At 71.5% G+C, this 57,671-nt stretch carries 51 protein-coding genes and 2 pseudogenes (1 of these 53 only partly in view); 22 read left to right on the top strand and 31 right to left on the bottom strand.

Going from position 1 to position 57,671, the window contains the following annotated elements:
• The 5 genes from V1633_RS08245 to dnaA all read right to left on the bottom strand — a co-directional run.
• Positions 1-139 carry the 5' end (the start) of a DUF721 domain-containing protein gene (locus tag V1633_RS08245; protein ID WP_407951981.1) on the bottom strand. It extends 509 nt beyond the left edge of the window, so the window shows 139 of its 648 coding nt (coding positions 1-139); it begins with the start codon at positions 137-139; its stop codon lies beyond the left edge, outside the window.
• A gap of 139 nt (positions 140-278) precedes the next feature.
• Positions 279-1,448 (bottom strand): DNA replication/repair protein RecF, encoded by a 1,170-nt coding sequence (recF, locus tag V1633_RS08240; protein ID WP_331213588.1) that lies wholly within the window; start codon positions 1,446-1,448, stop codon positions 279-281.
• A 2-nt stretch (positions 1,449-1,450) separates the two neighbouring features.
• Positions 1,451-2,323 (bottom strand): phosphogluconate dehydrogenase (NAD(+)-dependent, decarboxylating), encoded by an 873-nt coding sequence (gnd, locus tag V1633_RS08235; RefSeq protein ID WP_331213587.1) that lies wholly within the window; start codon positions 2,321-2,323, stop codon positions 1,451-1,453.
• A 29-nt stretch (positions 2,324-2,352) separates the two neighbouring features.
• Positions 2,353-3,486, bottom strand: a complete 1,134-nt coding sequence (dnaN, locus tag V1633_RS08230) for a DNA polymerase III subunit beta (protein ID WP_331213586.1) — start codon at positions 3,484-3,486, stop codon at positions 2,353-2,355.
• A gap of 726 nt (positions 3,487-4,212) precedes the next feature.
• Entirely contained in the window at positions 4,213-6,324 is a 2,112-nt protein-coding gene (gene dnaA, locus V1633_RS08225; protein ID WP_331213585.1) for a chromosomal replication initiator protein DnaA, read from the bottom strand.
• A gap of 709 nt (positions 6,325-7,033) precedes the next feature.
• On the opposite strand from dnaA, the gene rpmH reads away from it, so the two are divergent.
• The 9 genes from rpmH (at position 7,034) to V1633_RS08180 (ending at position 16,066) form a co-directional block, all read left to right on the top strand.
• Positions 7,034-7,171: a 50S ribosomal protein L34 gene (rpmH, locus tag V1633_RS08220; protein ID WP_331213584.1), complete on the top strand. Its 138-nt coding sequence runs from the start codon at positions 7,034-7,036 to the stop codon at positions 7,169-7,171.
• Positions 7,172-7,206: 35 nt separating this feature from the next.
• Positions 7,207-7,647 (top strand): ribonuclease P protein component, encoded by a 441-nt coding sequence (locus tag V1633_RS08215; protein ID WP_331213583.1) that lies wholly within the window; start codon positions 7,207-7,209, stop codon positions 7,645-7,647.
• 26 nt (positions 7,648-7,673) lie between these two features.
• Positions 7,674-7,937 (top strand): membrane protein insertion efficiency factor YidD, encoded by a 264-nt coding sequence (yidD, locus tag V1633_RS08210; RefSeq protein WP_331213814.1) that lies wholly within the window; start codon positions 7,674-7,676, stop codon positions 7,935-7,937.
• Positions 7,934-8,977 (top strand): membrane protein insertase YidC, encoded by a 1,044-nt coding sequence (gene yidC / locus V1633_RS08205; RefSeq protein ID WP_331213582.1) that lies wholly within the window; start codon positions 7,934-7,936, stop codon positions 8,975-8,977. Before yidD ends, yidC begins: the two co-directional genes overlap by 4 nt.
• A gap of 232 nt (positions 8,978-9,209) precedes the next feature.
• Positions 9,210-9,902, top strand: coding sequence for a Jag family protein (locus V1633_RS08200; protein WP_407951991.1), 693 nt, complete (start codon positions 9,210-9,212; stop codon positions 9,900-9,902).
• A gap of 8 nt (positions 9,903-9,910) precedes the next feature.
• Entirely contained in the window at positions 9,911-10,876 is a 966-nt protein-coding gene (locus V1633_RS08195) for a 16S rRNA (guanine(527)-N(7))-methyltransferase RsmG (protein WP_331213580.1), read from the top strand.
• Between the two features lie 837 nt (positions 10,877-11,713).
• Positions 11,714-12,973 carry a ParA family protein gene (locus tag V1633_RS08190; RefSeq protein WP_407951980.1) on the top strand — a complete coding sequence of 420 codons (1,260 nt, stop codon included), beginning with the start codon at positions 11,714-11,716 and terminating at the stop codon, positions 12,971-12,973.
• Positions 12,974-13,003: 30 nt separating this feature from the next.
• Complete coding sequence (locus V1633_RS08185; RefSeq protein WP_331213579.1) at positions 13,004-14,074, top strand: ParB/RepB/Spo0J family partition protein; 1,071 nt, start codon at positions 13,004-13,006, stop codon at positions 14,072-14,074.
• Positions 14,075-15,289: 1,215 nt separating this feature from the next.
• Entirely contained in the window at positions 15,290-16,066 is a 777-nt protein-coding gene (locus V1633_RS08180; protein WP_331213578.1) for a hypothetical protein, read from the top strand.
• A 184-nt stretch (positions 16,067-16,250) separates the two neighbouring features.
• On the opposite strand, the gene V1633_RS08175 is transcribed toward V1633_RS08180, so the two are convergent.
• The 3 genes from V1633_RS08175 to V1633_RS08165 are packed head-to-tail and all read right to left on the bottom strand — an operon-like array spanning position 16,251 to position 18,756.
• Complete coding sequence (locus V1633_RS08175; protein ID WP_331213577.1) at positions 16,251-17,312, bottom strand: D-alanine--D-alanine ligase family protein; 1,062 nt, start codon at positions 17,310-17,312, stop codon at positions 16,251-16,253.
• An 8-nt stretch (positions 17,313-17,320) separates the two neighbouring features.
• Positions 17,321-18,634, bottom strand: a complete 1,314-nt coding sequence (locus V1633_RS08170) for an aminotransferase-like domain-containing protein (protein ID WP_331213576.1) — start codon at positions 18,632-18,634, stop codon at positions 17,321-17,323.
• Positions 18,631-18,756 (bottom strand): hypothetical protein, encoded by a 126-nt coding sequence (locus V1633_RS08165; RefSeq protein ID WP_331213575.1) that lies wholly within the window; start codon positions 18,754-18,756, stop codon positions 18,631-18,633. The genes V1633_RS08170 and V1633_RS08165 overlap by 4 nt, the downstream gene beginning before the upstream one ends.
• 390 nt (positions 18,757-19,146) lie before the next feature.
• Between V1633_RS08165 and V1633_RS08160 the strand changes: the two genes are divergently transcribed.
• Positions 19,147-19,806, top strand: a complete 660-nt coding sequence (locus V1633_RS08160) for a GNAT family N-acetyltransferase (protein WP_331213574.1) — start codon at positions 19,147-19,149, stop codon at positions 19,804-19,806.
• A gap of 196 nt (positions 19,807-20,002) precedes the next feature.
• Here V1633_RS08160 and V1633_RS08155 read toward each other — a convergent pair whose 3' ends face one another.
• The 7 genes from V1633_RS08155 to murJ form a co-directional block, all read right to left on the bottom strand.
• Positions 20,003-21,172, bottom strand: a complete 1,170-nt coding sequence (locus V1633_RS08155; RefSeq protein ID WP_331213573.1) for an N-acetylmuramoyl-L-alanine amidase — start codon at positions 21,170-21,172, stop codon at positions 20,003-20,005.
• Positions 21,173-21,565: 393 nt separating this feature from the next.
• Entirely contained in the window at positions 21,566-21,889 is a 324-nt protein-coding gene (gene trxA / locus V1633_RS08150; RefSeq protein ID WP_331213572.1) for a thioredoxin, read from the bottom strand.
• Positions 21,890-21,912: 23 nt separating this feature from the next.
• Positions 21,913-22,869: a thioredoxin-disulfide reductase gene (gene trxB, locus V1633_RS08145; protein ID WP_331213571.1), complete on the bottom strand. Its 957-nt coding sequence runs from the start codon at positions 22,867-22,869 to the stop codon at positions 21,913-21,915.
• Positions 22,870-23,051: 182 nt separating this feature from the next.
• Positions 23,052-24,206: a hypothetical protein gene (locus tag V1633_RS08140; RefSeq protein ID WP_331213570.1), complete on the bottom strand. Its 1,155-nt coding sequence runs from the start codon at positions 24,204-24,206 to the stop codon at positions 23,052-23,054.
• On the bottom strand, positions 24,203-24,997 hold the full coding sequence (gene sigM / locus V1633_RS08135; RefSeq protein WP_331213812.1) for an RNA polymerase sigma factor SigM: 795 nt from the start codon (positions 24,995-24,997) through the stop codon (positions 24,203-24,205). Before sigM ends, V1633_RS08140 begins: the two co-directional genes overlap by 4 nt.
• 298 nt (positions 24,998-25,295) lie before the next feature.
• The gene (locus tag V1633_RS08130; RefSeq protein WP_331213569.1) at positions 25,296-26,909 is read right to left on the bottom strand and encodes a protein kinase family protein; all 1,614 of its coding nucleotides are present in this window, start codon (positions 26,907-26,909) and stop codon (positions 25,296-25,298) included.
• Positions 26,910-27,586: 677 nt separating this feature from the next.
• Positions 27,587-29,308 carry a murein biosynthesis integral membrane protein MurJ gene (gene murJ / locus V1633_RS08125; RefSeq protein ID WP_331213568.1) on the bottom strand — a complete coding sequence of 574 codons (1,722 nt, stop codon included), beginning with the start codon at positions 29,306-29,308 and terminating at the stop codon, positions 27,587-27,589.
• A 153-nt stretch (positions 29,309-29,461) separates the two neighbouring features.
• On the opposite strand from murJ, the gene V1633_RS08120 reads away from it, so the two are divergent.
• The 3 genes from V1633_RS08120 to V1633_RS08110 all read left to right on the top strand — a co-directional run bounded on the left by V1633_RS08120 (position 29,462) and on the right by V1633_RS08110 (position 32,815).
• A complete protein-coding gene (locus V1633_RS08120) occupies positions 29,462-31,024 on the top strand; it encodes a CCA tRNA nucleotidyltransferase (protein WP_331213567.1) in 1,563 nt (520 codons plus the stop codon).
• 108 nt (positions 31,025-31,132) lie between these two features.
• Positions 31,133-31,777 (top strand): hypothetical protein, encoded by a 645-nt coding sequence (locus V1633_RS08115; RefSeq protein ID WP_331213566.1) that lies wholly within the window; start codon positions 31,133-31,135, stop codon positions 31,775-31,777.
• 9 nt (positions 31,778-31,786) lie between these two features.
• Positions 31,787-32,815, top strand: coding sequence for a hypothetical protein (locus V1633_RS08110; RefSeq protein WP_331213565.1), 1,029 nt, complete (start codon positions 31,787-31,789; stop codon positions 32,813-32,815).
• Positions 32,816-33,006: 191 nt separating this feature from the next.
• Here V1633_RS08110 and V1633_RS08105 read toward each other — a convergent pair whose 3' ends face one another.
• Both V1633_RS08105 and V1633_RS08100 read right to left on the bottom strand, forming a co-directional pair.
• On the bottom strand, positions 33,007-34,542 hold the full coding sequence (locus V1633_RS08105; RefSeq protein ID WP_331213564.1) for a flotillin family protein: 1,536 nt from the start codon (positions 34,540-34,542) through the stop codon (positions 33,007-33,009).
• 100 nt (positions 34,543-34,642) lie between these two features.
• Complete coding sequence (locus tag V1633_RS08100) at positions 34,643-35,155, bottom strand: hypothetical protein (protein WP_331213563.1); 513 nt, start codon at positions 35,153-35,155, stop codon at positions 34,643-34,645.
• Positions 35,156-35,278: 123 nt separating this feature from the next.
• Here V1633_RS08100 and V1633_RS08095 point away from each other — a divergent pair, with 123 nt between their 5' ends.
• On the top strand, positions 35,279-35,602 hold the full coding sequence (locus tag V1633_RS08095; RefSeq protein WP_331213562.1) for a nuclear transport factor 2 family protein: 324 nt from the start codon (positions 35,279-35,281) through the stop codon (positions 35,600-35,602).
• Here the strand turns inward: V1633_RS08095 and V1633_RS08090 are convergent.
• Complete coding sequence (locus V1633_RS08090; RefSeq protein WP_331213561.1) at positions 35,586-36,896, bottom strand: MFS transporter; 1,311 nt, start codon at positions 36,894-36,896, stop codon at positions 35,586-35,588. The two genes, V1633_RS08095 and V1633_RS08090, sit on opposite strands and share 17 nt — an antisense overlap.
• Before the next feature lie 128 nt (positions 36,897-37,024).
• On the opposite strand from V1633_RS08090, the gene V1633_RS08085 reads away from it, so the two are divergent.
• Positions 37,025-37,972: a LysR family transcriptional regulator gene (locus V1633_RS08085; protein WP_331213560.1), complete on the top strand. Its 948-nt coding sequence runs from the start codon at positions 37,025-37,027 to the stop codon at positions 37,970-37,972.
• A 28-nt stretch (positions 37,973-38,000) separates the two neighbouring features.
• Here the strand turns inward: V1633_RS08085 and V1633_RS08080 are convergent, their stop codons facing one another.
• Positions 38,001-38,510: a winged helix-turn-helix transcriptional regulator gene (locus tag V1633_RS08080; RefSeq protein WP_331213559.1), complete on the bottom strand. Its 510-nt coding sequence runs from the start codon at positions 38,508-38,510 to the stop codon at positions 38,001-38,003.
• Positions 38,511-38,590: 80 nt separating this feature from the next.
• Between V1633_RS08080 and V1633_RS08075 the strand changes: the two genes are divergently transcribed.
• The 3 genes from V1633_RS08075 (at position 38,591) to V1633_RS08065 (ending at position 41,148) form a co-directional block, all read left to right on the top strand.
• Entirely contained in the window at positions 38,591-39,100 is a 510-nt protein-coding gene (locus V1633_RS08075; protein ID WP_331213811.1) for a pyridoxamine 5'-phosphate oxidase family protein, read from the top strand.
• A gap of 60 nt (positions 39,101-39,160) precedes the next feature.
• Positions 39,161-40,351, top strand: a complete 1,191-nt coding sequence (locus tag V1633_RS08070; protein WP_331213558.1) for a serine hydrolase domain-containing protein — start codon at positions 39,161-39,163, stop codon at positions 40,349-40,351.
• Between the two features lie 89 nt (positions 40,352-40,440).
• Entirely contained in the window at positions 40,441-41,148 is a 708-nt protein-coding gene (locus tag V1633_RS08065) for a class I SAM-dependent methyltransferase (RefSeq protein WP_331213557.1), read from the top strand.
• 154 nt (positions 41,149-41,302) lie between these two features.
• Here V1633_RS08065 and V1633_RS08060 read toward each other — a convergent pair whose 3' ends face one another.
• The 3 genes and pseudogenes from V1633_RS08060 to V1633_RS08050 all read right to left on the bottom strand — a co-directional run.
• Positions 41,303-42,295, bottom strand: a complete 993-nt coding sequence (locus V1633_RS08060) for a DUF6528 family protein (RefSeq protein ID WP_331213556.1) — start codon at positions 42,293-42,295, stop codon at positions 41,303-41,305.
• Positions 42,296-42,371: 76 nt separating this feature from the next.
• Entirely contained in the window at positions 42,372-43,532 is a 1,161-nt protein-coding gene (locus tag V1633_RS08055; protein ID WP_331213555.1) for a TolB family protein, read from the bottom strand.
• Positions 43,533-43,726: 194 nt separating this feature from the next.
• Positions 43,727-44,212 (bottom strand): annotated as a pseudogene (locus V1633_RS08050) (SigE family RNA polymerase sigma factor); the annotation flags it as partial.
• Positions 44,213-44,350: 138 nt separating this feature from the next.
• Between V1633_RS08050 and V1633_RS08045 the strand changes: the two are divergent.
• Positions 44,351-44,518 carry a hypothetical protein gene (locus V1633_RS08045; RefSeq protein ID WP_331213554.1) on the top strand — a complete coding sequence of 56 codons (168 nt, stop codon included), beginning with the start codon at positions 44,351-44,353 and terminating at the stop codon, positions 44,516-44,518.
• 70 nt (positions 44,519-44,588) lie between these two features.
• Here V1633_RS08045 and V1633_RS08040 read toward each other — a convergent pair whose 3' ends face one another.
• Together V1633_RS08040 and V1633_RS08035 are read right to left on the bottom strand one after the other, a co-directional pair.
• Positions 44,589-46,784 carry an MMPL family transporter gene (locus V1633_RS08040; RefSeq protein WP_331213553.1) on the bottom strand — a complete coding sequence of 732 codons (2,196 nt, stop codon included), beginning with the start codon at positions 46,782-46,784 and terminating at the stop codon, positions 44,589-44,591.
• Positions 46,785-46,885: 101 nt separating this feature from the next.
• Entirely contained in the window at positions 46,886-47,425 is a 540-nt protein-coding gene (locus V1633_RS08035) for a TetR/AcrR family transcriptional regulator (protein ID WP_331213552.1), read from the bottom strand.
• 158 nt (positions 47,426-47,583) lie between these two features.
• Here V1633_RS08035 and V1633_RS08030 point away from each other — a divergent pair, with 158 nt between their 5' ends.
• Positions 47,584-48,588, top strand: a complete 1,005-nt coding sequence (locus V1633_RS08030) for a phosphotransferase (protein WP_331213551.1) — start codon at positions 47,584-47,586, stop codon at positions 48,586-48,588.
• Positions 48,589-48,682: 94 nt separating this feature from the next.
• Here V1633_RS08030 and V1633_RS08025 read toward each other — a convergent pair whose 3' ends face one another.
• The 3 genes from V1633_RS08025 to V1633_RS08015 form a co-directional block, all read right to left on the bottom strand.
• Positions 48,683-50,221 (bottom strand): alpha/beta hydrolase, encoded by a 1,539-nt coding sequence (locus V1633_RS08025; RefSeq protein ID WP_331213550.1) that lies wholly within the window; start codon positions 50,219-50,221, stop codon positions 48,683-48,685.
• A gap of 141 nt (positions 50,222-50,362) precedes the next feature.
• Positions 50,363-50,656, bottom strand: a complete 294-nt coding sequence (locus V1633_RS08020) for a hypothetical protein (protein ID WP_331213549.1) — start codon at positions 50,654-50,656, stop codon at positions 50,363-50,365.
• Positions 50,653-51,006: an ArsR/SmtB family transcription factor gene (locus V1633_RS08015; RefSeq protein WP_331213548.1), complete on the bottom strand. Its 354-nt coding sequence runs from the start codon at positions 51,004-51,006 to the stop codon at positions 50,653-50,655. The genes V1633_RS08020 and V1633_RS08015 overlap by 4 nt, the downstream gene beginning before the upstream one ends.
• Positions 51,007-51,105: 99 nt before the next feature.
• Between V1633_RS08015 and V1633_RS08010 the strand changes: the two genes are divergently transcribed.
• Positions 51,106-51,582 (top strand): methylated-DNA--[protein]-cysteine S-methyltransferase, encoded by a 477-nt coding sequence (locus tag V1633_RS08010; RefSeq protein WP_331213547.1) that lies wholly within the window; start codon positions 51,106-51,108, stop codon positions 51,580-51,582.
• Positions 51,583-51,666: 84 nt separating this feature from the next.
• On the opposite strand, the gene V1633_RS08005 is transcribed toward V1633_RS08010, so the two are convergent.
• From V1633_RS08005 to V1633_RS07985, 4 genes and pseudogenes are all read right to left on the bottom strand, one after another.
• Positions 51,667-53,778, bottom strand: a complete 2,112-nt coding sequence (locus V1633_RS08005) for a heavy metal translocating P-type ATPase (RefSeq protein WP_331213546.1) — start codon at positions 53,776-53,778, stop codon at positions 51,667-51,669.
• Between the two features lie 73 nt (positions 53,779-53,851).
• Entirely contained in the window at positions 53,852-54,559 is a 708-nt protein-coding gene (locus tag V1633_RS08000; RefSeq protein WP_331213545.1) for a hypothetical protein, read from the bottom strand.
• Between the two features lie 9 nt (positions 54,560-54,568).
• Positions 54,569-55,757, bottom strand: a pseudogene (locus tag V1633_RS36925) (inositol-3-phosphate synthase).
• Positions 55,758-55,780: 23 nt separating this feature from the next.
• Positions 55,781-56,446: a PadR family transcriptional regulator gene (locus V1633_RS07985; protein WP_331213544.1), complete on the bottom strand. Its 666-nt coding sequence runs from the start codon at positions 56,444-56,446 to the stop codon at positions 55,781-55,783.
• 193 nt (positions 56,447-56,639) lie between these two features.
• Here V1633_RS07985 and V1633_RS07980 point away from each other — a divergent pair, with 193 nt between their 5' ends.
• A complete protein-coding gene (locus tag V1633_RS07980; protein ID WP_331213543.1) occupies positions 56,640-57,119 on the top strand; it encodes a DUF5318 domain-containing protein in 480 nt (159 codons plus the stop codon).
• The last annotated feature ends 552 nt before the right edge of the window (positions 57,120-57,671 follow it).

Raw genomic sequence — 57,671 nt, 5'->3', positions numbered from 1 at the left:
TCGCCCGCCGGCGTGCCAGGGCGGCATCCAGTACGGCCCGGGCCAGCGCCGGACCGGTCAGGTCCCCGTCAGCCGAGCCGGCAACCGTCTCCGGTGAGACCGGCCCCTCCCCGGCGGCGGTCGTCTCGGGCGTCGACACGGGCTCGGGGCGGGTCTTCCGCGACGACGCCGACCCGGCGCGGGGCCGCTTCGCCCGCGAGGTGTCGTCGGCCGCAGCGGAGCCGTTCCCGGCCGCAGCGGAGCCGCGACGGGACCGCCCCGCCGCCGAGGACTCGGGGTCACTCGCCGGCACGGTCCACCGCCCCGTCGCTCACCAGGTAACGCGCACCTCGCAGGGCCGGCGGCACGTCCTCGGCGACCGCGCAGGTGACCAGCACCTGGCTCGCCGTACCGACCAACTCGGCCAACCGGCTCCGGCGTCCGCTGTCCAGCTCGGCGAAGACGTCGTCGAGTACGAGTACCGGTTCCACACCGTCCGCGCGGAGCAGGTCGTACGCGGCGAGCCGGAGGGCCAGCGCGTACGACCAGGATTCGCCGTGACTGGCGTAGCCACGGGCCGGCAGTGGGCCGAGGCTCAACGCCAACTCGTCACGGTGTGGACCTACGAGGGTCATGCCGCGCTCGATCTCCGCCGACCGGGATTCGGCGAGCGCGGCGGTCAGCGCCGCCTCCAGCGTCGAACGGTCCGGCACCGGGTCGACCAGGTTCAACGACGACCGGTAGGCGATCGAGGCGGCCCCGCGCCCCGCCGCCACCGCGTCGTACGCCTTGGCCACGTGCGGGCCGAGCGCCGCGACCAGCTCCAGCCGTCCGGCGAGCAGTTCGGCACCGTGCCGGGCCAGATGGGTGTCCCAGACCGCCAGGGTGTGCAGATCCGACCCGGCCTCGGCCGACTCGCCCGCGGCTGGACGGGTCCGCCCCCGCCCGCTCTTCCGGGCCAGGTACGCGGTCCGCAGCAGTGCGTTGCGCTGCTTCACCACCCGCTCGTAGTCCGCCCGGACCGCCGCGTACCGGGGCATCCGGGTGACCAGCAGGTCGTCCAGGTAGCGACGGCGTTCGGCCGGGTCGCCCCGGACCAGCTCCAGGTCCTCCGGGGCGAAGAGCACCAGGCGCAGGGCGCCGAGCACGTCCCGGGCCCGGCGGGCCGGCGACCGGTTCAACCGGGCCCGGTTGGCCCGCCCCGGCGCGATCTCCAGCTCGACCAGCAGCTCCCGGCCGTCGTGCACGATCGCGCACCGGATCACGGCGGTCGCCGCCCCGGCCCGGACCAGCGGGGCGTCGGTGGCGACCCGGTGACTGGCCAGGGTGGCGACGTAACCGATCGCCTCGACCAGATTGGTCTTGCCGACCCCGTTCGGGCCGACGAGCACGTTCCCGCCCGGCTCCAGGTCGACCCCCACCCGCTCGTACGAACGGAAGTCGACCAGTTCCAGCCGGCGGACGTACACGGCTAGTTCTTGCGGACGGCGTGCCCACCGAACTGCTGGCGCAGCGCGGAGACGGCCTTCATCGCCGGCGAGTCGTCCTGCCGCGAGGCGAACCGGGCGAACAGCGAGGCGGTGATGACGTTCAGCGGTACGGCGAGCCGAACCGCCTCGTCGACCGTCCACCGGCCCTCACCGGTGTCCTCGGTGTACCCGCTGAGCTGGGTCAGCTCCGGATCCTCGTCGAGCGCCCGGTCGAGCAGGTCGAGCAGCCAGGACCGGACGACGGTGCCCTCGCGCCAGGACTTGAACACGCCGGGCACGTTGGTCACCAGCTCGGAGGCGCTGAGCAGCTCGAAGCCCTCGGCGTAGGCGTGCATCAGGCCGTACTCGATGCCGTTGTGCACCATCTTGGCGTAGTGGCCGGCACCGACCGGGCCGGCGTGCACGAAGCCGAATTCACCGGCCGGCTTGAGCGCGTCGAAGATCGGCATGAGACGCCCGACGTGCGCCTCGTCGCCGCCGACCATCAGGCCGTAGCCGTTCTCCCGGCCCCAGACGCCGCCGGAGACGCCGACGTCGATGTAGCCGATGCCGTGCCGGTCGAGCTTCTCGGCCCGGGGCAGGTCGTCGCTGAAGCGCGAGTTGCCGCCGTCGATGACGATGTCGCCGGCGGAGAGCACCTCGATCAGGCCGTCGACGGTGGGCTCGGTGAACTGCACCGGCACCATCACCCAGACGGCCCGGGGGGCGGCCAGTTTCTCCGCCAGCTCGGCGAGACTGGCCACGTCACTGATCTGCGGGTTCTGGTCGTAGCCGATCACCTCATGCCCGGCGGCACGGAGCCGCTCGCGCATGTTGCCGCCCATCCGGCCGAGGCCTACCAGGCCGATCTGCATTGACTTTCCCTTCGGTGGAACCGGTGCGATCAGCGGGTGACCCGGATCGGCATGATCAGGTAGCGGTAGCCGGGGATGATCTCGCCGTCCTCGGCGGAGGGCGCGATCACCGCAGGCTTGAACGCGTCGACGAAGGAGAAGACCGCCAGCGCCGACCCGATGTTCTGCAACCCGTCGACAAGGTACTGCGGGTTGAAACCGATGGTCAGGGGTTCACCCGTGAAAGTGGCGTCCATCGCCTCGCTGGCCCGCGCCTCCTCGGTACTGCCGGCCTCGACGACCAGCCCGTCGGCGCTGAAGTTGAGCAGCACCGGCGTCGTCCGTCCGCCGACCAGCGAGACCCGCTTGACCACCTCGGTGAGGGCGGCGACCGAGACCCGGGCCTCGGCGTTGTGGCTGGCCGGGAAGAGCGACCGCACCGGCGGGTAGTTGGCGCCGTCCAGCAGCCGGCTGGTGGTCCGCCGGGTGCCCCCGGCGAAGCCGATCAGGCCCTCCCCGGCGGCGCCCTGGGACAGGGCCAGCGTGACGTCGCCGCCGATCGGCCCGAGCGCCTTGGCGGTGTCGTGCAGAGTGCGGGCCGGGACCAGCGCGTTGACGCTGACCTCCGGGTCGTCCGGACGCCAGTCGATCTCCCGCAGCGCCAGCCGGTAGCGGTCGGTGGCGAGCATCGACAGCGTGCTGCCGTTCAGTTCGAGCCGTACGCCGGTCATCATCGGCAGGGTCTCGTCCCGGCCGGCGGCGATCGCGACCTGGCCGACCGCGGCGGCGAAGGTGGCCGCGTCGATCGTCCCGGCACTGCCCGGCATCTCCGGCAGGGTCGGATAGTCCTCGACCGGCATCGTCGGCAGGGTGAACCGGGCGCTGCCGCAGACCAGCTCCAGGTGTGCGCCGGCGGCGGCGATCTCGACCGGCTTCGCCGGCAGCGCCTTGGTGATCTCGGCCAGCAGCCGGCCGGAGACCAGCGCGGCACCGTCGGCCTCGCTCTGCAGGTCCACGGTCACCTGGCTGGAGACCTCGTAGTCAAAGCCCGACACCTGCAGGCCACCGTCCCCGGCCCGGAGCAGTACTCCGGCGAGGACCGGTACGGACGGGCGGTTGGGCAGGCTCTTCGCCGTCCATGCCACGGCGTCGGCGAGTGCGTCGCGCTCCACGCGGAACTTCATGCATGCCTCCGGGTCGACATCAGCGACAACTGTCTCATGCCGGCGGCCGCCTTCCGGCCCCGCCAACCGTGGGGTCTCCATCGCACCTTAGGGCCCGACCGCATCGGCTGTGCGTCCGGCCCCGGTGCTTCGGCAGATCGGTGGCCGCCGGTACGGCGGATCAAAAGGATCCACAACATGCCCAACGCTGGTGATTGGTTTTTGTTCTTTAGTAGAGATAACCCAATCGTCTTCATCGGTGCTGTGCAAACTGTGGAGATCCAAGGTTTGCGCAGGTCAGCGACTTATCCACCGGTGTGGTGGCTGTGTACAACCGCCGGCTAACCGGGGTTGGCGGTCCACAGCCCGTCCGGCGGTCGAGGTTTTCCACGCTTGTCCACCGGTTGTCCACCGGGTTACCCACCGGCTTTTCCCCACTTGTGGGGACAGCCGAGGGAAGATCGACGACCGCTGTCCCCAGAACCTTCAACACGTCGTACACAGGCGGCTGGAATCGGTGGAGAACGTTGTCACGGTGGGTAACTGTCCACACACGTTTCCCCAGGAGTTGTCCACAGCTTGTGGGTTGCGCACCGACGCCGGACGGCGTTGTCCACCGCAGTGGACAACCGGCTGTGGACAGCCTGGGGACGGAACCCGACAGGACGGCGCAGGAGAAGACGGAAAAGGCCGGGTCCGTGGCCGAGGTGGCCCGGGCCCGGCCTCGCGACCGGCGGTACGGGTGGCTCAGGTGTTCTGTTTGATCCGGTTCGTCAGCTCGGCGATCTGGTTGTAGAGCGAGCGCCGTTCCGCCATCTGCTGCCGGATCTTGCGGTCGGCGTGCATCACGGTGGTGTGGTCACGGCCACCGAACGCCTGCCCGATCCGGGGCAGGGACAGGTCGGTCAGCTCGCGGCACAGGTACATCGCCACCTGCCGGGCGTTCACCAGCACCCGGGACCTCGACTGTCCCCGCAGGTCCTCCAGGCTGACCCCGAAGTAGTCCGCCGTCGAGATCATGATCTGGTCCGCGGTGATCTCCGGTCCCGCGCCGTCCGGGATGAAGTCGCGCAGCACCTCCTCGGCCAGCGACAGCTCGACCGGCGAACGGGTCAACGACGCGAACGCGGTGACCCGGATCAGCGCCCCCTCCAGTTCCCGGATCGAGTTGGCGATCCGGGAGGCGATGAACTCCAGCACGTCCGGCGGGGCGAAGAGCCGCTCCTGGGCCGCCTTCTTCTGCAGGATCGCGATCCGGGTCTCCAGGTCCGGTGGCTGGATGTCGGCCAGCAGCCCCCACTCGAAGCGGGTCCGCAACCGGTCCTCCAGCGTCTCCAGGTCCTTCGGCCGCCGGTCCGACGTGATCACGATCTGCTTGTTCGCGTTGTGCAGGGTGTTGAAGGTGTGGAAGAACTCCTCCTGGGTCCGCTCCCGGTTCTGCAGGAACTGGATGTCGTCGATCAGCAGGATGTCCACGTCGCGGTACCGACGCTGGAAGGCGCTCGTCTTGTCGTCCCGCAGCGAGTTGATGAAGTCGTTGGTGAACTCCTCGGTCGAGACGTACCGCACCGACCGGGCGTTGCCCAGCGTCGTGGCGTAGTGGCCGATCGCGTGCAGCAGGTGCGTCTTGCCCAGCCCCGAGCTGCCGTAGATGAACAGCGGGTTGTACGCCTTCGCGGGTGACTCGGCGACCGCCACCGAGGCGGCGTGCGCGAACCGGTTGGACGAGCCGATGACAAACGTCTCGAACATGTACTTCGGGTTGAGCCGGTTGCCGCCGACGTCCCCGGCACCGCCGACCCCGCCGGGCCGGCGGTCGTCCCGGCCGCCCGTCCGGTGGTCGATCGGCCCGTGGCCGCGACCGGGGCCGCTGTCGGTGCCGCCGTCCCGACCCAGCCCCGGGCGTCCGGCACCCTCCCGGCCGTCGTGGTGGTGCCGGTCCGGCGTCCGCTGGTCGGTGCCGAACCCGCCGGCCGCGCCGCTCTCCCGGTGGTCGACACCCCGCTCGTCGACACCGCCCCGACGGTCCTGGTGCGGAGCGGTCGGCCGGTACGGCTCGGGGTAGGGCGCGGAGAAGAGCGTCTCCTGGCCGCCGTCCCGGCTGGCCGGGATCAGCTTGTTCCGGGGCGGCTCGGCGGCCCGGCCGGGTTGCTGTGGAAAACCCGTGAACGGCTGCTGGGCCGAACCGCCACCGAACGGCTGCTGCCCGGATCCGGCACCGAACGGCTGCTGCGCCGAACCGGCGGGCCGGTCGGGCGGTCCCCCCGGACCGGGGCCGCCGGGCCGGGCCTCCGGCGCCTCGGATTCGGGCCGCCCGGGGTAGTGACGCGGGTCGGGGCCGTAGCTTCCGTCCGGACCGCCGGCCGGGGCGGCGGGGTAGCCGTCGTTCGGGTCGGGGTAGCCGCCCTGGTCGGGCTCGGGGTAACGGCCGCCGCCGGGGTAGTTGCCCGGACCGGGGTATCCCCCACCCGGCTCCGGGTCGCCGGGATAACCGGCACCGGGCGCGCCGGGATAACCCGGCGGGGCCTGCGGGCCGGCGGGTTCGGGGCCGCCCGGCGGGGGGTAGCCGCCGGGGACCGACGCCCGCCCGGTCGCCTCGTCCGGCGGACGTACCGTGACCGCCACCTGGATCGCCCGGCCCAACCGGCGGGAGAGCGCGTCGGTGATCGCCGGCCGCAACCGCGACTCGATCACGTCCCGGGTGAAGGCGTCCGGAACCGCCAGCAGCGCGGTGTCCTCCAGGATCGCGCGCAGTCGGGTCAACCGGAGGTAGGCACGCTGCTGTGCTGAGATGATCTCGTCAGCCAGTTCCTCGGTCGTCGCCATCCACACTGCGGCAAGGTCGATCGTGTCGGCCACCGTCGCGCCACCCCCATCGCCTCTGCGTTTCCGGTCGCCTTGCCGTCCCGGCCGACCGTTCCGGGCCTGCTACCGTGCGCGAACAGGCACGACGGCGCCGGCAGTCGCCGCCGCCATCCACAAGTTATCCACAACCTGTGTACCGACTGATTGTGTCGCCCGACCGGGCGTCCGTGCCGTCGCCCCCCGGCCTGATACGGCGTTGACGCGGGTTCACCTGTCGAACGATCGACGAGCTTGTCCGGTTTTGCCCGACAGCGACACCGCCACCCCCTGACGCTGACGTGCAATCGGGCACGCTAACAGCGTTGTCCACAACCCTTCAACCGGCGGCGAGGTCGGCGCCTTCTCAACATCAGCGAAAACCCCCGCCCGACCGGCCACGACGAGGCACCGACGAGCCGAGCCCCGTCGGCCCCGGACGGCAGCTCTGACCAGCGGGACCGTCCTCCGGGCGGCGAGCCGGCCGGTCCGGCTCCCGGACCCGGTCCGGTCGGGTACTGTTTGACGCCGGATGCCCGCCTGCGTAGGCTCCGACGGTTGCTCTGTCACCCTCTGCTAGGGTGATGAGTGATCGCTGGCCGTACCCGTGTCGGGCGGTGCCGGATGCCGTGAGGCGTCGACGCCCGGCCGTTCGAGCGGCCGACGCCAGACCACCAGATGACCCCGATGTCGCACGACCGGGGCGTACGACGACGGAGAGCCTGACGTGAGCAAGCGCACCTACCAGCCGAACACCCGCCGGCGCGCGAAGACCCACGGCTTCCGGCTGCGCATGCGCACCCGGGCTGGCCGCGGCATCATCTCGGCCCGCCGTGGCAAGGGTCGTACCCGCCTGTCGGCCTGACGGCTGGCAAGGCCGGTCCGGGGATGTAGGCAGTCGTGCTGGCAGCCGCACAGCGACTGCGGCGCAGCACCGACTTCGCCGTGGCGATCCGGGGTGGGCGACGCGCCAGTCGTGGCGTACTCGTCGTCCATCTCGATCCGACCGGCCCGTCCGCCCCGGACCTGTCCGCAGAAACCACGACGACACCAGAGCCGGCGTCGGGTGCCGGTGCGGGGCATGAGCCCCCACCGGTCCGCGCCGGCTTTGTCGTGTCCAAGGCGGTGGGCGGCGCGGTGATCAGGAACAAGGTCCGGCGCCGACTCCGCCACCTCGTCCGGGAACGGCTGGACGGGTGGGGACTGCCGCCCGGTACCACCCTCGTGGTACGGGCCCTGCCCGGTGCCGCCGACGCCCCGTACGCCCGGCTCGGTGTTGACCTCGACGCCGCGGTCGCGGCCGCCCGAAGCCCCCGTAAGCCGTCGCGGCGGTCCCGATGAGCGACGAAGCCCACGGTTCGCCCGGGATGACACTCGGTGCCCGAGTGCTGGCCGGACCCATCGTCGCGTACCGTCGTTGGATAAGCCCGGCACTGCCGGCCCGCTGTCGGTTCCACCCGTCGTGCAGTGCGTACGCCCTGGAGGCGGTCACCCGGCACGGCGCGGCCCGGGGGATCGGCCTGGCGGTCCGGCGGTTGCTGCGCTGCCACCCCTTCCACCCCGGTGGATATGACCCGGTACCGGAGCCGGGTGCACGCCGCCATGCCGATGTGACTGGAGCCCCGAATTGAGTCTCGACTGGATCTACTGGGCGATCTCGTGGATCCTGCTGCTGTGGCACTCCGCCTGGGACGCCATAGGGGTCTCGGCGGGGACCGTCCTGGGCACGAACTGGTCCTGGATTCTGGCGATCATCTTCCTGGTGGTCACGCTCCGGGTGATCCTGTTCCCGATCTTCGTCAAGCAGATCAAGTCGCAGCGGGCCATGCAGGCGCTCCAGCCGCAGCTGCGGGCCCTGCAGGAGAAGCACAAGGGTGACCGGGAGACGCTCCAGAAGGAGATGATGGAGCTCTACCGGAAGGAGAAGGCCAACCCGCTGATGGGCTGCCTTCCGATCTTCCTGCAGGCTCCGGTCTTCATCGGCCTCTTCCACGTGCTGCGCCGGCTCGACCCGATCAACGAGGGCAAGACCCGGTACGGCTGGACGGTCGACCAGTTCGAGAGCGCCACCCACGCCCGGCTCTTCGACGTACCGATCGCCGGCAAGTTCGGTTCGAGCGCGGCGGAGCTCGCCCGGTTGAACGCCAGCGGCGCCTCGGTCAAGATCCTCGCCGGCGTCCTGGTCGCCATCATGATCGCCACGACCTACCTGACCAGCCGGCAGATGATCCTCAAGACCGGTTGGGCCGAGGACCCGCAGCAGCGGATGATCCAGCGACTGATGCTCTACGGCATCCCGGCCTCGCTGCTGGTCTCCGGCGCGATCTTCCCGATCGGTGTGGTCATCTACTGGGTCACCAACAACCTCTTCACCCTCGGCCAGCAGCAGTGGGTGCTGCGCAAGTATCCGCCGCCGCCCACCCCCAGCCGGCTGCCCCGCCCGGGTGAGAGCAGCTCGCGCCGTACCACCGACTCCCGCAACGCGGCCCAGCCGGGCCGCCCGGGACGGCAGCCGAAGCAGGAGGCCAAGCCGGCCGGCCGGTTCGGTCGGGCCAAGACCACGGCCGCCCAGCCGCAGAAGCCGGCGGTCGACTCCAGGGCGCTCGCCCCGAAGCCGGGCGCCAAGCCGGTCAAGCCCAAGAAGGGGCGACCGGCGAAGCGTCAGGGTTGACGCGGCGACGACCGGCCGCGCCCACCAGCGCGGCCGGTCGCTCGCAGGACTCCGGCCGTGCCGCCGCCGTGCGCTGGCGCCGGCCGGATTCCGCCGCGCCCCGCGCTGGGCAGTGCCGCCCGACAGACGTGCCTGTGGCACTCGGCGATCTCCCGCCGACCACGGGAAACCAGCGGGACCGTCTACGGTCCGGCCGAGAGAGTACGGAGATGAGACCGTGACCGACACCAGTATTCCCCGGGCCGAGCAGCCTCTCGAGGACACCGACCCGGTCGTGGCGGCGGGATCGACCGAGGATGCCGAGACCAGCGAGGCCGTAGCGGTAGCCGGGGACAGCGCCGACGCCGACGCGGCGATCGACGACCGGAACGGTCCGGACGACGAGGACACCGAGGACGACGAAGCCGAGGAGGGCAAGCCCGTCGCGGGCGCCAACGGCGGCAAGCCGGCCGCGGCGACGAGTGACGCCGACCTGTTCCGGCAGAGCGAGATCGCCGCGGACTACGTCGAAGGGCTGCTCGACATCCTCGACTACGACGGCGACATCGACGAGCTGGTCTCCGGAGGCCGGCCGGTGGTCGAGGTGGTCGGCGGCCGGCTGCAGGCACTGGTCGGCCAGCGCGGCGCCACCCTGGAGGCGCTCCAGGAGCTGACCCGGCTCGCCGTGTTCCGGCAGACCGGCTCCCCCAGCCGACTCCTGCTCGACGTCGGCGGCTACCGGGCGACCCGCCGCAAGGAACTCTCCGCGGTGGCGAAGAACGCGGTGGAGAAGGTGAAGCAGCACGGCGAGGCGGTACGGCTGGAGCCGATGTCCGCCTTCGAGCGCAAGTGCGTGCACGACGTGGTCAACGCCATCGCCGGGGTGGAGAGCGAGTCCGAGGGCGTCGAGCCGAACCGGCGGATTGTCGTACGCCCGGCAGACTGAGTACCGCGATGACCTACCGTACGTCCGGCCCGGGTGGCGAGCAGCCGCCCGGGCCGTCTTCTGTTCCACCGTCCTCGTCCGAGGGAGCCAACGTGTCGCCGTTCTCGCCCGTGCCGCAGGACCCGCCCGCGGTTCCGCTCCCGGCGGAGCTGGCCGACCCGGCCCGTACGCTCTTCGGCGACCGGCTGCCGCTCGCCGAGGCGTACGCGGAGTTGCTGGCCGGGCCCGGTGTGGTGCGGGGCCTGATCGGCCCCCGGGAGACACCCCGAATCTGGGACCGTCACCTGCTCAACTGTGCCGCCGTGGCGGAACTGATCCCGGCCGAGCGGTCCGTGGTGGACGTCGGCTCCGGCGCCGGACTGCCCGGCATCGTACTGGCGATCGCCCGACCCGACCTGACCATCACCCTGGTCGAGCCGCTGGCCCGTCGTGCCGTGTTCCTGGCCGAGGTGGTGGGTCTGCTCGACCTCGGCGGCTCGGTGACGGTGCTGCGGGCGCGGGCCGAGGAGGTCGGGGCGTACCGGCGCCGGGGTGGCCGTGCCGCTGGACGGCGGACCAGGGGCGGCCGACCGACCGGACCGGTCGGCCGGCCGGGCCCGGAGCCGGAGACCGCCGAGCAGGACGTGTACGAGTTGGCCGACGTGGCGGATCTGGCGGAACTTCCCGTCCCGGCGGAGATCGTGACGGCTCGGGCGGTGGCGCCGCTCGACCGCCTTGCCGCCTGGTGCCTGCCGCTCACCGTGCCGGGTGGTCGTCTGCTGGCCCTGAAGGGTGCCACCGCGTCGGACGAGGCGGCCGAGCACGCGGCGGCGGTGCGGCGACTCGGCGGCGGGGCACCCGAGGTACGACGCTGCGGGGTTGGTGTGGTCGACCCGCCGACCACGGTTGTCGAGGTGGTCCGGGAGCGTCTGGTCGGTCCGGCGTCGAAGGGTACGGCGAAGGCGGCCGGACGTCGGCGTGGGTCGGTGGACTGAGCTTTCCGGGGTTTGCGCGTGCGGGGCCGCTGTTTGTTGGGGTCGCCGGGGTTGGGCGGCGGCGTGTGCCGTTTGTTCAGCTGATGGGTCGTGTGGGCTGCGGGGGTTGGGCCGGATGGTGGGGCTGTCGGGGTTGGGGCTGGGGCTGCCGGGTGGTGGGGTGGGGGGGGGGGGGGCCCCCCCCGCGCCCCGGGGGGGGGGGGGGGCCCCCCCCGGCGGGGGGGGTGGTGGGTGGCCCCGGGGGGGGGGGGGCCCCCCCCGACCCGTGGGCGACCCGGTCCGCCGGTTGGCGGAGCGCCGATCGGGGCGGTCCTCGGCGGGAAACGTGTCAGCGTGAGGTTTCCAACCCCCGAACAGCCGTGGCTTCGGTTGCCCAGCGGCCGTAGGCTGACCGCGCGTCGATAGTGTGTAAGACCGGGCAGCGGGCCGCGCCCGGGCCTTCGCTGCTTCTTGCCGGGTCACGCTGGTCCAGGGCCCGGCGCCGAAGGCACGGGCACGAGCACTGGCGGGGCCGACACCATCCGAGTTGGCAGGGATGACACGGTGCATGACAACGGTAGGTATGACGATCCAGAGATGACGGACTCCGGGGACTACTACTCCGGCGGCGCCGATGTTTCACGTGAAACCGACTACGAGGGTTGGTCCGCCGGTGGCCGAGCCAGGCCGCAGGCTCGGCCCGGCCAGGCCGGGCAGTCAGCCGAGTACGACTTCCCGCCACCCACCCGAGGTACGGCTCGTGTCGCCTCCGGCGGTCCGGATCCGGCCGTACCGACTCATCCGGGATACCCGGAGAGCCGAACAGGGCAACCGTACCCGTCGACGGCGTCCGCTCCGGTGGGCGTGCCCGAACCGGGACGCCGTCGACGGGCCGGCGATGCGGAGCCGGTGCCCCGAGTCGACCCCTCGGTGCCGGGTCAACCGGGTCCCGTCGCCCAGTTCGGCACCGGACAACCCCAGGCTGGCGGGGAGCACGGTCGTGCTCCGGTGACCCCGGGGCCGGCGCGGACGAGACCGCCGGCACAGCCGGAGCCGAGGACTGAGCACGGGCAGCCGGCGGTGTTGTCGGCGAGTCCGTCGCTGCCGGCCGACGGTCTCGACGGCCATGGTGTGTCCGGCTACGCCCCGGTGGCCGACACGCCCGTTGCTCCACCCCCGACCCTCACCGAGGAGCCGGCGTCTGACGCGTACGTTTCACGTGAAACGTCGTCGCGCGAACAGGACGATCCCCCGTTGGCAATGGAGGCAATGCGCGCTGTGCACATCCTTAACCCGAGCGGCGAGGTCACCATGCCACGTCCGGACCGGCCCCGGATCATGTGTGTCGCGAACCAGAAGGGCGGGGTCGGCAAGACCACCACCACCGTCAACCTGGCGGTCGCCCTGGCCCTGCACGGCAACCGTGTTCTCGTGGTGGACCTTGACCCCCAGGGCAACGCCTCGACCGGTCTCAACGTGCCGCACCATGCCGGCGTACCCGACGTCTACGACTGCCTGATCGACAACGTCCCGCTCGCCGAGGTGGCTCAGGGGGTGGAGGGGATCCCCGACCTGTGGTGCGTACCGGCCACCATCGACCTGGCGGGAGCGGAGATCGAGCTGGTCTCGGTCGTCGCGCGTGAATCGCGACTCGCCCGGGCCATCGCGGCGCACCCCGAGACCTTCGACTACGTCTTCATCGACTGCCCGCCTTCGCTCGGCCTGCTCACGGTCAACGCGCTGGTGGCCGCGCAGGAGGTGCTGATCCCGATCCAGTGCGAGTACTACGCGCTGGAGGGGCTCAACCAGCTGATCAACAACATCAACCTGGTACGCCAGCACCTCAACCCCACGCTGGAGGTGTCGACCATCCTGCTCACGATGTACGACCGGCGGACGCGGTTGGCCGACGCGGTGGAACAGGACGTCCGGAACCACTTCGGTGACAAGGTGCTGCAGTCGGTGATTCCGCGGAACGTGCGGGTCTCGGAGGCGCCCAGTTATGGTCAGTCCGTCATGACCTACGATCCCGGTTCGCGGGGCGCCACGAGCTACTTCGAGGCGGCTCAGGAGATCGCGATGCGCGGCGTCAAGCAGGCTGTCGGCCGCAATGTGTAGGTCGTCGAGGGGATCGCTGGGAGGCGTGGCATGAAGAACCGTCCGCGAGGTGGACTGGGTCGCGGGTTGGGCGCGCTGATCCCGACCGGGCCGGCCCCGGCCGCCGGGGTCGCCACCGCCGAACCTCCGGTCAGCCTGCCGGACGCCGCCGAGTCGGTGACCGGGGAGACCGTCCTGGCGGACCCGACTCCGGTGACGCCCCCGCCCCCGCCCCCGCCCCCGGCGGCGACGGTCGCTCCGCCGATGCCGGACGAACCGGTGCTGGCACCGGTCCCCGGCGCTCGGTTCGCCGAGATTTCCCTGGACTCGATCGTCCCCAACCCCAAGCAGCCTCGTCAGATCTTCGACGAGGACGCGCTCGAGGAGCTCAAGCACTCGATCGAGGAGGTCGGGTTCCTCCAGCCGATCGTGGTACGCCAGCTGCCCGACGACCGCTACGAACTTGTGATGGGTGAGCGGCGGTGGCGGGCGGCGCAGGCCGTGGGCCGGACGGCGATCCCGGCGATCATCCGCGACACCCGGGACGACGCGATGCTCCGGGACGCGCTGCTGGAGAACATCCACCGGGCCAACCTCAATCCGCTTGAAGAGGCGGCGGCGTACCAGCAGCTCCTGGAGGAGTTCGGGGCGACGCACGAGGAGCTGGCCCGGCGCATCGGCCGGAGCCGTCCGCAGATCTCGAACACCATCCGTCTGCTGAACCTCCCGCCGGAGGTGCAGAAGCGGGTGGCCGCCGGAGTGCTCTCCGCCGGCCACGCGCGGGCACTGCTCGCCCTGGAGGATCCGACCGCGCAGGAGGAGTTGGCCCTGCGCATCGTCCGCGAGGGGCTCTCGGTACGGGCCACCGAAGAGGTGGTCAAGCTCGCCGAGATCTCCCCGACCCGGTCGACGCCGGCCAAGCGACGGCCCAAGGTCCACGCCCCCGGACTGACCGATCTCGCGGACCGGCTTTCCGACCGGTTCGACACCCGGGTGAAGGTCGACATCAACCGCAACAAGGGCAAGATCACGATCGAGTTCGCCACGGTCGACGACCTGGAGCGGATCGTCGGCATCATCGGTATGACGGGCTCGGAATCGGAGACAGATTCCGAGAACTGAATCGGGCTCCGAGCCTCGCCTGTAGGTGGCCGCGTCTCCCTGTCGGGGAACGCGGCCTCTGGCGTAAGAGGGGGCATGGTGCGGTTGCCGGCCGAAGCCCCCGCCGCCCGTCAAGCCGGTGCGGGGCTCCGTGGGCCTGCCCCGCTTGGTCAATCGGCAACTCATTGGACCTGGGCGCTGTGCGCCTTGTGGTGCGTGGAGCTGTGCCAGGTGCTGACCCGCCCTTTCTCGATCCGGGTTTGCTTGGGATGGCTGCGGTTCCTGGGCTCGCGGGGGCGGATCGCAGGGCTGCGCTTCCTGACGTCCGTGCGGTTCCACGCCGGCATCGGCGACCGGCTTCCGCGCGATGCGTACGACGGTCGGCCCGGGCGGAGCCGGAGGGATCGGCGAGGTGGACTGTGCACGGATGGCGCCGTTTCACGTGAAACCGCGCACTGACGGCGCCGTTCACGTGAGACCGCCCTCGACCCGTTTCACGTGAAACCACGCGCCATCCAGCCGCTCGGACTTCCCTGGGGCGGGGTTGTCGGCCCTCCGGTCCGTGTCAACGACCGGACCCCCGGTGCCTCGTCGATTGCGCCAGGCGCGGCTGAGCCGGCTGTCACAGCGCATGGCGTCCTCGTCCCCAGTGCTGCGTGGCTCCGCCCCGATCGCTCCACTCCCGCTCCACGACTCCCCGCCGTCCCCGCTGCTTCGCTTCCTCGCACCGGTCCAGACCCAGTCGTCCGCACGCAGTGGGGCGGGAGGGGCGGGAAGAGCGCAGCGGGGAGGGAAAGGTCGGGACGGCGGAGAGGTGGGGAGGGAGCGGTGGGCAGGGAAAGGTCGGAGGGAGGTTGGTGGAGCGGCGGAGAGGGTGGGGACGGTCGGAGAGGGGCTGTGGAAGATCGCGGTGAGGGGCCGAAAGTAATCCACAGGCGTTTTCCACAGGCACCCCTGGTTTCACGTGAAACGGCGCGTAGACCGGGGTGTCAGCCTGTGGATGACGGAGTGAAAATCACCGCTGGGGCGCTTCGTACCGGGACGCGAAGGTGCTGCGGTTGGCGGCATCGGTGGGGTGACGGCGGACACGTTGGATGGTCGGTGGGGGTGTCGCGGGCGTTCCGCAGCCCGGTCGTCGGCTGCCCGGTGGGAGAGCCGGCGGCCCCGGTGGAATCCCGACGTCGGCAGCCGAATCAGGTAGGGACAGCGCTCTCGAACTCGGTTAGGGTCAGCGTCGTGCCCCACACCCCTGCCCCCGTTCCAGATTTCACGAGGTGGCCTTCCTTCCCCTTCGAAGGCGAGTTCCAGGTCAAGCAACTCGAAGACCCGGTGGCGGTCGAGCCGCCGCGCAAGGGCGAAGGATCCAGCGAATGCCACTCCTGCAACGCTCCGGACGACGCCTACATCTGGGTCAGCGAGCGTTGGCGGGTACGTGCCATGGACCGGCCGACCGGCCTGCCGATGGTGCTGATCCTCGAATCCCGGTCCCACCTGGATCTGGGGGACCTGCCGAACCTGCTCGCCGCTGAACTCGGTGTGATGACGGTACGGCTGGAGCGCGCCATCCGCTCACTGGACGGCGTCGCCCGGGTCCACGTCAACCGTTGGGGGGACGGCGCCGCGCATCTGCACCTGTGGTTCCTCGCCCGTCCGTACGGGCGACTGCAGTTGCGCGGGACCTTCCTGTCCCTGTGGGACGACATCCTGCCGCCGATTCCCGAGTCGCAGTGGCGGGAGAATCTCGCCATGATCGCGGCCTGGCTCGCCGAGTTCGGTGGACGTCCGCTGGCGGAGCCGCCACGGATCCAGTGGCAGGCGCCGTCGAGTTTGAACCAGTTGCCTCCGGAGTCGCGGTCCGAGCAGTCGGTGGACCCGTTGGCTGTTGGTGGTCCGGTCACCGAGGCCTCGCCGGAGTCGGAAGTCGCGACGGAGAGTGCGGCGGCCCAGCGGGCCGACGAGCCGGAGACCGGATCCCAGTCGTCCGGTGGCGACCCGGCGACCCGGGCGTTCTGAACGTCCGTCGCGGTCAGACCGAGGATCTACGCGGTACGGGCCTCGTACTCCGGTCTCCTGGCAGGACCGGTCCTGGTACGGGCGCCCGTACCGTCCCTGTGGTCGGTGAGCCGGCCACCGGCGGCGAGCGGTGGTCAGCGGTCGAGGCGTCGGGCCACGGTCGGCCGGTGGACCGCCGGTCGGCTCAGGCCCGTCCGGCGGTGCGGCGCAGCGCGGCCCGGCTGACCATGGTGCGCAGCAGCTCGCCGAAGTCGAGACCGGCGGCGGCCACCGCGAGCGGCAGCAACGAGGTCTCGGTCATCCCCGGCGAGACGTTGACCTCCAGTACGTGCGGATGGTCGTCCTCGTCGACGATCAAATCCACCCGGGACAGGTCCCGCAGGCCGAGCGCGGTGTGTGCGGCCAGGGCCGTCTCGGCCACCCGGGCCGCGGCGTCGGCCGACAACCGGGCCGGTGCGTGCCAGGTGGTCAGCCCGGCGGTGTACCGGGCGGCGTAGTCGTAGACGCCGTTGCGAGGAACGATCTCGACCGCGGGCAGGGCACGCGGCCCGTCGCCCAGGTCGACGACGGAGACCGCCACGTCCATGCCGGGGACGTAGCGCTCGACCAGCGCGGTCGAGTCGTACCCGAAACAGCCGACCATCGCGGCCGGCAGCGCGGCAGGTTCCCGGACCACGGCGGCGCCGAGACCCGAACCGCCCTGCGCCGGCTTGATCATGAGTGGCAGGCCGAGTCGTTCGACGATCCGGTCCAGTACGGCGACCGCGCCGAGTTCGGAGAAGCGGTCGTGCGGCAGCGCCACCCAGTCCGGCGTCGGGATGCCGTCCTCGCGGAGTACCGCCTTCGCCGACGGCTTGTCCCAGGCGAGTCGGGACGCCCGGGCGTCACAGCCGACGTACGGCACGTCGCAGAGGTCGAGTACGCCGCGCAGCGAGCCGTCCTCGCCGGTCGCCCCGTGCAGCGCGATCACCACCGCGTCCGGCGGGTCGTCCCGCAGCGCCGGCAGCAGGGTCGCGTCGGCGTCCCGGAGTTCCGCCTCGACGCCGACCGAACGCAGCGCGTCGAGCACCCGACGCCCGGACTTCAGCGAGACGTCCCGTTCGTACGACAGGCCGCCGGCCAGGACCAGCACCCGCAGCTCCGCGGTGGCCTCGCGGGGCAGCGGCGCCGGCCACCGCCCGGTGTCCTGGGACAGGGTGTCCGGGGACGCGGCGCGGAGGGGTTGGCCTGGGGAGTTCGTACCCATGCCGGAGATCATGCCAAGTCGGGACCTGGCACGTCGGCACCGGCCTGGCCCCGGCGTCGGGCCGGGCCGGTGACCGCGCCGAAGACCTCCCGCATCGCGGTCTCCTGCTCCATCACGGTGGCCAGCCGGCGCACGCCCTCGCGGATGCGCTCCGGGGGCGGGAACGAGAAGTTGAGCCGCATGTGGCCGCCGCCGGTGCCGTCGGCGTAGAAGCCGGTGCCGGGCACGTAGGCGACCCGGGCGGCGATGGCCCTCGGCATCATCGCCTTGGCGTCGAGCCCGTCCGGCAGGGTCGCCCAGACGAAGAGCCCGCCACCCGGTTCGGTCCAGGTGGTGCCGGCCGGCATGTAGTCGGCGAGCGCGTCGAGCAGCGCGTCGCGGCGTTCCCGGTACACCTCGCGGTAGATCTTGATCTGCTGCCGCCACGGCATGGTGGAGAGGTAGGTGGTGACGGCGGACTGGGCGAAGGCGCTCGGGCAGAGGATCTGCGCCTCGGTGGCGATCACCAGCTTGTCCCGTACCGCGTGCGGGGCCAGGATCCAGCCGACCCGCAGCCCGGGCGCGAAGGTCTTGGAGAAGGTGCTGAGGTAGAAGACCCCGTCCCGGCGCCGGGACCGCAGCGGCGCGGGGGCCTCGCCGTCGAACCAGAGCTGGCCGTACGGGTCGTCCTCGACCACCAGCAGGCCGGCGCGCTCGCAGATGTCGAGCACCCGTTCCCGGCGCTCCTCGCTCAGCGTCACACCGGCCGGGTTCTGGAACGTCGGAATGGTGTAGAGGAACTTCGCCCGACGACCGGTCCTGGCCACCTCGGCGATGGCCAGTTCCAGCGCCTCCGGGATCAGCCCGTCGGCGTCCATCGGTACGTGCACCACCTGGGCCTGGGCGCTCTGGAAGACGCCGAGCGCGCCGACGTAGGTGGGGCCCTCGGCGAGCACGACGTCGCCCGGGTCGAGGAAGAGCCGGGCGACGAGGTCCAGCGCCTGCTGACCGCCCACGGTCACCACCACGTCCTCCGGGGAGGCGCCGCAGCCGACGTCGATGCCGGAGAGGGCCATCACCTCGCAGATCCGCTCGCGCAGTTCGAGGGTGCCCTGGCCGATGCCGTACTGCAGCGTTGTCGTGCCCTGCTCGGCCGCGAGCTGGTTGAGCATTTCGCCGACCGCGTCCAGCGGCAACGCGGCGATGTAGGGGGCGCCACCGGCGAGCGAGACGACCTCCGGACGGCTGGCGACGGCGAAGAGGGCTCGGATCTCCGATGCCGTCATGCCGCGGACCCGCCGGGCGTACCGGTCCGTGTAGTCGTCATGCGTCGTGCCGGTCATGTCGTCTCCTCGCTGCGCTCGTCACCGCCATGACCCGCGCGGGCGGGTCGGCCGACGCCGGTGACCACCTGCCGGGCCGTCGACACCCGGGCCGGCAGGAGGCCCGTGCCACGCTGGGTCATGTCGTCTCCCGCGCTGGTCGCCGTCACCGCTGGGCGGTTCGCCGTCGTCAGGGGCCCGGTGGGGCGCGTCCGCATCGACGACTCTCGGCCCCTCCGGGCGGTCGACCGGTAGTTTCGCCGATCGGCGCTCGTCGGTCGATCGTAATCCCGCTCACCACGTCCGGTCCTCACCTCGGCGGACGGTCCACATACCGGACCGGCTGAGTCGCGCTGGGTGACCTGGGGATCACCCCGGCGGAGGTCACCCGGTCCCGCTGGATGCCCGGTACGGGCTCTCCTCTCCCGAGCGGCGGACTTCCGGCGTACCATCGCTCGTTGGGGATAGTGACCCGGGGATGGCGATATTCACGGTCTTCGGACGCTCCGAGATGATTTTTGGGGATTACGCCGATGTCGCGACGTCTGGTCAGTCTGACCCTCGACACTCTCGAGGACCTGCCCCGGCCCTGTCGCCAGTGCGTCTACTGGGAGCTGGATCCGGTGGCGGCCGAGCGTGCCTGCGAGGCGGGTGATCCTGGCCTGGAGAAGGAGGCATGGGTCTCCCAGACGCTGCTCGAGTGGGGCTCCTGCGGCAAGCTGGTCTACGTCGACGGTATGCCCGCCGGATTCGTGATGTATGCGCCGCCGGCCTATGTTCCCCGCTCGATGGCGTTCCCGACCTCGCCGGTCTCCGCCGACGCCGCGCTGCTGACCACGGCACACATCGTCACCGCCTTCGCCGGGGGTGGACTGGGCCGCATGCTGGTCCAGGGGGTCGCCCGGGACCTGACCAAACGCGGCATCAAGGCGATCGAGGCGTTCGGGGACGCGAAGTTCGGCGACGCGGGTGAGGGCGCCGGCCACTGCGTCGCACCGGCCGACTACTTCCTCTCGGTGGGCTTCAAGACGGTACGTCCCCATCCGCGCTATCCCCGGCTGCGACTGGAACTCCGGACCGCGCTGTCCTGGAAGTCGGATGTCGAGTACGCCCTGGAGAAGCTGCTCGGCTCGATGAACCCCGAGGGCCTGCTCCGGCCGGTCCGACCGGCCACCCGGTCCACCGCCGGCTGAGTCCCCGCCTGCCGCCGCCCTGCTGGCGCCACCGCCGGCTGAGCCCTCGCCTGGGTCGTCCGGGATCCGGAACCCTCCCCGGGACCACCCTGGTCCCCTGCGCGGGCGTCTGGGGGCCTCTCCGGGGCGTCCGCGCTACGGCCAACGAGGCGCCGGACGGCCTGACCCGGTGCGTGACCGGTGGCCGGCGGTCGGTTCAGTCCCGGGCGGCCGAGCCGGCGGCGACCATCGCCCGCAGCTCGCTCACGTCGATCGAGCCGGTCGGGACGTCCTGCTCGACCGGGTAGTACATCCGCTGGACGGCGGCGACGATGGCGTCCACCACCCGGTCCCGGAACCGTGGATCGGTCAGCCGGGCGCGGTCGGCGGGCGAGGTGAGGTAACCGACGTCGACCCGGACCGCCGGCATCCGGGTCATCCGCAGCAGCTCCCACGACTTCGCGTGGGTGTGACAGTCACGCAGCCCGGTCCTGGCCACGATCTCCCGCTGGACCAGGCCGGCCAGGCGCTCGCCGACCGTGGAGGTCACCCCGTTGGAGGTGCCGTAGTGGTACGTCGCGACCCCGTCCGCCTCCGGGTTCACGTGGCCGTCGACGTGCAACGAGATCAGCAGGTCGCCGCCGAGCTCGTTGGCCAGCTCGGCACGGTTGAGGTCGGACAGCGGGGCGGCGGGCGCGGGACCCCGGGTGAGGTGGACCCGTACGCCGACAGCGGCGAGCCGGCCCTCCAACCGGGCGGCGAGGTCGTACGCGAGGTCACCCTCGGTCCAGCTCAGCCGGCCGTCGGTTACCACGAAGCCGGGATCGAAGGGATCGTGTCCCGGGTCGATCACGATGACCTTGCCGACCAGGTTCGGACCGGACTGTCGGAACGCGTCGGACTCACGGAGCCACTGCGGGCGGCCGCCGACCACCTTCCGGCCCAGTCGACGGAGCGCGTTCATGGTCTGTGGTCCACAGGCGCCGTCCGGGCCGAGCCCGACCTCACGCTGGAACTGGGCCACCGCACGGGCGGTCCGGGCGCCGTACACCCCGTCGGCACGACCGACGTCGTAGCCCATCTCCAACAGGCGTTCCTGGAGGGTCCGTACGTCCTCGCCGACGAGCGGGTCAGGGAGCGCCTGGTAGAGCGTGCGGGCACCGAGCCGCCAGCGGGCCGCGTCCAGGGCCCGCCAGGTCTCCGGGCCCACCTGCCCGTCGCAACTCAGCCCCCGGTCCTGCTGGAAGGTACGGACCGCGTGTTCCGTCCCGGCATCGAAGTCGTCGGCGCCCGGAGGCCCGCCGGCGGGCAGCAGGTTCAGGCTGACCAGGACGGAGCGGATCTCCGTCACCGCGGGTCCGCGATCACCACGTCGGATCGGACGCACGGACGACCTCCTCTGCATGCCTGCGAGCTGTCTGCCCGCCCCGTCGGGCGGAACCGGAGCGAGGGCCGCTCCGGTCGGTGCACGGCGTTCCTGATGCCCCGGACCCCGGCCGGTCGTCAGCCGCCGGTACACCTCACGGGGGAGGAACGCTTCCGGAGCGTACCGTGACCCTGCCGCCGCCGTCCGCTGTTGCCCGGAGCCGGCACGGGCCAAACGACCTGGCCGGGCCCGTCGTCGCCGGACCGGGTGCCGAGGGGCACCGGTACCCGGCTCCGACGACCGGCGACCGCCCCGCGCAGCACCACGCGTGACCCGTCTGACCTGGGCGGAGACGACCGCGCCCGCATCCGTCGTCGCGGATGCGGGCGCGGGACGAAACTGACGGCGGTGGCCTCAGAGCGCCGTCTCGATGAGCTTGACCAGATCGCTCTTGGGTCGGGCACCGACGATCGACTGGACCGGCTCACCACCCTTGAACACGGTGAGGGTCGGTGCCGACATCACCCGGTACGCCCGGGTCGTCTCCGGGTTCTCGTCGATGTTGAGCTTGACGATGCGGACCGCGTCGCCCATCTCGCTGGCGATCTCCTCCAGCAGCATGTCGACCTTGCGGCACGGGGCGCACCACTCGGCCCAGAAGTCCACCAGCACCGGCCTGTCGGACTGCAGCACGTCACTGACGAAGTTGGCGTCGGTGACGACGCTTGTTGCTCCCACTGGACCCTCCTCGGGGGTTCTTTTCAGTCTTCTTCCAAAGTCGCCAGGAACCGTTCGGCGTCCAGCGCCGCGGCGCAGCCGGTACCCGCCGCGGTGATCGCCTGCCGGTAGGTGTGGTCGACCAGGTCACCGGCGGCGAAGACGCCGGGGACGCTGGTCCGGGTGCCCGGCGCGTCCACCTTGACGTAGCCGTTCTCGTCCATCTCGACCTGGCCGCGGAAGAGTTCGCTGCGCGGGTCGTGCCCGATCGCCACGAACACGCCGCCGACCTCGAGCGTCTTGGTCTCGCCGGTGTGTGTGTTGAGCAGCCGGACGCCGGTGACCTTGCCGTCGTCGCCGAGCACCTCCTCGACCACGCTGTTCCACTCGACCCGGATCTTGTCGTTCGCCAGGGCGCGGTCAGCCATGATCTTGCTGGCCCGGAACTCGTCGCGGCGGTGGATGATCGTCACCTTGCTCGCGAACCTGGTGAGGAAGGTCGCCTCCTCCATCGCCGAGTCGCCGCCGCCGACCACGACGATCTCCTGCTGCCGGAAGAAGAAGCCGTCACAGGTGGCACACGAGGAGACGCCGTGGCCGAGGTACTCCTGCTCACCCGGTACGCCCAGCGGGCGCCAGGCCGAACCGGTGCTCAGGATGACCGCCTTGGCGCGGTAGGCCGTCTCGCCGACGTACACGGTGTGCGCCGCGTCGGAGCCGGGAACGCCGGTGTCGACCAGTTCGACCCGGGTCGCGTCGTCGGTGACGAACTCGGCGCCGAACCGTTCGGCCTGCTTGCGCATCGAGTCCATCAGCTCCGGACCCATGATCCCGTCGGCGAAACCGGGGAAGTTCTCCACCTCGGTGGTGGTCATCAGGGCACCGCCGGACTGCACACCCTCGATGACCAGTGGTTTGAGATTGGCCCGGGCGGCGTAGACCGCGGCTGTGTACCCGGCCGGCCCTGAGCCGACGATGATCAGGTTGCGGACCTCATCCACTGCCGTCTCCCGATGTGTGTCTCTGCGCCCCGACGCGTCGCGTCGATGGCGGTCCGAGCGCCGGCCGCGTACGGCGTCGGCGCTTGCAAGCCAGAACGTCATCGTACGAACCGGGGATTCCCGAGCCGGTCATCCGGTGGGTCATGTCACTGCCTCGCCGAAACGGCCGCTGAGGCGTTGTTTCACCCTACCCGGGTCTGATAAGTGACGTCGGCCTCCGTCGGAGACGTTCCGCACTCCGGTCCGGTCGCCCAGGCCCACCGCACCCCGGACCGGTCGGTGAAGACGACAACAAGAGCGGCGCTGCCCTCGAACCGGGCGTAGTCCACCAGTTCGACGGTGACCGGTCCCCGGGCGTGGGCCGCGGCGACCGCGTCGAGGCACCGGGCGAGGACGGCCGGGTCGGCCAGCCGCTCCAGTCCGGGAACCCGTTTCGGCGTACCGCTGGTGCGGGAGTCCGGTACGCCGGTGGCGGCGTCGTCGGGGCTGCCGGCCGGGCTGTCCTGCTCGCCCACTGCCGCGCTGCTCTCCGAGGTCACGGGGTCCCGAGTGAGCGGCTCCCGTGCGAGACCGTCGGCGGTGCCGGCGAGCGTGCTCGACGTGTAGTTGCTGCCACTGGACAGGACCCGCTCGGTGGAGGGCTCCGGCACCGTCCGGGGCGGCCCGGAACCGAGCATCGGGGCGTTCTCGGCTACGTCGCCGGTGGCGGTGTACGCCGTACCGGCGGCCTGGTCGCTGCTACCCGACGTCACGCCCAGGCGGCTGATCGCGAAGCCGGCGAACCCGACCACCACGACGGCGAGCACGACCGGCCCGGCGGCCCGGCGGACCCACCGTCGGCGGCGGCCCGGCCCTCTGGTGGCCGACGACGGGGCGGTGCGGGCCTGCACGGGTACGGCGGGGAGTTGGCGCCCGGTCCTGCGCGGAACCCGTCCGCCGTCCGGCTCCGGATCCTCCGTCGTGTTGTCGGTCGAGGTGGCCCCGGCCGCCGAAACGGTCCGGTCGTCGGTTCCGGTCCGGTCCGCCGGCCCGGCGTCGGCGGCCGGCTCGGCGCGGCTCACCTGGGCGGCGGGACCGGCCAGGGCCGCCCGGCCGAGCACCAGGTCGAGGCGGTCGACCACGGCCGCCGGCATCGGCTCCGCAGCCGTGGCCAGCGCCGCCAGGTCGTGCCGGACGCCGTCGAGACCGCCGGTCAGCGCCGCGTACGCCGCCGCCCAGTCCGGGGACTGTGTAACCAACCGGCTGACCTCGGCCTCGTCGGGGGTGCCGTCGAGCGCGCCGCCGACATAGTCGGCCAGCAGGTCGAGATCGACCTCCCTGAACTGGCCGCCGGTCACGGTTCCTCCTGCTCCTGGCCGGGTGGAGTCCGGCTTCGATCCTGTTCCGCCACTATCTGATCATGTGTGGACCGGGCGGACGGGCCACGTCCGGACCGGGTCGACGTAGGTCGGACGTCGGGGCCGGAGCCGGGGTTCCCACCGGTGACCGGCGGCACGTCACCGGCCTTCCCGCCGGCGTTCCGCCCGCCGGTCGTGGCCGCCGGTCCGTCCTCGGGCGCCCGCAGATGGCCGAGGAGTACGGCGAGTCGGGCCCGCCCACGGGCACATCGGCTCTTCACGGTGCCCTCGGCGACCCCGAGGATCGCCGCGACCTCGGTGACCGGGTAGCCCTGCAGATCCACCAGGACGAGGGCGGCCCGCTGCTCGACGGGCAGTTCGGCGAGCGCCTGCCGGACGACGAGCGCGGTGTCGTGGTCGACGGCCGGCGCGGCCGGCTCCACGCCACCGACCCAGCGGGCGCTGTCGGCCGACCGGGTGCTGTCGGGCAACGGCACCGTGGGATGGGCCTGCCGGCGACGGATCCGGTCGAGGCAGGCGTTCACCACGATCCGGTGCAGCCAGGTGGTGACGGCGGCGTCGCCCCGGAACCTCGACGCCGCCCGGTGCGCGGAGAGCAGGGCGTCCTGCAAGGCGTCCGCCGCCTCCTCCCGGTCGCCGACGGTCCGCAACGCGACCGCCCAGAGCCGGTCCCGGTGCCGGTGGAAGAGGGTGGCGAACGCGGTCCGGTCGCCGTCGGCGTGCGCCCGCAGCAGGTCGACGTCGTTGCGTTCCGCCGCTTCGGTGAGCACCTCGGTCCCGGCCGGGGCGGTGGCGTCCGCCTCGCCTGCCGCGCGGGAGACCTCGTCCGTGCCGCCCGTGGGGCGGGAAACCTCGTCCGCCGCTCCGTCCTGGGGACGGGCGGTCTCCCGTGCCGTGGCAGTGCCGTCTCCCGGTGGTGCCGCCACGTCGCCGACCGACCGGACCGGACCCGTCTGCGGCCTCGGGGGTGTCGCCGCCGGGCTGGTCTGGCCGGCGGCGTCCGAGCCCCGTGCGCCGGTCATGGCCGCACGATAACCGAGTGTCGCCTTTTCTGGGCTGACCGGAGACTCACCGGGCCTGGACCGTTATCTCCTGGACGCCGATCTTGTAACGGAAGGGCTCGCTCTGCGGCAGCTCGGTGATCCAGAGCATGAGGTACTGGTACTTCTGGCCAGGAGTGAAGTTGCTGAAGTTGACGGTCGAGCCGTCGGCCTTCTCGTACGGGTTGCCGATCCGCTCCTTGTACGCCCGCAGCAGCGCCTTGTCACCGGCGTCGGTGGACGGGAAGTCCGCGGTGCCCCAGCGCAGTTCGGCGGAGACGCCGGGCGCGGAGAACTCGACCTGAACGCTGGTGACCTCCCTCGGCTCACCGAGGTTGATCAGGATCCCCATCCCGGGCTTCGTGTTACCGAAGTTCGGCTGGTTGTGGTAGCTCTCGGTCTCCCAACCCTCGTTGGAATCACCGTCCACCACCTTTTCCACGCCGTCCAGCTCGCTCCGGGTACCGCCCGGGTCGATCACGCGTACCTGGTTGGGCCTGAGGTCGAGCTTGACCGGCTTGCTGGCCGGCGGCTCGGGCTCACCGGCGGCGCCGGCCTGGGCGGTGACGGTCGGCCCCGGCGTCGGAGCCGCGTCGGTGCCGGCGGGCTCGCCGTCGGAGAGCACGTTGATGCCGATCAGGAGGCCGACCAGGGCCACCACCAGCAGTGCGCCGATCCCGATCAGGGTTTTCCGACCGCCGGTGGCCGGCAGGTCCGGAGCGGCCTCGCCACTGGTGAAGCGCAGCGGGCCGCTGTCGAAGTCCTGTTCCTCGGCGGCCGCGGCCAACCGGCCGAGCTCGGCGGAGAGCACGTCGGAGGAGGGGGCCGCCAACTGGGCGTCGAGCAGGTCCATGGTCAGGTCGTCGAGGTACGCGGGCACACCGGCCCGTACCTGTCGGGGCGCGGCGATGGCGCCGCTGGCGTCCCGGACCGCGTCCTGGACGGAGGCCCGGGCCCGTCGGACGTTGCCGCCGGTGAGCGGCGTCTCGGCGTGCGGCCAGTGCCCGGTCAACGCGTAGTAGAGGACACCGCCGACCGCGCGTACGTCGGTCTCCGGGCTGTCCGCGCCGTCGGTGCGCGCGTCGGCGAGCACCACCCGCCCGTCGTTCGCGATCATCACGGTGCCGGGGTGCACGTTGCCGTGCACCATCCCGGTGGCGTGGATCGCGGCGATCGCTCCGGCGACGGCGTGTGCGACAGCGGTGGCGCGGGCAGGGTCGAGGGGACCCTCGGCGACCACCTCGCGCAGCGAGTGGCCGTCGACCCACTCGCGGACGACGTACGCCCGGTCCTCCTCGTCGATCGCGTCGTAGACGCCGACGAGGTTGGGGTGGATCACCCGGCTCGCCACGACGGCGGCCTGGAGCATCTCTTTCGCGGAATCGCCGCCGGGGTGGCGCAGCACCACCGCGACCGGCCGGCGCAGTATGACGTCGACGCCGCGCCAGACCTGTCGACCGGCGCTGTCGTCGTTGATGTGCTCCGCAAGCTGGTACCGCTCGGCCAGAATCTCACCGACGGCGGGCGCACCGAAGGTCATCACGGGAGGAGTGCCCTCGTCCGCCTCCTGACCTTCGCCGACCTGGGTCACCCGTCCTCCCTCGGTGATCGTGTCGATCGCTGGACCCGTGCTGCTGGGCATTTGGCTTCCGTTCCGCCTTCGAAGGAATTCGGACGGCCATCGGCCCTTTCTAGCCTAGGCGTTCGCCGCATCCGTCGAGAGCGACCTTACCCGGGTCTGACTGATCCCCGACACGTCATCTTGCGGCCGTAGGCCACCAGCTGCCGGAGATGTCGTGAAGCGCACCTGAACGCCCGGTGTCATCCGCCTTCCCGACACGTGCGGTTAGCAATCTATAGGTTGATTTCAACTGTCTTACGTCGGGTTGCTGTCTCAGCCCGGGCATGGCAGCCGAACCTGTCTTTCCGGACCGGCGGAGCTTCGACCGGGCCCGGGGTGGGCCCTCGACGCCTTCCCCGCGGGACGGCGATTATGCCGTCGGCGAGTCAACTGAGGACAGCGGCCGTCGGCGACACCGACCGGTCCGGTGTGCCGACCGGCGGCACCCGATCCTGACGGCCAGTCAGTTGATCCTGACGTCCTGTTATCCACAGCTGTCACCTGGGCTTCTTCAACAGATCGCCGGGTTATCCACAGCGATATCCCCAGGTGTTTCCGGGCCCGGCGCCGGCAGCGGGCGCCGGGCGAGGAGCACCGGCGGGGTGGCGCGCGCCGGAGCGGACGAGACGGCGTCCCCTGCCGAGGGGGAAGCACCGTGGTGGCGGGGGAGAGTTGTCGTGCGGGTCGTGGCGTGTCGGTCAGCGACCGAGGCGGCGGCGCAGCATGCCGACGACCTCGGTGATCTCCCGGATCCGCAGCAGCATCGCGAGACCGAGGTACGTACCGCCGATGGCCGCGCCGCCGATCACCACCTCGACGAACCCGAGCAACTGGTTGCCCAGCGCGTCACCGGGCAGCAGCACCATGACCAGCACGCCGACCAGGGTCGCGCCGAGGGCGGCGACCAGCACCCGGCCGAAGGTGTTGACCATCGCGCCGATCCCGATCCGGCCGATCCGGGGACGCAGCAGCCGCGCGGAGATCACCGCCGCGGCGATGTACGAGACGGCGTTGCCGATCATCATTCCGGAGGCCAGGAACGAGAGCGAGAAGGCGGCGAAGACCAGCACCTGCACCAGGATCCGGAGCAGCACCACCGGGATGTTGATCAGAGCGGGCATCCGGGTGTCGGGCAGCGCCCAGAAGGCGAAGGTGAAGATCTGGCTGATCGAGAAGGGAATCAGCGCCAGCGCGGCGACCAGCAGCACCGGCGCGATGGCCCCGGCGTCACCCTGGGCGGCGCCGTAGTCGAAGAGGACCACCGAGATCGGGTCGGCGAGGACGGCGTAGCAGACCGCGATCGGGGCGAGGACGGCGGTGACGGTACGGACGGTCCGGGACAGGTCGGCCGCCATCTCGCCGAACCGCCCGTCGGCGGCGGCCGAACTCATCCGGGGCATCAGCGCCGTGATGATCGAGACGGCGATGATCCCGTGCGCCATCATCAGCAGCAGGAAGACGTTGTTGTAGATGGCCGGGCCGGCGGACTTCTTGTCCACCTGGTTGAGCAGGTTGAACAACACGATCAGGCCGATCGAGTTGACCACCACGTAGCAGAGCATCCAGCCGCCGAGCCGGCCCAGTTCCCGTAGGCCGAGGGCCCGGAAGTCGAACCGCCACCGCCAGCGGAAGCCGACCTTGCGCAACGCCGGCACCAGGCCGGTCACCTGGACCACGATGCCGAGCAGCGTGCCGCCGCCGAGCAACAGGATCTGCCCGCGGCTCAGGTCGCCCGGTTCGACGAGCTTCGCGCCGTAGACCACGATGTAGAGCGCGCAGGCCGCGATGATGACCAGGTTGTTGAGGATCGGCGCCCACATCGGGGCGGCGAAGTGCCCCCGGGTGTTCAGCACCGCGGCGATCAGCGCGCTCAGCCCGGAGAAGAAGATGATCGGCAGCATCAGCTGGGCGAGGTCGGTCACCAGGTTGTGGTATTCGTCGCCCCGGTTGCCGGCGTAGATCGCGGTCAGCAGCGGGGCAGCGGCGATCGCCAGCACCGTCGCCACACCGAGGGCGAGCGCCGCCAGGGTGAGCAGACGCTGGGCGTACGCCTGGCCGCCGTCCGGATCGACCTTGCGACGGCGCACCAGTACCGGCACCACGACGCTGGTCAGCACGCCGCCGAGCAGGAACTCGTAGACCATCTGCGGAATGATCAGCGCGGTGGCGTACGCGTCGTTGACCGCGAACGTGCCGATCGCGGCGGTGACCATCAGGGTGCGGAGGAAGCCGGTCCCCCGGCTGACCAGGCTGCCGATCGCCATGATCGCGCTGTTGCCGGCCGCGCTGCCCTCGGCGGTCTCCGGCGGTGGGCTGGTGCTGTCGATGATCGGACTGGTGCCGATCAGTGTGGCACCGTCCTGCGGCGGCGGTACCCCGTCGGGCATGGCGTTCGCGCTGCGGTACAGCCCGCTTGCCATGTCAACCTCCCGAGAGGGGTACGGCGGGCAGGGCGCCCGCCGGCACTGCTGGAGACCTTAGTCAACCGGGCGGACCGGCGTCGGGGCGCGTCACTGCCGACCGGTGTGCCCGGCGCCACCGGGTGCTGGTCGGCCCGCTAGGCTGGCGATTCCATGTCCGAAGCATCCGTTCCGCAGGCAGCCCGTTCCGCGCCGTCCACCAGCCGGTCGGCCGGTCCCGCGTCCACCGCACACTCGACCGGTTCCGGCGGTCCCGCCCCTGACGGTACCGACCCGGCGACGGCGGGCCGACTGTCCGCCGCCCAGCGCAACGCGGTCGCGGAACTGCTCCGGGTCTCCCCCGTCGCCGACGAGCTCGGCCGGCGGTTCGCCCGCGCCGGACACGAACTGCACCTGGTCGGCGGCTCGGTCCGGGACGCACTGCTCGGCCGGCTCGGCGACGACCTCGACTTCGCCACCGACGCGCACCCGGACCAGACGCTGCGGCTGCTCAAGGGCTGGGCCGAGGCGACCTGGGAGACCGGGCGCGAGTTCGGCACGATCGGCGCCCAGCGCGACGGGCTGCGCCTGGAGATCACCACCTTCCGCGCCGAGTCGTACGACCAGGTGAGTCGGAACCCCGTGGTCGAGTACGGCACCAACCTCGTCGACGACCTGCGGCGCCGCGACTTCACCGTGAACGCGATGGCGGTCAGCCTGCCCGGGCACGAGTTCACCGACCCGTACGGCGGGCTCGACGACCTCGCCGACCGGATCATCCGTACCCCGGGGACCCCGGAGGAGTCCTTCGGCGACGACCCGTTGCGGATGCTCCGGGCCGCCCGGTTCGCGGCGCAACTGCGGTTCGCGGTACATCCGGCGGTCCGGGACGCGATGCGGGCGATGGCCACCGACCTGGACCGGATCACCGCCGAGCGGATCCGGGACGAGTTCACCAAGCTGCTCTGCGGCGCCGACCCGGTGACCGGGCTGCGGTTGCTGGTCGACACCGGGCTGGCCGACCGGTTCCTGCCGGAGCTGTCCGGGCTGAAGCTGGAGATCGACGAGCACGCCCAGCACAAGGACGTCTACGAGCACACCCTGATCGTGGTGAGCAACGCGATCCGGTTGGAGGGCGAGGGCGGCTGCGACTTCGTACTCCGGATGGCCGCGCTGATGCACGACGTCGGCAAGCCGGCGACCAAGGCCGTCGGGTCGGACGGCCGGGTCAGCTTCCACCACCACGAGGTGGTCGGGGCGCGGCTCACCAAGCAGCGGTTGAAGGCGCTGCGCTATCCCAAGGACGTGATCGGCCAGGTGGTCGGGCTGGTCGGGCTGCACCTGCGGTTCTACGGGTACGGCCGGGGCGAGTGGACCGACTCCGCCGTGCGGCGGTACGTCACCGACGCCGGTGACCTGCTGACCCGGCTGCACAAGCTGACCCGTTCCGACTGCACCACCCGGAACCGGCGCAAGGCCGCACAGCTCTCCGCCGACTACGACGCGCTGGAGGAGCGGATCGCCCGGTTGCAGGACGAGGAGGATCTGGCCCGGGTCCGTCCCGACCTCGACGGCAACGCGATCATGGAGCTGCTCGGCGTACCGCCGGGGCCGATCGTCGGCCAGGCCTGGCGGCACCTCAAGGAGGTCCGCCTGGAACGCGGCCCGCTGGACCGGGACGAGGCCGAGGCGGAACTCTGGCGCTGGGCCCGCGACCAGGGCGTCGTCGGCGGCTGACCGCCGTCTCCGGTCGACGGAGCGGCACGGCTCATCGCGCGTCGGTCCGCTCCGCTAGCGTCACAGTCGACATCGGAGCTGTCGTCGGCGGGCGTCGAGGAGGCGGGCGTGACGGTCTCTGGGCGGCCGGGCGGCCGTTCCTACCTGGTGCCGATCGTGGCGTTGACGTCGACGCTCGTCGCCCTGGTCATCGCGATCGTGGTGGTCCTCGTCCTCGGTGACGGCGGTGCGGAGTCCCGCGACGGCCGGACCGGGTCCGCGGCGGGACCGACGACCGGACCGGCGGTCGGTGACACCACCTCCGCCGGCCCGCCCACCGGAGCTGCCGCCGAGGGGGCGGACTGCCTGGTCGGCACCTGGCGGGTCACCGAGCACCGGGAGCAGGTGGACGTGCCGGACGTGGGTCGGCTCAGCTTCACCGGCGGCGCCGGGGCACGGCTGTCGCTGAGCGCGGAGGGCGCGGCGATCGCCGACTACGGCACCGGTACCAGCCACCGGGCCGACTACGCGGGGCAGGACGTCGTACTGGAGTTGCGTGGCCGGGTCAGTTACCGGTACGAGGCGACCGGCGACCGACTGGAGCCGCTCGACCTGCGTTCCGACGCCGAGTTCCGGCTGTCGGTCGGCGACCGTCCCGCCGGCGACTGGCAGCCGTTCACCGCCTCGACCGCGCCGTCCAGCTACACCTGCGTCGGGGATTCGCTGACCCAGCGGTCCCTGGTCGCCACCATCCTGTACGCCCGAGCGGATTGAGCACGCACGATGACCCGACTGACCACCCCACCGCCGCCGGCCGGACTGCTGGACCGCTTTCCCGGGCTGGCGGCGCTCGGCCGTACCACCACCCGGTTGCATCCGCGTCCGGACGAGTACGTCACCTCGGCCGACAGCCACGTCGGCGGGCCGCTCCGCTGGCCGGCCGCCGAGCCGTGGCCGACCTGCGACGTTCCGCACCAGGTCCAGACCGAGGCGCCGATCCCGGCAGAGCTGGTCGAACGGCTGGGGAGCGCCGAGTCCTCGCGTCGACTGGTCGCCCTCGGCTTCACCGGGTGGGGTTCGGTCAACGGCGGGCCGGTGGTCGGTTACCGGTACGAGCCGGTACCGCATCCCCGACCGAATCCGATGGTGCCGGTGGCACAGTTGCGCGCCGGGGACATCCCGGACCTGCCCCGGCCTGGTGGCGCCGACCTGCTCCAGGTGTTCTGGTGCCCGTTCGAGCACGCCCAGGACGGACTCTGGGGCCCGACGGTCCAGCTGCGCTGGTGGCGTGAGGCCGATCTGACCGACCCGGTGGAGCGGACCTCGGCGGCCGACCCCGGGGCCGAGCCCGAGGTCGGCGAGGAGCACTACCTGCCCCAGCCGTGTCGGCTGCACCCGGAACAGGTGGTCGAGTACCCGTACCCGGAGGAGTTGCCGGCCGACCTTCGGGAGCGGGTGGACGACTGGCGGGTGGACGTCACGGAGGACGTGGACCGGAACTACGTCGCCACGTTGATGGCACCCGGCTGGAAGGTCGGCGGGTATCCGGCCTGGAACCTCACCGACCTGTTGCCGACGCCGTGCCCGGACTGCGCCGGCCCGACCTCGTTGCTGCTGGTCATCGCCTCGTCGGAGTACGACGGCGGAACTCGGTGGCGGTGGCTGCCGGTGGAGGAACGACCGGCGGACGGTGGGTCGCCGGATCTGGACGTCCAGGAGCCGACCGGGATCACCGTGGGCCGCTCGGGATCGTTGCGGATCTTCGCCTGCCTCCGCTGTCCCGGCACCCCGTTCCGGCTCGACCAGCAGTAGCCACCCGCCGTTCGGTTCGGTCGGCGCCGGTTCGGCCACCGACAGCGCCGCGGGGGGGGGCGGCCGGCCCCCCCCCGCCGGGGGCGGCGGGGGGGGGGGGGGGGGGGGGGGGCGGGGGCGCCCCCCCCCCCCCCGCCCCCCCCCCCCCCCCCCGCCCGCGGGGCCCCCCCCGCGGCTGGTGTCTCCGGTGGTCAGCCCTTGTCGACGGCGGTCGAGGTCTTGCCGCCGTTCGCCAGGGTGCCGTCCACGACCTGGTCGCCGCCGCTGCGGGCGGCACCGAGCCGGGCGAGCAGTCCGGCCAGGTCGACGCCGGTCAGGTCGGTGCCGAGCTGCAACCCCTGGGCGACGTTGGCGGCGACGGACTTGGTCAGCGAGCCGGCACCGTCGGTGGAGATCACGGTCAGCTTGTCGATCGCACCGATCGGGGCACTGGCCGCCTCGACCACCTGCGGCAGCATCTTCACCAGCAGGTCGAGCACGGCCGCCTCGCCGTACGCGGCGAAGGCCTCGGCCTTCCGCGACATCGCCTCGGCCTCGGCCTGGCCGCGGGCCAGGATCGCCGCGGCCTCCGCCTGGCCCTCCCGCTCGATCGCCTCGGCGATCGCGGTACGACGCCGCTGCTCCGCCTCACCTTCCTTGGCACCTTCGATGGCGTTCGCCTCGGCCAGTGCCGCCCGGCGGGCCCGCTCGCCCTCACCGGTGAGTCGGGCCTGTTCGGCAGCGGCCTGGGCGGCGGCGATGGTCGCCTGCCGTCCGGCGTCGGCCTGGAGCACCGCCGCGTTGCGGGCCGCCTCGGCCTCCTGTTCCACCTTGTACCGGGCCGCGTCGGCCGGCTTGCGGACCTCGGTGTCGAGCTGGCGCTGCTTGAGTTCGGCGTTGCGCTCGGCGACCTTCTGCTGCTCGGACAGGATCGCCTGGTCCCGCTCGGCCTGGGCCAGCGGACCGGCGGCGGCGGACTTCGCCTTCGCCGCGTCGATCTCGGCCTGGATCCCGGCCTGCTTCAGCGCCAGGTTCCGGTTCGCCTCGGCGATCGCCTCCTCGGCGAGTAGCCGCTCCTGCTCGGCCTGCTGCCGGGCCCGGGCCTCGGCGATCGCGGCGTCCTTGAGCACCCGGGCGGCTTCCGGACGCCCGAGGTCCTGCAGGTACGACCCCTCGGCCAGGATGTCCTGCAGCTGGAAGGTGTCGAGCACCAGGCCCTGGTTGGTCATCGAGTGCTCGGCCTCCTCGGCGACCGCGCTGGCGAACGCCGCCCGGTCCCGGATGACCTCCTCGATGGTGAGCCGGCCGACGATCGACCGCAGCGCACCGGCGAGCACCTCACGGGTGAAGCTGTCGATCTCGTCCTGCTGGTGCAGGAACCGCTGCGCGGCGGCGCGGATCGCGTCCTCGGTGCCGCCGACCTTGACGATCGCGACACCGTGCAGCTCGGCCCGGATGCCCTGCTTGCTGACCGCACCCTTGATGCTGACGTCGATGCGCCGGCTGGACAGGTCGAGGGACTGGAGTTTCTGCACCACCGGCAGGACGAAGACCGAGGCACCGAGGACGACCTTCTGGCCGGACATGTCGGTGGACCGGCTGCCGTCGGCGCTCTGGGTCGTACGCCCTTTGCGGCCGGTGACGATGAAGGCCTCGTTCGGCCCGGCGACCTTGATCCGGGAGAGCACGAAGAGGACGAGGATGAAGGCGAGCAGTACCGCTCCGCCGATGGCGACGAGGATCAGCATGACACCGTCCGTTCCAGAGTGAGGGTTGGACACGACACGAGGGCACGGTCGAGCGCAGGTGGGGGTGGAGGAAGCAGAGTGGTGGGTTGACGGTTCGGGTCTAGTACGTCTCGACGAGGACGCTCGTCTCGCTCAGCGCCTCGATGACGAAGATCTGGGCACCGGTCGCGATCGGGCGCTCGGCTTTGGCGTTGAGTTTCACCGGTTGGCCGGCGATCCGTACCCGTACCTCGCCGTAGCCGGCGGTGGGGATCGGGCTGACCACCACACCGAGTGCGCCGACCAGGTCGTTGCGGGTCGGGGTGGCGTCGGTGCGCATGTTACGGGCCGCCCGGGAGATCCGGGAGGCGAGCCAACCGGCCGGGACCGCCGCCAGGGTGCCCAGCGCTCCGGCCGCCACGATCGGGCCGACGCCACCGCCGCCGATGAGTTCGTTGGCGATGGCGCCACCGAAGCCGAGGACGCCGGCGAAGCCGGCGATCGCCTCCAGGCTGACCGGACCGTCGATGTCCGGGTTGCCGATGTGGGCGAGCTCGGTGCCGAGCAGGGCCAGCGCGAGCACCGCGACGCCCGCCCCGCCGATGATGAGGAAGATCAGAGTCCCCGCTGCCACGACCTGAAAGGTAGCTGACAGTGGCAACTGCTCCGGGCGGTCGGACAGTGGCAGGATCGGTGCGGGGCCAAGCTCGATGATCGCGGTCCATGCCGTACCGGATGTGACTGAGGGGTGTCGGGTGTGAATGATCGGGTACGTCGACACACCGAGCTGTTCAACGCCAGCTTCCGGTCCGGTGACTGGTCTCCGTTCCTGGCCACCTTCACCGAGGACGCGGTGATGAGCTTCGGCGGGGTGCCGGTCGGACCATTCCACGGTCGGGCCGCGATCGCCGAGGCGTACGCCCGGCAGCCGCCGACGGACACGATGCGGGTCGACTCGGTACGGTCCGAAGGGGACACCGACCTGGTCCGGTTCGCCTGGTCGGCGGGCGGTACGGGAACGATGCGGGTGTGCTGGCGGGATGACCAGGTCGTCGGGCTGACCATCACGTTCGACTCCTGAGCCGTGGTCTCGGCGCGAGCCGTCGCCGTTCGTGGCCCGGTCGCCCGGGTCCCCGGTACGGGTGCCGCTCGTCGTCGGGTGGCGGGGCGGAGCTCTCGCGACGGGGCAGCAGCAGCGGGCTGGCGAGGATGAGCAGTCCCGCGACGGTGATGGCGGTGCGTGGGCTGGTGGCGTCGGCGAGCAGGCCACCGAGCGCGCTGAGGACGGCGATGGTCGCGCTGCTGCTGATCGACCACGCCGACAGGGTCCGGGCGGTGCGGTGCGCGGGTGTGTGCGTGAGCCGGTAGGTGGCGAGTACCGGGTTGTACAGGCTCATGCTGACGATGATCGCGAGTTCGACCGCGATCACCGTCACGAGACCGGCGACACCGGGTTGGACGAAGGCGAGACCGATCAGCCAGACCGCGCGCAGCGTTCCTACCGTACGGAGGATCCGGTGTTGCCCGTGCCGCGCCACGACACGGCGGGCGAGGCGTGCGCCGACGAGTCCGCCGAGGCAGGGAACGGCGAAGACGAGGCCGTACTGCCAGGGTGGCACGGCCAGCTCGCCGAGCATGAGTACGGCCAACAGCGGCTCCGTGGCCATGATCAGGCCACCGACGACCAGTTGGTTGAGGTAGAGCGCGCGCAGCCCGGGATGGGTCAGGAGATGCCGCCAGCCGTCGAGTACCTCGCCGGCCCGGAGGCGGTGTCGACCGGCTCGCCGCGGGTGGTCTTCCCGGGCGCGGATCGCGGTGAGGCAGAGCGCGGACAGCAGGTAGCTGACCGCGTCGGCGATCACGGTGGTGACCGGGCCGAACAGGCCGACCGCCGCGCCGCCCAACGGCGGGCCGACCGCGATGGAGCTCCACGTCGTCGACTCGAACCGGGCGTTGGCCACGAGCAGGTCGTCGGCACGGACGAGGGTTCTGAGGTAGGCACCGCCGGCCGCGTTGAAGGCGATCCGGGCGGCGGCGGCCACGGCCGAGACGACCAGCAGCTGGGCGAAACTGAGCCGGCCGAGGGCGTACCCGACGGGGATCGTCATCATGACCGCGAACCGGGCCAGGTGCATCGCGATCATCACCGGCCGCCTGCGGTGGAATTCCACCCACGGCCCGAGCGGCAGGGCGATCAGCGCGCCCACCGCCGGCCCCACCGCGGCGAGTACGGACACCTGGCCGGCGCTGGCGTCCAACACCAGTACGGCGATCAGCGGCAGGGCGCCGAACCCCAGCCCGGAGCCGTAGGCGCTGACTGCGTAGGACGTCCACAGCCATCCGAACTGCCGACCCGGGGACCGTGTCGCGGCCACGCCCACCCCCTGCTCTGATCACAACCGGCCGTTGACCGTGGCGATCAGAGCAAAGGGCGGGCAGGCAGATCAAACAACGGGATGGTCGGCGAGTCACAACCGGAAGTTGTGAAGGTAGGCTCCGCTCCGTGGATCTCGACGCCGTGCGTACCTTCGTCGCCGCCGCGGATGCCGGTCAGTTCCAGGAGGCCGCCGACGCGCTGTCGATCACCCAGCAGGCCGTCTCCAAGCGCATCGCCGCGCTGGAGAAGGACCTGGAGGTACGGCTGTTCACCCGTACGGCTCGCGGCGCCCAGCTGACCGTCGACGGCCAGGCGTTCCTGCCGCACGCCCGGGAACTGCTCCGGGTCGAAGCGCGCGCCGACGCCTCGGTACGCCCCGGTCGGCGGGCCCTCCGGATCGACGTCCACAGCCGACGCACCGCGCCGGCGGTGCTGCTCCAGGACTTCCACCGTACGCATCCGCGGATCGAGCTGGATGTCGTCACCCTCGACGCCGACGTCCACGGTGCGACCGCAGCCGTCGAGGCGGGGACGGTCGACGCCACCTTCCACGCCGTCACCGTGCCCACGCACCTGCTGCCGCACGCGATCAGGACCGCCCGGGTGATCGACGAGCACCACGAGATCCTCGTCGGGCCACGGCATCCGCTCGCCAACGCCCGTGCGGTCACGCCCGCACAGCTCGTCGAACACCGGATCTGGATGCCCGGCATGGCCGACGGCACCGAGTGGGCCGCCTACTACGACGAACTCGCCGCCGCGTTCGACCTCACCATCGACCGGGTCGGGCCGGCCTTCGGGAACGAGGTCCTGCTGGCCGAGATCGCCGACTCCGCGGAACTGGCGACGCTGGCCGGGGAACGTACGCGGTATCTCTGGCCGGACAGCTACGACCTGCGGCGCATACCGGTACGTGAGCCGGCACCGGTCTACCCGATCTCGCTGATCTGGCGCGACGACAACCCGCATCCCGCCCTCGCCGAGCTGCTCGAGCACCTCGACCGTCGGCGGGTGCGGAAGCCCGACGCCGACGTCTGGCTGCCGGAGTGGGCACGGCGATCACCCGCGGAGTGATGCCCGCGGTAGATCCGCGCGAGCGGGTTCAGCCCGTTTCCGCGATCGCGGCCTCGTACGCCGCCTGCAGTTCGGCGAAGACAGACGGGGTGCCCGGCGGCCGGGGGATGCCGAGGTGCTGCTCGCGCAGTTCGTCCATGAACCGGTCCCACAGCTCGGGGCCGCCCTGCTCGAGGAGTTCGGCGCGGACGGAGAGTTCGTGGCTGGCGGGCATGTGTCGGCGGCCCCAGGAGCCGAGCGCCGCCATGACCGGTACGAGTTGCACGCCCGCCTCGGTGAGGCTGTAGCGGATCTTCTGACGGTGCGTCTGGTCGTCGACGCGCCAGAGAAGGCCGTGAGCGACCAGCCGGCGGAGCCGGTCGGCCAGGATGTTGGAGGCGATTCCCTCCTGGGACCCGGTCAGCAGCTCGCGGAAGTAGTGCCGGTTGCCGAACATCATGTCGCGCAGCACGACCAGCGACCACCGGTCGCCCATCACCTCGACCGCGAGGTTGATCGGACATCCCGACCGGTGCGTCGGCTCTTGAACGTCAGCCATCGGTTCTGATTGTACTTTGCAATCGGCGGTGCTAACGTCACGCCGACCACTTGCGTTCTGCAATCAGCCTCGGGAGCGTGATGGAGCCGACAAGCACGAGCCTCGACCGTCGCTACAGTGACGAGAAGGCCGAGGCGGTGACGTGGACCGAGGCCGAGGCGAGGCTGGCCGGGGCGGAGGTCGCCTGGATCGTGACCGTGCGGCGCGATGGTCGTCCGCACGCGACACCGATGGTCCCGGTGGTACTGGACGGAAAGGTCTACTTCCACACCGGCGACACCGAGGTGAAGTACGCCAACATCCAGGCCAACCCGCAGGTGATGGTCCTGGCCGGCGACACGGCCTGGGAACGCGGCCTCGACGTGGCCATCGAGGGAACCGCCGTCGCGGTGACCGACGAGGCACTCCTTCGACGGCTCGTCGAGCTCTACCGCCGGCGTTGGGACGGCCGTTGGCAACTCGCCGTCAAGGATGGTGCCCTGGCGCCGAAGAATCCCGGTACCGAGCCTGTCGTCTTCGAGGTGACACCGAGTGCGGGGCACGGCAACGCCAAGGGCGACCCGTTCGGCCACACCACCTACCGCTTCTGACACAGCGCACGACACAGCCCGGAAACAGGCAACAAAAACGGTGAGGAGAGGGCGAGACAGATGACCAGTGGTGGCTTCTCGGCGAAACGGCTGGCTCGGGTACGACAGCAGCTCGAGCGTAACGTCGATTCCGGCTTCGTCCCGGGTGCGATGGCCGTCCTCGCCCGCCACGGCGAGGTGCACGTCGAAGCGACGGGCTACCTCGCGTTCGAGGGCACCGGGTCGAAAACGCCGATGGCGGGCGACACCATCTGGCGTACCGGCTCGATGACGAAGCCGATCGTCGCCGCGTGCGTCATGACGCTCGTGGAAGACGGCACACTCCGCCTCGACGACCCGGTCGACGACCTCCTTCCGGAGCTGGCGGACATGACGGTGCTCGCCGACCCCGACGGGCCACTGGACAACACCGTGGCGGCGAACCGTCCGATCACGCTGCGGGATCTGCTGGCCAACACCGCCGGCACCGGCGTGGTCCCGGCCGAGCCGGGAACGGTCCCGATCGCCGACGCGCTGGACGCACTCAGCTACCCGTCGCCGGACGAGTGGATGCGCCAGCTCGGCGCGCTTCCGCTCGTCCACCAACCCGGTGAGCGCTGGATGTACGACATCGCCTCCAACGTGACCGGCGTGCTCATCGCCCGGGCCACCGGCATGTCCTTCGGGGAGGCGCTGCGCGAGCGGATCTGCGATCCGCTCGGGATGAAGGACACCGCGTTCAACGTGGGCGGCGAGAGCATCGAGCGGTTGGCGACGGCGTACGAACGCGACAACGCCCCCACCGGTGAGTCGGTCGTCGAAGACGCCCCCGACGGGCGGTTCAGCCGGCCGCGGGCGTTCGAATCCGGCGGTGGCGGGCTCGTCTCCACCGCCGACGACTACCTTGCCTTCGCTTCGGCGCTGCTCGCGGGCGGTACCCACCACGGCGAGCGGGTGCTGTCGCGGCCGTCGGTGACGCTGATGACCAGCGACCAGCTGACCCCGGAACAGAAGGCGGTCTCCGGGTTCTGGCCGGGATACTTCGACACCATGGGCTGGGGTTTCGGGATGTCGGTCCGTACCCGCCGTACCCACCTCGGCCCCTCGGTCGGCAGCTACGGATGGTCCGGCTTCTACGGCAGTGCCTGGTACAACGACCCGGCCGAGGACCTGACGGCAATCGCGGTCATGCAGCGGGCACACGCGGGCGACCAGAGAATGCCGATGTGGAGCGACTTCTGGACCGCCGTCTACCAGGCGATCGACGACTGACCGCAGGCCGGCGGGCCGCCACGGGGGCGGCCCGCCCGCGTGCACCGACGGAACCGGCGTCAGCTCGTCCGGTGGTCCACACTGGTCCGATGGGCGCCGTCGAGCATCGCGGTCAGATCGCCGAGGTACGCCGCCGACTCGTGCGGAACGGGCCGTCGTGGACTCGGCCCCACGAGCGCGACTTCGAGACGGTGGCGTTGCCCGAGGTCGACTGCGACCTGCTGCGGGACCTGTTGATCGCCGAAGGCGTGGCAACGGTTGTCGAGGTCGGGCTCGCGTACGGCAGCTCCGCCCTGGCGATCGGGGAGGCGCTGGTCGCCGTCGACCGACCGGAGCCGCGGCACGTCATCATCGACGCGTACCAGGAGAGTGCCTGGTCCAACGTCGGCTGGGAACTGATGCGTTCGGTGGGACTCGACCGGAACGCCCGGCTCCTGACCGTGCAGTCGTCCCTCGTGCTGCCACAACTGCTCGCCGAGGGACTCGTCGCCGACGCGGCGTTCGTGGACGGCAGCCACCGGTTCCACGAGGTTTTCGTGGACCTCTACTTCCTGCGCAAGATCGTCCGGCCGGGCGGGCTGGTCGTGCTCGACGACGACTGGACGCCGTCGGTGCGGACCGCCGCCCGATACTACGAACGGAACCTGGGCTGGACCGCGCTGCCCGACGCGTTCGACGGTGGGACGCTCCGGCACATCGGCGACGACCCGACCGCCGGGTCGGTGCCGCGCTGTCGGGCGTACCGGCTGCCCGACGCCCTGGTCGAGCCACCCTTCGAGGCGTTCCAGCCGTTCTGACCGACGCCTGCCGCCGGACCTGCGCATCGCTTGTGTGCCAGGCCACTTCGGCAGCGCGGCGGCCGCTTCGACGTGAACCGCGCCGGACGGGGTCTGCGACGGGTCACCGGTAGCGGCGCGTCGGTCCGCACCGTCGGTCACCGGTGGCGGTCGCTCACTCGAAGGCGGTCGTCCAGTTCCGGACCTTGTAGAACTCGGCGCCGGAACGGGTCTTCGCCTCGGTGGCGGTGCCGGCGGCGTCGAAGAACTGCACGGTCGGGCTGCCCCAGGTACGGGAACCGGTGTTGTCGCCGCGTACCCAGGCCCGCTCGCCACCGGGCGTCTGGTTGACGTACGCCTTCACCCGGGTGGTGCTGGAGATCCTGGTCAGGGTACGGCTGCTGGTGTTGACCGAGAAGACGCCGGTGGTGTGGGTGATCAGCAGCGTGTTCGGGTCGGTGTACGACGGCTGCAGGTCGTGCCCGAGGTTCGGCGTCACCACCCCGTCCGAGTTGGTGTACGTACCGAGGCTGATCGCGGTGCCGGTCGCGGCGAGCCGGGTGTTCCGGTACGTCCCGTTGACCTTGTACGACACCAGCCTGCCCTCGCCGATCGCCCAGACGTACCCGTTGGTCGGGTCGTGGAGCACGCCGTGCGCGCCCGGGAACGAGATGGTCTGCACCAGGGCGAGGGTGCCCGGGTCGCTGATCGCGGTCGGTGAGTAGAGCTTGAGGGTGCCGCCCGAGCTGGCCACCACGATCGAACCGTTGTCCGGGATCCGTTCGATGGCGTGCGGGTTGCCGCCGGGGGTCGCCTGCCACAGGATGTCGGCGGTGGTGGCCCGGGGCTGTCCGCTCTTCACGTCGATGATCGCCGCTCGTCCGCCCGATGCGGTGACCAGCGCGACGGTGCCGAACGCGGCGGTGGCGCGGATCCGTACGTCGGAGAGGTTCTGCCAGGCGCCGGACGTGGTGCCCGGGGTGAACTGCCAGTGCAGGTTGGCGTCGGTCCACGCCACGTTCCGGTTCCAGACCAGCACCCGGTTGCTGACCTGCTCGGTGGTGGCCAGGTAGTAGTCGTCGGCCGCGGTGGCGGGACCGGCGGTGCCGACGGCCGTGGTGGCGGCCACCGCCGTCGTGACGAGAGCGGCCAGGATCGCGGTGCGCATGAGTCCTCCCCAGGGGGTCATCGCGACAATAGTCTTTGTCGATGCACCTTGGGTAGAAACTTTCCTTCAGTGTCGGTCAGTTCGGTACGACAAGAACCTTGGCCTTGACGAAGTCCCGGGGAAGGGGCAGGCGCTGGATCTCCACACCCTTCAGGTCGATCAGCACCGCGGCCGGGATCGCGTCGTCGTCGAAATCCAGGTAGAGCAGCCGGTCGTCGCGGACCCAGGTGACGTCGGCGCTGGGCAGCCTGCCGACCGACCTGCCCGTTCCGACGTCCACGAGCTGCGGCGAGTTGGCGGCCTGCACCGCCAGGTACCGCCCGTCCGGGGACCAGGAGGTCGTGCCGGAGACGCTGCCGGGGACCGGTACGACCCGGATCGGTGCGCCGTCGTCGGCAGCGAAGATCTCCATCTGGAACTGGGGGCGTTTCGCCTTCGGGTCCGGGCCCGGGTCCGACGGGATGCCGAACTGCGGCAGGGCGACCTCCCGGCCGTTCGGCAGCCAACTGAACCGGCAGATGTCGGTGCAGTGCTGTCGGTTGGAGACCGGGAACTGCCGGAACGAGCCGTTCGCGGGGTCCAGGATTCCGAAGCGGGCCCCGCCGGGCTGCTTGTCGAAGATGGTGACCAACAACTGACTGCCGTCCCGCGACCACTGCGGGCTCAGGATCGCTCCGACCGCGCTGGTCCACCGCACCTCGCGGGTGCTGAGGTCGAGCAGGCCGATCTCACTCGAACCGGCGTTCCGCTGCACCGCCACCAGCGAGCCGCGTGGCGCGGGCAGGACCTGCTGGTAGTCCTTGCCGAGGCTGACGTACCGACCGGCGGTGCGGTCGTAGACCCAGGAGCCGGGGACGATCGGGGCCGAGACGGCGAGTGCGATCCACCCGCCGGGCAGCACCAGCGGGCCGTTCTGCCAGTCCTTCCGTACCGGCGGCACCGGGGACGGGTCGGGGATCGGCGGCAGGGCGTCGGTGGTCAGTTCGGGAGCCTCGGACTCCTCGGGCGCGGCGGCGACCGCAGTGGGAGGCGGTTCCGTCTCGGGCCGCAGCCAGACGTACGGCGCGGCGATGGCGGCGATCGCGACCAGCATCGCCGCCGTGGCACCGGCCCGCCGCCGGCGACGGACCCGCCGACCCCGGCTGATCACCCCGGCCACGAAGTCCGGCGACTGGTGCGGGTCACCCGCGAGTTCGTGTACGGCCTCCCGCAGTACCCGTTCCGCGTTCCCGCTCATCGGTAGACCTCCGCCCGCTCGACTGGTGCCGTCCGCTCTTTCCGCTGGCCCACCAGCTCCGGTCGCCGTACCGGGGAGGACCCGTCCCCGGTGGCCGGGCCGGCGGTCTGCCGTTCGGTGGTCGCCTTCCGATCCGTCGCGTCCCGGTCCGGGGCGTCGCCGCGCTCGGTCCGCTGTGCCAGCTCGGCGAACTCGGGGACGAGGTCGCGGAGCTTGGCGAGGGCTCGGGACGCCTGGCTGGCCACGGTGCCCGGCCGGCAGCCGAGCATGGCCGCGGTCTGCTCCACCGTCTGGTCCTCCAGGTAGCGCAGCACCAGCACGGCCCGTTGCCGGGGCGGCAGTCGGCGCAGCGCGTCCCGGAGCAGCATCCGTACCGCCGTGTCGTGGTCGAGTTGTCCGGCGGCGACCGCCTGTCGTTCCGGCACCTCGGCGACGGTCACCTCGGACCGTCGGCCCCGGCGCCGCCACAGCGAGACCTGGTCGTGGTAGAGGATCTGCCGGACGTACGGCTCGGCGTCGCCCCGGATCCGGGGCCACCGGGCGTACGCCTTGGCCAGCGCGTTCTGCAGCAGGTCCTCGGCGGCGTACCGGTCGCCGGCGAGGGCCTGGGCGACCCGGAGCAGCACGTCACCCCGTTCATGCACAAACTGGGTGAATTCCTCCTCGGACGTCCGTCCCACGACTCACCTCCCCCCTGCAGAGACGCTCTGGCCCGGGAGAAGTTTGCCTCGCTCGGACAGATATCCGGGCCGGTGGTGACCTGCGGCTCTGCACCGGAGAGTACGGGCGCACCGCTGCCCTGCCCGGTGCCGGTCGGCGTGGCCGTTTTCGCCCACGGCATCACCCGGGCGATACGACCGATCGCCGAGTTGACGCACCGGATCCGGCGGTGGACCGAGTTCGACCGGGGCGGCCACTTCGCGGCGTTGGAACTGCCCGACGAGTTCGTCGACGACGTACGGGCGTTCTTCTGGGATCTGCGCTGACCGGCGGCTGCCGGGCCGCCGCCGCTACGACGGCACCCGACAGCCTCCGGTGATCCGGATGACGCGCCGGTCAGACGCGGGAGAGTTCCGGCTGCTCCGCCTCGGTCGTGCCCAGGTGGTGGCGCAGCCGCTCACCCTCGATGTCCACGCTCGGCAGGATCCGCGCCAGCCAGCCCGGCAGCCACCAGGCGGCCCGACCGAGCAGCGACATCACCGCCGGGACGATGGTCATCCGGACCACGAACGCGTCGATCGCCACCCCGATCGCGAGGGCGAAGCCCATCGACTTGATCACGGGGTCGTCCATCAGGACGAAGCCGGCGAAGACCGAGGTCATGATCAGCGCGGCGGCGGTGACCACCCGGCCGCCGTGGCCCATCCCGTTGACCGTGGCCTGGGTCGGGGTGTCGCCGTGCACGAAGTCCTCCCGCATCCGGGAGACCAGGAAGACCTCGTAGTCCATCGCCAGCCCGAACAGGATGCCGATCAGCAGGATGGGCAGGAAGCTGACCAGCGGCCCCGGGGTGTCCAGGCCGACCAGGTCGGCGAGGTGACCCTGCTGGAAGATCAGCACGGTGAGGCCGAAGGTGGCGCCGACGGTCAACAGGAAGCCGAGCGCTGCCTTCACCGGCACCAGCACCGACCGGAAGACCAGCATCAGCAGCAGCACCGACAGGCCGACGACCAGCAGCAGGTACCACGGCATGGCGTCGGCGAGCTTCTCCGAGACGTCGATCCCGACCGCGGTCTGGCCGGTGAGTGCCACCTCGACGCCGTCCGTGCCGTCGATCGCGGCGACCCTGGCCCGGAGGTCGTGCACCAGCGTCTCGGTCGCCGGATCGGTCGGGCCGGTGGTCGGGATGACCGCCAGCAGGGCCGTGCGCTGGTCCCGGCTCGGATTCGGCGGGGCGACCGCGAGCAGGTTCGGCGTACCCTGCACGGCCGCGGCGACCTGCTGGGCGGCGGCACCGGTCCGTTCCGCCGAGTCGCCGGAGACCACCAGCACCAGGCGGTTGTTGAAGCCCGCCCCGAAGCCCTCGGTGATCAGGTCGGCGGCCGCCCGCTGCGGCGTACCCACCGGGGCGCTGCCGTGGTCCGGCAGCGCGACCCGCATGTCGGCGGCCGGGATGGCGAGCGCGCCGAGCCCGAGCACCGAAACCAGGATCACCGGTACCCGCAGCCGGATGACCAGTCGTGCCCAGCGGAAGCCGAAGCCCTCGGACCGGCCGGTGTAACCGCCGTCCGTCGTCGCCGTACGCAGCCGGCGCGGCAGCACCCGGCGACCGGCGAAGCCGAGCAACGCCGGGAGCAGGGTCAACGCGACCAGTACCGCGACCGCCACGGTGCCGGCCGCGGCCAGCCCCATGATGGTCAGGAACGGGATGTTCACCACGGCGAGCCCGGCCAGCGCGATCACCACGGTCACCCCGGCGAAGAGCACCGCCGAGCCGGCGGTACCGATCGCGCGTCCGACCGCCTCCTCCGGCTCCAGCCCCTCCAGCAGGTTCTGCCGGTAACGCGAGGTGATGAAGAGCGAGTAGTCGATGCCGACGGCCAGGCCGAGCATCAGGGCCAGGATCGGTGCCGTGCTGGTCAGGTCGACGACGCTGCTCAGCGCGTACAGGCCGGCCATCCCGGCGCCGACGCCGAGCAGCGCGTTGAGCATGGTCATCCCCGCCGCGACCAGCGAGCCGAGCGTCACCACGAGGACCACCAGGGCGATCACCACACCGATCGCCTCGGTGCCGCCGACCTCGGGCGGGCCGGACATCACCTCGCCGCCGTGCTCCACCCGCAGCCCGGCCGCCGTCGCACTCTCGCCACTTTTCTCGTACGCCGCACGCTGCGCCTCGGTGACCCCGTCGGCCCGCTCGGTGAACTGGACCTGGATCAGCGCGTACCGGCGGTCAGGGGAGACGGCGCCGGCGGTGAACGGGTCGAGCGCGCCCACCACACCCGGCAGGGTCGAGGCCTCCTTGACCAGAGCGGCGACGGCCGGCTGGTGCTGCGGGGTGGTGAGCTGCTGACCCTCGGGCGCGGCCACCACGATGGTGCCGGTCGCGCCGCTCGCCTCCGGGAACTCCCGTTGCAGCGCGTCGATCGCCCGCTGCGACTCGGTGCCGGGGATGGAGAAGTTGTTGGAGGTCGGGCCCATGAGCGCCACCGCCGCGCCGCCGAGCGCGGCCAGTGCGACGAGCCAGAGGACCACGACGAGCCGGCGGCGCCGGAACGAGGCCCGGCCGAGCCGGTAGAGGAGTGTCGCCATGTCGCTTCCTTGTCGGGGGGTGGAGCGCCTTCGGAGATGGGGTGGAGCGGCTTTCGGAGGTACTGCGGTGGTGGCTTTCGGAGGTGGCTGCGGTGGTGGTGTCAGGCGCCGGTGACCAGCGCGCGTCGGGCGACCTGGACCAGTGCCCGACGGAGTTCTTCGGCGTTGTCGTCGGGGCAGTCGATGACCACCGCGGTGATCCCGGCGAGCAGCACCTGGGCGGCGATCTGCGCGGCCGGGTCGGTCGAGCGGCCGGCGAACGTGGCGACCAACCGGGTGGTGGCCGGCTGCAGGTCCGCGAAGGCCGGATGTTCGAGCAGGTGCGGCATGTCGTCGTAGATCAGCGCGACCTCGCGCCGGTACCTCAGCACGAGGTCGACGAAGCCTTCGATGGCGGTCTCCCGCGCGGCGGCGGGGTCCAGACCGTCGAACCGGGCGTCGAGGCTGGCCAGGTCCCGGGCGGCCGGGGCGACCAGGGCGACCAGGATCGCCTCCTTGCTGTCGAAGTGGTAGAGCAGGGTGGCTTTCGAGCAGCCCACCTCGACCGCGATGTCGTGCAGTGACGTGCCCTTGAAGCCGGCGTGCGCGAACTGCCGGGCCGCCACGGCCAGGATCTCGTCGCGGGTTCTGCCGCGCGCCATCCCACCACCTCCTCCGACCCAGGGTGCCTGACCGATCGGTCAGAAACTAACCGATCGGTCAGAGTGTGAGCCGGGTAACCCGAACGGGTTTCCGGTTCCCGGCCAGACTGCCGGTAAACGGGATGATCGGGGCAAGGCGGTTCCACTACCGTGCGCGGATGGACGCCTCCCGCACCCGCGCCTTCGCCGACACCGACCAGTTGACCGCCGTGGTCCGGGCCGCCCTCGGTACCGCCCGCACCATCAGTACGGTGGCCCGGCTGCGCGGCGGCACCAAGAAGGGCGTGTACCGGCTGACCCTGGACGACAACTCCACGGTGGTCGCCTACGTCTGGAGCCCCGAGGAGAACTTCTGGCCGACCGCCACCCGGGACGCCGACGGTGCGCCGCGCCAGCGGATGCTCGCCGACGCCCCCGACAGCGTGTTGTTCGAGGCCGCCACCGCCGCCTACGCCCGGATCGGCGTACGGGTGCCCGAGGTCCACCTGCTCGACCGGAGCCGACAGTGGTATCCGGCCGACATCGCCCTGGTCGAGGACATCCCCGGGGCGAACCTGGAGCAGCGGTTGGCGGACGACCCGGAGGCGGCGGCCCGTACCGTCGCCCGGTTGGCCGAGGTGCTCGCGGTGATGCACGAGCACCGTGGCGCGTACGTCGGCAAGGTCGCGGTGGCCGGCTCGGAGTCACCCCCGTTGCCGTCGGCACTGGACGTGGTACGGAGCTGGGCGCTCAAGGACCTCGCCGAGGCGGCCGGGCGGGACGAGCGGATCGCCCGGGAACGGTCCCGGCTGACCGACCTCGTGCACGAGCTGGCCTCGGCGATCGAGCCGCGTACGTCGTACGGGCTGATCCACGGTGAGCTCGGTCCGGACCACGTCCTGGTGGACGCCGCCGGTGAACCGGTGCTGGTCGACATCGAGGGCACCATGTTCTTCGACGTGGAGTGGGAGCACGTGTTCCTGCGGATCCGCTTCGGCGAGCACTATCCGCTGCTGCGGCCGGACGGCCTGGACGAGCGGCGCCTGCGGCTCTACCAGCTCGCCCAGCACGTGTCGCTGGTCGCCGGCCCGCTGCGGCTGCTCGACGGCGACTTCCCGAACCGGGAGTTCATGCTCGGCATCGCGACCCACCACACCGAACGGCTGCTGTCGTTCCCGTCGTAGCGGCGTCACACCGGGCTGCGTCACACCGGGCGACGCCGGGCCGGGCTCGGACGCTCCGTCTCCGGAACGCCGAGCCCGGTCGCTTGCCCGCTGACTACCCGGCGGAGGCGGCCGGTGCCGGTTCGGCGGCCGGGCAGCGCGTACCGTGGGCCGGCACCGTCAACCGGATCAGGTAACGGTCCACGGTGTCCCTCGTGCACGACGTGGCGTTGTAGACGCCGTGGCCGGCGCCCTCGTAGCTGAGCAGTACAGCGTGCCGGCCGAGTTGCCGAGCCACGCTGGTGGCCCAGTCGTACCCGGTGACCGGATCGTGCACCGCGTTGAGCAGCAGGAGTGGCTGCCCGGTCCGGATCCGTGGCCGGTGCTGCGGGTGGTCGGCCGGGGGCGTGCCGAGGCAGGACTCCACCCCGGCCAGCGCCCGGGGGTACGGCAGATCGGACCCGATCCGGGCCATCTCCCGGAGCCGGGCGGCGTACTCCCGGTAGTCCCGGATCGGCAGGTTCCAGTCCTGGCAGAAGATCGGCATCGGATTGGCGGTGGTCGGTGCCGTCCGCCCGGTCGGAACACCGTCCCGGGCCTGGCCGACCGGGGCCGGGCCAGTGGTGCTCAGCGTGTTGATCGTCCGCGCCAGCGCGGGGTAGTCGGGATCGTAGAGCGGGCGTACCGCCAGGGCACCGCTGAGCGCGTACGGGGTGAGCGCGGCCGACGGGTTCTGCGGGTCGGGCAGTTCACCGCGCCCTGCCCGGTCCATCAGGTCCGCCCAGACCGCCTGGATGTCCTGCCCGTACAGGGCGCAGTCCTCGGTCCGGTCGCACCAGGCCACGAACGCGTCGAACGAGTCCTGCGCGGCTGCGGTCTGGGTGTGCAGGAACTCCCGGGTGCCCAGACTGTGGTCCATGACGCTCTCCAACGCCATCGCCCGGACCCGGTGCGGAAAGAGCTCCGCGTACCGCTGACCGAGCAGGCTGCCGTAGGAACTGCCCTGGTACGTCAGTCGCTCCTCGCCCAGAGCGGCCCGTACGGCGTCCAGGTCCCGGGCCATGCTCGACGTGTCGACGTGGTCGAAGACCGGCCCGGTCCGCTCTCGGCAGTCCTGCCACAGCCTCCGGTTGTACGCCACCGTGTTGTCGAAGTCGGCCTGACTGGTCAGTACCGGCGCGGGCCGCTGGTCGAGCAACCCGGTCGAGCAGCGCACCGGGCTGCTGGCGCCCACGCCACGCGGGTCGAAGCTGACGATGTCGAACCGACGCTGGAGTTCGGGGCTGAACCGCCGGAAGTTGTCCGGGTCGGCCACCCGACTCACCCCGGAGTCCCCGGGACCGCCGGGGCCGAAGAACAGGGTCCCCACCCGGTCGGCCCGTTCGGGCGCGGTACGCCGGGCCAGCGCCAGGTCGAACGTCGGTCCGTCCGGGTGGTCCCAGTCGACCGGTACCGCCAGGGTGCCGCACTGCGCGGTGGCGTCCTGGGCGCACGGCTGCCAGCTGATGCTCGGTGACGTCGGGACCGCGCGGGACGCTGCCGTGCCCGCCCCGGGGAAGCCGAGCAGTCCGGTGACGGTGACGGCGGCGAGCAGGGTCGTGCCCCAGGCGGTCGTCCGGGCGGTGACCCGGACCGGTTTGCTTCTGGGCAGCATGAAGTGCTGTCCTTCCCGTTGAAGGAGTGTCGCGTGGAGAACTCGCCAATGGGCGAGGTGGTGCTTCTTCCTCCTGGGCCGCCGAGTTGGCGCTCGGCGGCCCAGGGCCGGGCGGTCCCGCGCCCGGACGGTGAGGAGCGGTTACTCGACGTCCTTGAGGACCCGTTCGAGTGAGGTCATCCGGGACTCCATCGCGGCGAGGCGTCCGCCGAGTTCGGCCAACTGGCGCTCGGTGCCCTCCTGGGTACGGACCGCCGCCTCGGCGAGTGCCTTGTATTCACCCTCGCGTCCGGCCGCCATCTTGGCCCGCACGGTGCGGGAAACCTGGATGATGACCGTCAGGATCACCGCGATGATCAGGACAAAGAGGCCGACGACTCCGACGATCTCGGTCCAGTCGTCCGTGTTCATGGCCGTCCAGTCGTACTCGTTCACAATCCCGTCCCCTCCTTGCTGTCCCGTCCATCCGGCTCCGGCAGGCTCAGCGTGCGCGCCGCTGCCTCCACCGCCTCCGGCGTCAGCCGGAAATCGAACTCGTTGACCTCGTAGAACTTCATTGCCTTCCCGTCCTCGGACAGCTCGAGGTGTGACGACACCAGGCCGGCGGCCTCCAGCTTGCGGAGATGGACCTGCAGCAGCGCCCGACTGATGTCCAGGTCGCGAGCCAGCTGGCTCACGTAGTTCCGTCCCCGGACCAGCGCCGCGACGACCCGCACCCGGTGCGGGTTGGCCAGCGTGGCCAGTACCCGGATCAGGTCATCGCCGGTTGGGCCGGCCCTGCTCATAACGAAATCCTGCACATGCCAAGAAAAGTTAGCAGGTGCATACCCGCGTTGCAACCGATGGCCGGGCTGACCGGGACGGCCGGGGTGGAGAATGGGCGGATGCGGTGGACCGTGCTCGACACACCGATCGGGGAACTGTCCGTCGGCGTTGACGACGTCGGCGTCTGCGGCGTGCGCTTCGGACCGGTCGAGACGACGGACGGACCCGCCGATCCGGCGCTCGCGGCGGTGGTCGCCGAGCTGCGGGCGTACTTCGCCGGTGAGCTGACCGGGTTCACCGTGCCCCTGCACGTCCGGCAGGGCTCCGCCTTCGAACGGGCCGTCTGGGCCGAGATGGCGACGATTCCGTACGGCGAGACCCGGACGTACGGCGAGGTCGCGGCGGCGGTGGGCGACCCGGGCGCGGCCCGGGCGGTCGGGGTGGCCTGCAACCGCAACCCGATCCCGGTGATCGTGCCCTGCCACCGGATCGTCGGCGCCGGCGGAAAGCTGGTCGGCTTCGGTGGCGGCCTGCCCCGCAAGCGTCATCTGCTGGAACTGGAGGCCGGCGTGGCCTTCCAACGCGCCTGGGCCTGACTCCCACCGGACCTGACGGTTGCCGGGCCCCGACTCCCACCGGACCTGACGGTTGCCGGCCTGGCCTCGCCCGAGCCCGGCCGCCTACCCGTCCGGGGCCAGTCGCACCCGGCGGAGCAGCTGGGCGTTGAGCGCCACCACGAGGGTCGAGCCGGACATCAGGATCGCGGCGACGGCGGGGCTCAGTGCCAACCCGGCCCAGGCGAACACCCCGGCGGCGAGCGGAAGTGCGACGACGTTGTAGCCGGCGGCCCAGGCCAGGTTCTGGACCATCTTCCGGTACGCGGACCGGGACAACCGGATCACGCCGGTCACCCCGCGCGGGTCGGACGAGGCCAGCACCACCCCGGCCGACTCGATCGCCACGTCGGTACCGGCGCCGATCGCGATCCCGACGTCGGCCCGGGCCAGGGCCGGTGCGTCGTTGACCCCGTCGCCGACCATCGCCACGGTCAGCCCGCGATCGCGCAGCTCGGTCACCTTGCTGTCCTTCTCCGCCGGCAGGACCTCGGCGAAGACCTCGTCCACGCCGGGCCGGAAGCCCAGCTTCGCGGCGACCGACTCGGCCACCGGTCGGGCGTCGCCCGTGATCATGGCGATCGAGCGGATGCCCTGTCGTCGCAGTTCGGCGACCGCCTCGCGCGCCTCCGGGCGTACCTCGTCCTCCAGGGCGAGCGCACCGAGCATCCGGGGGCCGGTGTCGTCGAGGCGTACCAGGTAGAGGACGGCGGCTCCGCGCGCCGACCAGTCGGCACCGACCCGGTCGAGCTCCTCCCCGGTACGGGCGGGAAGTTCGCGCAGCAGGGCCGGGCCGCCGACCGCGTACTCCCGCCCCTCGACGGTGGCCCGGACACCCCGGCCGGGCAGTGAGCGGAAGTCCGTCGCGGACGCCGTACCCGTCCGGTCGGCCGCGGCGGCGACGATGGCCCGGGCCAGCGGGTGCTCGCTGTCGGCCTCGACCGCGCCGGCCAACCGGAGCACCTCGTCCTCCGCCCGGCCGCCGTGGGGTACGTCGAGATCCGGGCCGGCCGCGACCGCGGTGACGGTGTGCGCGCCCCGGGTCAGGGTGCCGGTCTTGTCGAAGAGCACCGCGTCCACGGTGCGCATCCGTTCCAGCGCCAGCCGGTCCTTGACCAGGATGCCGGCCTTCGCGGCCACGGCCGTGGAGAGCGCGATGACCAGCGGGATCGCCAGGCCGAGCGCGTGTGGGCAGGCGATCACCAGCACCGTGACGGTACGTACCACCGCCTGGTCGACGTCGCCGAGCGCCGTCCACACCACGAAGGTGACCGTGGCGGTGGCGGTGGCGAGGTAGAACAGCCAGGCGGCGAAGCGGTCGGCGAGCACCTGGGCCCGTCCGCTGGACTGCTGGGCCTGGGCCACCAGCCGCTGGATGCCGGCGAGCGCGGTCTGCTCGCCGAGCGCGTCGACCCGGACCCGGATCGCCGAGTCGGTGGCCACACTGCCGGCGACCACCCGGTCCCCGGTCTGTTTCGGCACCGGCCGCGACTCGCCGGTGATCATGGATTCGTCGAGTTCGGCGCCGCCGTCGACGATCGGGCCGTCGGCCGGTACCCGGGCGCCCGGGCGGACCAGCACCAGGTCACCGACCTGTAACTCGGCCAGCGACACCCGGTGTACGGCACCGTTGTGGTCGACCCGCTCGGCGTCGTCGGGCAGCAGTGCGGCCAGCGCGGCCAGTGCGCCCCGGGCCTGACCGATGGCCTTCATCTCCTGCCAGTGCCCGAGCAGCATGATGGTGACCAGGGCGGCCAGTTCCCACCAGAAGTCCAGGTCGAACGCGCCGAGGCTGGTGGCGAGCGAGGCGACGTACGCGACGGCGATCGCCATCGAGATGAGCAGCATCATGCCGGGTGCCCGGTCCCGGGCCTCCCGGACGGCGCCGGTCAGGAACGGCCAACCGCCGTAGAGGAAGACGACCGAACCGAGCACCGGCCCGACCAGCGACATGCCGGGGAAGTCGAGCGAGTAGCCGAACCAGTCCATCACCATGTGACTGGTGGCCACGATCGGCAGGGTCAGCAGCAGACTCAGCCAGAACTTCCGGCGGAACGCGGACGGGTCGTGACCGGCGTGCTTGTCGTGCCCGCCGTGCTGCCGGTGCCCGCCGTGCTGCCGCTGGTCACCGTGGTGCCGCTGGTCACCGTGTCCGTGCTGGTTCCGCCCGTCGCGCATGCCGACCGCCCCCTCCGGACGACAGCATACCCCCCGGGGGTAAAGGTGAGCGGGGTTGACGGGAGCGGTGTGTTCAGTCCGGGGCGGGCAGGCAGCCGCCGTCGGCGATCCGGGCGCCGATCTCGACCGTGGACCCCGACTCCCCGTGGCTGCCGAACACACACGCGTGCCCGGTCCAGCCGGCGAAGAGCAGACCGTCACCGGCGGACGCGTCGAGCCGCCCGGGTGGGCGTACCACGATGTCGGTCAGCGGGGTCCGGCCGAGCGCCCGGGTGAGCGCGGCGGCGTCGTAGCGTTCCTGCTTCCGCAGCCCGTCCAGGACGTCCTGGACCTGGCGGGCGCAGACCGTCGCGTCACCGGCCGCCGCCTGGCCGAGCTGACCGCGGATCCGGTACGTCTTGTTGGCCTGCTCGTTGCGGCCGAACTGCTCGGCCAGCTCCTGTTCGGTCGGCGGACGGACCGTCCCGGTGGCGCCGAGGTCCGGCACCGGTGCGTCGGTCACCGGAATGCCCGCGGTGCTGCTGCCCGGGGTGGTGCCGGGCGAACCGACCGGTGCCGGAGTCGGCGAACACCGGTAGGGCGGTGTCGACCGGACCGGCGGCGCGACGGTGGCGTCCGGGCTGGCCGGTCCGGCGGTGACCCGGACGGTCCGGGTGCCGGCGGTCGGGGTGCCGGACTCCGCACAGCCGGCGAGCGCGCCGAGCAGGCCGATCGCCAACAGCCCGGAGAACAGCAGCGGGGTCGGACCGTTCCCGGTCCGACCCCGCGTGCCGTACGTCATCTCAGCGGCTCAACGCTCGACCTTGCCGGCGATGAAGTCCTCGACGGCCTGGTGGGCGTCGTGGTCCGCGTACTGCTCCGGCGGCGACTTCATGAAGTAGCTCGACGCGGAGAGGATCGGTCCACCGATCTTCCGGTCCAGGGCGATCTTGGCAGCCCGGACGGCGTCGATGATCACACCGGCCGAGTTGGGGGAGTCCCAGACCTCGAGCTTGAGCTCGGCGTTCAGCGGGGTGTCGCCGAACGAGCGACCCTCCAGCCGGATGTAGGCCCACTTGCGGTCGTCGAGCCACGGCACGTGGTCCGACGGGCCGATGTGCACGTCGCTCTTGCTCATCTCGTGCGGGATCTGGGAGGTCACCGACTGGGTCTTGGAGATCTTCTTCGAGACCAGCCGGTTGCGCTCCAACATGTTCATGAAGTCCATGTTGCCGCCGAAGTTGAGCTGGTAGGTGCGCAGCAGCTCGACGCCGCGGTCCTCGAAGAGCTTGGCCAGCGCGCGGTGCACGATGGTGGCACCGACCTGGCTCTTGATGTCGTCGCCGACGATCGGCAGCCCGGCGTCGGTGAACTTCTTGGCCCAGACCGGGTCGGAGGCGATGAAGACCGGCAGCGCGTTCACGAAGGCGCAGCCGGCGTCGATCGCGGCCTGGGCATAGAACTTGTCCGCCTGCTCGGAGCCGACCGGCAGGTACGACACGACCACGTCGACCCGGGCGTGGGGGCGGGGCCGGGCGGCGGGGCCCCGCCCCACGGCGGGCGACAGGGCCGTGGCCCCCGGGGGGGCCCCCCCCGGCCCGGCCCCCCCCCCCCCCGCCGCCCGGGGGGGGGGGGGGGGCGGCCCCCCCCTCGACCGGCTCACGGTCGGACTCCTGGACGATCTCCCGGTAGTACTGGCCCAGACCGTCGAAGGTCGGACCGCGCTGCACGGTGACGCCGGTCGGCGGCACGTCGCAGAGCTTGATGGTGTTGTTCTCGCTGGCGACGATCGCCTCCGCGAGGTCCATGCCGACCTTCTTGGCGTCGACGTCGAACGCCGCGACGAATTCCACGTCCGAGACGTGGTAGTCGCCGAAGGTCACGTGCATGAGACCCGGGACGCGGTCGTTGGGGTCGGCATTGCGGTAGTACTCGACGCCCTGGACCAGGGACGAGGCGCAGTTACCCACACCGACGATGGCGACGCGGACGGAGCCCATCGCGTTTGCCTCCTTTGTGTTCATCACGGCCGCTCCGGCTCATTCCTGGACTGCCCAGGCGGAGGCGGGATGTTCTCTTCTGACGACCCCGGGACGGTGCCCGGGGAACCCGGGACGGTGCCCGGGGTGGACCCTGCCGGGGCCCGGCCGGAGCGCTCGTTGGCGATGAGCTCCTCCAGCCAGCGCACCTCACGCTCGCAGGCGTCGAGGCCATGGCGTTGCAGTTCGAGGGTGTACGCGTCGAGTCGTTCGGCTGCCCGGCTCAACACGTCGCGCAGACCCTCGCGACGCTCCTCGACCTTGCGGCGACGGCCCTCCAGGATCCTGAGCCGGGTCGCGCGGTCGGTACGGGCGAAGAACGCGAAGTGGACGCCGAACCCGGTGTCCTCGTAACTCTCCGGGCCGGTCTGGGCGATCAGCTCGGCGAAACGTTCCTTGCCCTCTGCGGTGATTTTGTAGACGACGCGGCCGCGTCGACTGGTCAGTGCCGGGATCTCCTCGGCGGTGGCCGGCGCCTGGCCCGCCTCGGTGATCCAACCGGCCGCCTGCAGCCGGCGCAGGGTCGGGTACAACGAGCCGTAACTGATGGCCGCGCGGATTGCCCCGAGTTTGGCGGTAAGTTCCTTGCGGAGCTCGTAGCCGTGCATCGAGGACTCCTGCAGCAGGCCGAGAATGGCGAGCTCAAGCATGAGCGCCCCTTTCTCGTCCTGATGAGGATCCGACCACCTGGTCGGGACCGTCGTGGCCGACTCGATGTATCGGCCCGATACATCGCACCGTAAACCCTCGGCGACGGTGAGGCAAACCCTCACACCGCACAATTTCAACTACTCTCAGTGACGATGGTCGCCTCGTCCGGCCGGACCGGTTACCCTTCACCGCATGCGTACGCAGCGCCAGGTCGTCGACTACTCGCTCCAGAAGCGAGCGCTGCTGCGTGAGGTGCACTCGGGCCGGGTCGGCACGTACGAGGTCTGCGACGCGTCGCCGTACCTCAAGAACGCCGCACGATTCCACGGCGAACCGACCGAAACGCTCTGTCCGGTCTGCCGCCGCGAGAATCTCACCCACGTGCACTACATTTACGGTGATGAGCTCAGGCAGTCGGCCGGTCAGGCCCGCACCCGCGCGGAGTTGTCGGTGCTGGCGATGACCCTGCGTGAGTTCCAGGTGTACGTGGTGGAGGTGTGCCGCGGCTGCGACTGGAACCATCTCGTCGAGCAGTACCTGCTCGGCCGGGACGGCGTACCCGCGGGCGATCCGGGCGACGCGCCCGGTGGGACCGCGGTCGGCGCGGCGGTGGCGGCCTCGGCGACGACCGGTGGCTCGTCCACCCGCCGAAGGCGCGAGGCAGGGCGGTGACGGTGGCTCGTCTCCCCGGTTTCGGGAATCTCCGGCTCGGGTGGGGCGAGTATCACGTAGCGAACCGGAAAAGTCCGGTTATTTCCGATGTTGCGCCACTCGAAGATCGGCGTGTCCGAGTCTGGATGTGGCGTGTTCTAGCTCACGGCAACCCGGTGGTGGCGCGTACGCCCATCACCGCGACCGGCAGGGTGTGACGAATGAACTCGTACGGCGATCCTAGTTCCGCGCGCGGACGGGGCCAGTTCCCGGATGCGCGCGGTGACCACGGAGCAGCGGACGATCCATACCAGCGCCCGTCCTGGGACGACCAGGCCGCCGCGAGCCGTCGCTCGGCGCGCGACGGCGACCGGGGCGGCTGGCCAGCGAACGGCGGCCAGCCTGACGGCCCGTCGGCCCGGGCCGGCGCGAGTGGTCGTGCCTCGGCCGGCCGCGCGACGCCCGGTCGGGCGCCTGGAGTGGGTCGGGCCGCGCCTCCGGTGTCACCCGCCGCCGGCTCGGCCTCGGTCGGCTCGGCTTCGGTCGGCTCGGCTTCGGTCGGCTCGGCTTCGG

The sequence above is a fragment of the Plantactinospora sonchi genome, assembly GCF_036422035.1.
In the GTDB taxonomy this organism is placed as follows: Bacteria; Actinomycetota; Actinomycetes; order Mycobacteriales; family Micromonosporaceae; genus Plantactinospora; species Plantactinospora sonchi.
Note: the sequence above shows the minus strand (reverse complement) of the source record. Positions and strands in the feature narration are given on the sequence as shown.

Bases quoted from the DNA above. Each gene is read 5' to 3' on its own strand.
- V1633_RS08055 (WP_331213555.1), bottom strand. From the start codon at position 43,532: ATGAGCGGGAACGCGGAACGGGTACTGCGGGAGGCCGTACACGAACTC.
- V1633_RS08075 (WP_331213811.1), top strand. From the start codon at position 38,591: ATGGAGCCGACAAGCACGAGCCTCGACCGTCGCTACAGTGACGAGAAG.
- V1633_RS07980 (WP_331213543.1), top strand. From the start codon at position 56,640: ATGCGTACGCAGCGCCAGGTCGTCGACTACTCGCTCCAGAAGCGAGCG.
- V1633_RS08015 (WP_331213548.1), bottom strand. From the start codon at position 51,006: ATGAGCAGGGCCGGCCCAACCGGCGATGACCTGATCCGGGTACTGGCC.
- V1633_RS08195 (WP_331213580.1), top strand. From the start codon at position 9,911: ATGACCTACCGTACGTCCGGCCCGGGTGGCGAGCAGCCGCCCGGGCCG.
- V1633_RS08035 (WP_331213552.1), bottom strand. From the start codon at position 47,425: ATGGCGCGCGGCAGAACCCGCGACGAGATCCTGGCCGTGGCGGCCCGG.
- V1633_RS08005 (WP_331213546.1), bottom strand. From the start codon at position 53,778: ATGCGCGACGGGCGGAACCAGCACGGACACGGTGACCAGCGGCACCAC.
- V1633_RS08165 (WP_331213575.1), bottom strand. From the start codon at position 18,756: ATGACCCAGCGTGGCACGGGCCTCCTGCCGGCCCGGGTGTCGACGGCC.
- V1633_RS08040 (WP_331213553.1), bottom strand. From the start codon at position 46,784: ATGGCGACACTCCTCTACCGGCTCGGCCGGGCCTCGTTCCGGCGCCGC.
- murJ (WP_331213568.1), bottom strand. From the start codon at position 29,308: ATGGCAAGCGGGCTGTACCGCAGCGCGAACGCCATGCCCGACGGGGTA.
- V1633_RS08170 (WP_331213576.1), bottom strand. From the start codon at position 18,634: ATGACCGGCACGACGCATGACGACTACACGGACCGGTACGCCCGGCGG.
- V1633_RS07985 (WP_331213544.1), bottom strand. From the start codon at position 56,446: ATGCTTGAGCTCGCCATTCTCGGCCTGCTGCAGGAGTCCTCGATGCAC.
- V1633_RS08070 (WP_331213558.1), top strand. From the start codon at position 39,161: ATGACCAGTGGTGGCTTCTCGGCGAAACGGCTGGCTCGGGTACGACAG.
- V1633_RS08030 (WP_331213551.1), top strand. From the start codon at position 47,584: ATGGACGCCTCCCGCACCCGCGCCTTCGCCGACACCGACCAGTTGACC.
- yidD (WP_331213814.1), top strand. From the start codon at position 7,674: ATGACACTCGGTGCCCGAGTGCTGGCCGGACCCATCGTCGCGTACCGT.
- V1633_RS08120 (WP_331213567.1), top strand. From the start codon at position 29,462: ATGTCCGAAGCATCCGTTCCGCAGGCAGCCCGTTCCGCGCCGTCCACC.
- dnaN (WP_331213586.1), bottom strand. From the start codon at position 3,486: ATGAAGTTCCGCGTGGAGCGCGACGCACTCGCCGACGCCGTGGCATGG.
- V1633_RS08160 (WP_331213574.1), top strand. From the start codon at position 19,147: ATGTCGCGACGTCTGGTCAGTCTGACCCTCGACACTCTCGAGGACCTG.
- V1633_RS08080 (WP_331213559.1), bottom strand. From the start codon at position 38,510: ATGGCTGACGTTCAAGAGCCGACGCACCGGTCGGGATGTCCGATCAAC.
- V1633_RS08105 (WP_331213564.1), bottom strand. From the start codon at position 34,542: ATGCTGATCCTCGTCGCCATCGGCGGAGCGGTACTGCTCGCCTTCATC.
- V1633_RS08000 (WP_331213545.1), bottom strand. From the start codon at position 54,559: ATGACGTACGGCACGCGGGGTCGGACCGGGAACGGTCCGACCCCGCTG.
- gnd (WP_331213587.1), bottom strand. From the start codon at position 2,323: ATGCAGATCGGCCTGGTAGGCCTCGGCCGGATGGGCGGCAACATGCGC.
- V1633_RS08060 (WP_331213556.1), bottom strand. From the start codon at position 42,295: ATGCGCACCGCGATCCTGGCCGCTCTCGTCACGACGGCGGTGGCCGCC.
- V1633_RS08185 (WP_331213579.1), top strand. From the start codon at position 13,004: ATGAAGAACCGTCCGCGAGGTGGACTGGGTCGCGGGTTGGGCGCGCTG.
- V1633_RS08025 (WP_331213550.1), bottom strand. From the start codon at position 50,221: ATGCTGCCCAGAAGCAAACCGGTCCGGGTCACCGCCCGGACGACCGCC.
- V1633_RS08175 (WP_331213577.1), bottom strand. From the start codon at position 17,312: ATGGGTACGAACTCCCCAGGCCAACCCCTCCGCGCCGCGTCCCCGGAC.
- V1633_RS08130 (WP_331213569.1), bottom strand. From the start codon at position 26,909: ATGCCCAGCAGCACGGGTCCAGCGATCGACACGATCACCGAGGGAGGA.
- V1633_RS08065 (WP_331213557.1), top strand. From the start codon at position 40,441: ATGGGCGCCGTCGAGCATCGCGGTCAGATCGCCGAGGTACGCCGCCGA.
- V1633_RS08110 (WP_331213565.1), top strand. From the start codon at position 31,787: ATGACCCGACTGACCACCCCACCGCCGCCGGCCGGACTGCTGGACCGC.
- V1633_RS08010 (WP_331213547.1), top strand. From the start codon at position 51,106: ATGCGGTGGACCGTGCTCGACACACCGATCGGGGAACTGTCCGTCGGC.